This is a genomic window from Mesorhizobium sp. WSM4819 (assembly GCF_055811215.1).
This window is the reverse complement of the sequence record NZ_JBVVQO010000029.1, coordinates 1-54344: the sequence shown is the minus strand read 5'-3', so window position 1 is coordinate 54344 and position 54344 is coordinate 1. Positions and strand designations below refer to the sequence as shown.

Here is a 54344-nt window from a genome sequence, read left to right as displayed (position 1 = left end):
TTGTTGGCGGCAGCCGAGGTGTAGGCATAGAGAACTTCGGAGAAGCCGTGCGGGCCGGCATTGGCCATCGAAGCGACGCTGGTCGGCAGCACCACCGCGATGGCGGTGAAGATCAGCATCGCCAGCGGCAGGCAGAGAATGGCGAGCATCGCCATCTTGACCTCCTTGGCCTCGATCTTCTTGCCGAGGTATTCGGGCGTGCGTCCGACCATCAGTCCGGCGACGAAGACGGCGATCACGATATACATCAGGATGCCGTAGAGACCGGCGCCGACACCGCCGACAATGACCTCGCCGAGCTGCATGTTGATGATCGGGATCATGCCGCCAAGCGCTGTGAAACTGTCATGCATGGCGTTGACGGCGCCGCAGGACGCGGCGGTGGTGATCACCGCAAACAGCGCCGACAAAGCGATGCCGAAGCGCGTTTCCTTGCCTTCCATGTTGCCGCCGTCGATGCCCAGCGCATGCACCAGCGGATTGCCTGATGCTTCCGCCCAGTAGCAGACGGCAACGCCGGCGATGAACAGGACGCCCATTGCAGTCAAGATCGCCCAACCCTGGCGCTGGTCGCCGTTCATGCGGCCGAAGACGTTGGTCAGCGCCGCACCGATGGCGAAGATCGAAATCATCTGGATCAGATTCGAGATCGCGTCGGGGTTTTCGAAGGGATGCGCGGCATTGGCGTTGAAGAAGCCGCCACCATTGGTGCCGAGCATCTTGATGGCGATCTGCGAGGCAACCGGCCCGACCGCGATCGACTGCCGCGCGCCCTCCAGGGTTGTGGCGTCGAGATAAGCGCTGAGCGTCTGCGGTATGCCGAGATAAACATAGACCAGCGTCAGCACCATGCAGAGCGGCAACAGCAGGTAAAGGGTGCACCGGGTCATATCGACCCAGAAATTGCCGATCGATTTGCCGGAGGCCTTGGTGAAGCCGCGGATCAGCGCGATTGCGATGGCGATGCCGGTCGCTGCGGACAGGAAGTTCTGCACGGTCAGGCCGGCCATCTGCACGAGATAGGACATCGTGCTTTCACCGCCGTAGTTCTGCCAGTTGGTGTTGGTCATGAAGCTGGCGGCGGTGTTGAAGGCGAGCCCGGGTTCGACGCCGCTCATGCCGGCCGGATTGTAAGGCAGGCTGCCTTGCAGCCGTTGCAGGGCGTAGAGCACCACGAAGCCGGCGAGGTTGAAGAACAGCAAGGCCGCCGCATAGGTGGTCCAGTGCTGCTCCTCACGCTCGCTGGTCCCCGAGATGCGATAAAGGCTGCGCTCGACAGGAGCCAAAATCGGCGAGAGGAATGTGCGGTCGCCGCTGAAAACGCGATACATGTAGCCGCCGAGCGGCTTCACCAGCAAAACGACGATCCCGCAATAGACGAGGATCTGCATCCATCCGTTGAAAGTCATCGAAATAGCCTTCCGTGCCTGCGCCAGTTGCCGTTAGAAACGTTCTGGGCGAATGAGGGCGTATGTCAGGTAGACGAGAAGGAACAGGGTCACAGCGCCACCGAGGATATAGTCGACAAGCATGTTGCGGTCCTTCCGCCTAAAGACTGTCGCAGGCTTTGACGAAGGCGAAGAACAGGGCGAAAAACAAAAACCCTATCCCGAGAACGATGATGTCCATCGGAGCTGTTCCTTATTTTCGTTTTTGCACTGGCTTGCCTGCAGCCGGGCAGCGTTGAAGTCATATGAAGACACTCTGTCGCGATGATAATGGCGACCGAGATGTGTCCTTCCCGACGGAATATGGATCCAAACCCCATAAAGGTTCGAGACGTGGCGAAGAGGAAAGAAATAAGTATCCTATAAAGGATTTGCCGTCGCGGTTCTCTGCGCGGCGCTCGAAGACAAGTCGTGCACCGGGGCGGAGCCACTGAAAATCAGCGATTTCGCGTATAGATCACGGCATAGTCGTTCGCATACGCCCGCTTCCCGCCCAGTTCATCGAAGAACGGAATGCGGCTGTCGTCCGGCGTGCGAATGGCTGCGCGTGCGAAGCTGATGCGGGAAAGTCGAGGGCGGACGCGCTCCGCCAAATCGGCTGCTCAGCCTTCGGCCTTGAAGTTCTTGGCTTCCTTCTCGACCTTGGCGCTGTCCTTGCCGTGCTTGCGCATCAGATCCTTCGCCTGGTTGAGCGAAACGTCAGTTGTCTCGGCCAGTCGCAGGGCCTCCTTGTCGTCCGGTTCGCGTTTCTTCCGATCGGCCATTGCGGTCCGTTTGTCAGCCATCACAATGCCTTTATGCTCTTGGCGATTTCGTTCAGCACCTTGCGGTCGGTGCCGTGGCGCTTGATCAGCGTGCGAGCCTGGTCGGGAGTGATGCCGGCTTCCTCGGCGAGATGCCTCACCTCATAGTCTTCGTCGCCGGCTACTTGTGAGCGATCGCGGTTGTCGGTCTTGGTCTTGTCGTCTGGCATGGCAGTTCTCTCCTCACTTAGAGGCTGTTTGGAAAGTCTACTCCGGCGGCCATCTGATGGCGTTTTCTGCGCTTCCGGTGCTCACGGACCCGAACGTCCGCTGCGCTCCGGTTCTCGAAACCACCACCATATGACTCGCCGGAGCGACTTTCGAAACAGTCTCTTGGACCTGGAGCATAACGGCGGAGATTTCGTGAGGTTCCTTAATGCATGTCGCCCAAAAGTGCGCAGCGGTTTTGGGACAACGACATGCATAACCAGGAGCAACGCATGTCGCCCAAAAGTGCGCAGCGGTTTTGGGACAACGACATGGTCTTGGGCAACGACATCCCTAAAAACAAGAACCAAAAGCACGTCGCATCGAGCTTTTGAGACGTGACGCGCCTTAATGCTGGCCTTCGCGCACAAACACATGGGCTTCCTTGGCGGCCGCCGTGAATGCCCGCCGCGCAGTGCCAACCGCCCGCCGCTGCTCCATCGCATCCATCATGGCTTTCAAGGCCGCGCGATATTTCGGCCCGCGCTTTTCGTCTGGCCATTTGTCGACCAGAAGCGAGGCCGCCTGGACCGTCCTCGTCACAGAAAGCCGGCGTCCGGTGCGTTCGCTCTCGATCGTCACCGGAACGTCGAATTGTTCATCACGCATTGCCGCCACTCCTCGACTCCAAGGACAGCAACGGCGCAGCGGAGTTATTCGTTCCGATAGCGAATGGCGCGATCCATCCCGATCATGATTCATGGTTACGGAGTGGCTTATGTCGCCAGTCTCATTTTAGACAGTGCGCAAGCCAATTGCGGCCGGGCGATGTGCATCAGCGGCACCGATGGTCGAACACGATCCCCATGGTCCTACCAATTGCGGTCATGACGATAAGCTCGACCAGTTGGTCGTCGCTGTCCGTACAAGCTGGGCCTGCCCGGCGGATGGTATCTATTGCGGCTCTGGTCGATATGGTGTCGCCGGCGCGGAATTTTGAAAGCGCAGATGAAACGAGTTCATGGGCCGGCAAGTCAACGACAGGCGCTCTCGAAACGATGTCCATTGGCCTCCTCCGCCATGAACTCTCTGCCACGAGAATAATACGCCGAATGGTGGTTTTCGCCAGCGAAAATTGTGGTCCGACCAGAGGCCGATCGGAGACCAATTGGACTGGGACAGCTAGCTTTTTTGCAGGGCTCAGCGCGATGCTGCCGACCTCGATTTCTCTCTGCCCTTCGCAGCTGGCTTGACCCTTATACGCATCGCTCCACCCTCGGGATGATCGATCTCAAAGGCATTGGTCTTGCGCACGAGATCGCTCAGCTTGCGAAAGCCGAAGGTCCTGGGATCGAAGTCCGATGCCAGATTGGCGAGTTGATTGCCGACAATGCCGAGCGGCACCCAGCCGTCCTCGGTTCCCATCTGTGAAATGACCCTGGTGATGATCGGCGTCGCGGCGCTGGGCGGCTGCAAGGACTTCGTCGGCGCCGCATCGTTCGCGTTGGCTGGCGCAGTCGGCAGCAGGTTCTCGGTGTATACGAACCGGCGGCAAGCCTGCCGAAAACTCTCCGGCGTCTTCTGCTCGCCAAACCCATAAACGTCGATCCCGTGCTCCCTGATGCGAGCGGCAAGGCGGGTGAAATCGCTGTCGGACGACACCAGGCAGAAGCCTTCGAACCGCCCGCTGTGGAGAAGGTCCATGGCGTCGATGACGAGCGTGATGTCGGATGCGTTCTTGCCGGTGGTGTAGGCGAATTGCTGCTGCGGGATGATCGCATGCTTCGACAGCACATCCGCCCATGCCTTTGAGCGGGTGCTGGAGAAATCGCCGTAGATGCGACGGACGCTTGCCTCGCCGATCTTCGCGATTTCCTCGAACAAACCGTCGGCAATCTTGGCCGAGGTATTGTCCGCGTCGATCAGCACTGCAAGCCGTGGAGAACGTGGTTCGGTTGGCAAGGTGAGCCCCTGTTTTTGGCTGCGTACCAAATGCATATGGTGCAGCGGCGCCATGTGAAACCTTTTTATCGAAATACGAACGTCATCTACTTCTCCCGATACAAGATCATGCCGGCGTGGTGCAGCACGCCGTCGATGAACGTTCCGTCAGCGGTAAAGCCGGTGTCGTCCCAGTAGTCGATGTGATTTCCCCGGATCTCATAGCGCCCCTGGTATGCGCTGTCACGGTTCCCGCGCGCTTCGTCATAGCGACCATTTGGAAGCAAGTTGTGGCGGATATGGCCATCCGCCGTGACCCACATCCCGACATAGGAGTGGCTTGCCGAAGCTGGGGTAACGGAATTTTGCGCGATATTCATTTGGGCGAAGCCTTTCTGTGCGGATAAGCCGGCCGCGCCGGCAACAAGCACGGCAGCGGCAAGTATGGAAATCTGTTTCATCGGACTACTTGCTGGCTGTCGGCCGGATGACGATCTCGTTCACGTCGACATCGTCCGGCTGTTCGATGGCAAAGCGCACGGCACGGCCGATCGCGTCGGGCTGCAGCGCAATGGCGCGATAGGTCTTCATCGCTTCCACTGCGATCGGATCGGTGATCGTGTCGGCGAGCTCGCTTTCGACCACGCCCGGATGAATGCAGGTGACGCGGATGTTGTCGTGCTCCTGCCGCAAGCCATCGGAGATGGCGCGGACCGCGTATTTGGTTGCGCAATAGACAGCGGCTGTCGGCGATACCGAAAGCGCGCCGATGGAGGCGATGTTGACGACATGGCCGGAGCCTCGGGCCGTCATCTGCGGCAGCACCGCAGCGATGCCGTGGAGCACGCCCTTGATGTTGACGTCGACCATTCGGTCCCATTCGTCGACCTTCATCGAGGCCATCAGCGACAACGGCATGACGCCGGCATTGTTGACGATCACATCGACGCGCCCCCAGGCCTGGCGCGCCGCCTCGGCAAAGGCGGCGACATCGTCGCGGTCGGTCACGTCCAGGCGGCGTGTCATTGCCTCCCCGCCCTTTGCCCTGATCTCTTCTGCGAGGGCGTTCAGCCGATCGGTGCGGCGCGCACCCAGCATGACCTTTGCTCCTGCGGCACCGAGCTCCCGGCCGATGGCGGCGCCAATGCCGCTCGAAGCCCCGGTGATGAGCACGACTTTGTTGGGGGACAAGTTTGGGTTGAGGGACATGTTCGGTCTCCGTCTGGTTGATCTTGCGAACCGCGATGCAGCGGTTGCCACGAAGATGGATTTGTTTCACTGTAGCGATAAGACGACCATTTGTTCACAGCGTCGAAAGCACAGCTAACCAATGCAGCCGGATCTCAATGCGCTTGCCGTCTTCGCCCTCGTCGCCGAGGAGCGGAGCTTTCGCGCGGCTGCGGACCGGATGGGCGTCACCCGCTCGGCGGTCAGCCAGACGATGAAGCGGCTGGAAGAGACACTCGGTATCGCGCTCGTCCAGCGCACGACGCGAAGCGTCAGCCTGACCGAGGCTGGCGAACGCCTCTACGCCGAGATAGCGCCCGCCATCGCCGACATGCGCGCCGCAATGGAGAGCACCGGGGACCTGCGCGGGCGTCCGCGCGGGCAGTTGCGGCTCGCCGTCTCGTCGATCGCCGAGCGCTTTCTTTCAGGGCCGTTCCTGGCGACCTTTGCCGAAGCCAATCCGGAGGTCCGGATGGACATCACGGTGACGGACGAGGAATTCGATATCGTCGCCGAGGGATACGATGCCGGCGTCAGGCTCGGCGAGGTGATCGAGCAGGACATGATCGCGGTGCCTGTCGCCGGTGACGAGCGGCAGCTGGCCGCCTGCGCGCCGGCCTATCGTGATCGGTTTGGCGAGCCGTCGCATCCGCAGGAACTCGCTGAACATCGCTGCATTGGCTGGCGCCGCGCCCCGAAGGTCGCGCCCTATCGCTGGGAATTCGCCGAGGACGGCAAGGAGTTCAGCGTCGCGGTTGCGCCGGAGATCACGACCAACGACATGGCGTTGATGATAAAGCTCGCCATTGCCGGAGCCGGCATCACTTTCGGCATGGAGGAAAGCTTTCGCCCGTGGATCGCTCGGGGCGAATTGGTGCCGGTTCTCGTCGACTATTGCCCGCGCTTTGCCGGCTTCTACCTTTATTATCCGAGCCGTCGCAACGTCGCGCCGAAGCTGCGCGCGCTTGTCGAACACCTGCGGCGTCCCGGCTAGCGTTTTCCACGCGGACGATTGAACCGAAATCGCTTTCCGGCCGCCCGCTTTGGGGCGGGAGTCCAGATCGTCAAACTCCGCTGTGCGCACCCGGTATCTCGATGTTGCATTTATATTAGTGTGAGCGCATGTTTTCATCAGCCGGCGCAAGCCGGTTAGGCCCGGTGGCCAGCCGGTCACCCCCAACAGGCTGCCGGGCCGCCTGCAACGGCTTGGGAGGACATGACATGCCGAAAATCTCGGAACTCTTTTTCAAGACAGCGATCGTCTTTCTTATTCTGGGAATTGCAGCCGGCCTGCAAATGGCAATTTCAGGCAATCACGGCGCCTACCCGGCTCACGCACACATCAATCTCCTGGGATGGGTAACAAGTGCAATATTCGGTGGGTACTACGCCCTGAACCCGACAAAAGCCGCCCGCACTATCGCAATGGTCCATTATGGCGTCTATAATTTTGGCCTGGTGGTGATGTTGCCGGCCCTCTACTTGATGCTGCATGGAAATCCGGCGCTTGAGCCGATCGTCGCCACCGGCTCGATGATCGTCGCTGCCAGCGTGCTCATCTTTGCCTTCGTGGTTTTCTCCGCCGAAACGGCGCGCTCAGTCTCGGGAATGCCTGCGGTTCCACGCTAAACGATGTCAGGATGTTGCTGAGCCAAGCCCGCGCATCTGGCGGAGAAGGCGGGCCGATCGGGTAGTGGGCTGAGAGCGTCTGGCGCTTGCGTAATTAGATAAGCCTTATGCAAATCAGGTCTGGCCGATTGAGTGGGCGCGGCGGCGCACTCGGGTTGGGCGTGCTATTCATCCGGTAGATATGTCGATCACGCAAAGGGAGGACGAGATGAGACCGGTTAAGTCATTCGCATTTGCTGCTGTGCTGCTTCTTTCGTCTGCATTGTCTGCGGCCGCCCAGTCGGCTCGCGAGGACATCGAAGCGGCGCTGCCGAAATTCACGGACGCCTTCAATAGCGGAAACGCGGCGGCGGTGGGTCAATTGTATACCGAGGACGCTGCCTTGCTGCCGCCCGACGGCAAGCGCGTCGATGGCCGCAAGGGCGTGGAAGAGTTCTGGCAGGGCGCGATCAAAGGCGGGATGAAGAATCTCACCCTGAAGGCGCTGGAAGTGGAAGAGAGCGCGAACCTCGCCTACGAAGTTGGGGCATTTACGCTCGATGCGCCGAGCAAAGACGGCGCCCTCTCCACCCTTGTGGGCAAGTACATCGTCGTCTGGAAAAAGGGCGACGACGGGACATGGCGCCTGCATCGGGACATCTGGAATCTAGGTGCCGCCCAATAGGGATTGAAAATCCAGGCCTCATTGACCGGCTTGGCGAAAGTTGCGGCTGGTTTTTTGCGTTGGAACAAAGGCTTAGGTAGAAAGTTCGGCTTCCGCAGTGCAGACATGCTGCGAGATCGGCTCGTCCCTCCGATCAGCCCGCGTCCTCTTCCCCACCACGGGGCGCGGGCTTTTCTGCCTATCGTACGGAAATAGCCAATGACCAGCCGGCGATCGGCGGCCCCAGGTCTGAGAATTTGGTCATCATTGTGCCGGCAATGCCTTCGCGGCGGCGGTCAGGGTTGCCCGATCGTTGCCGTGCTTGCGGATCAGCTCGCGCACCTGCTCCGGCGTGATGTTATTCTGCAGAGCGAAGAAGTTCACTTCATAATCATCGTCCGCCGATATCTTGTTGCGGTCGCGAAAGTCGCGTTTGCTTTTGTCGTCTGCCATATCGCACGTCCTTTTAGAATTTTATCATATTCACTATGGCTAATATACGCCGATGACCTAGACTGGGTTCCATGCGCAGGCGGGCAGATGCCGGCACCGGCCGGCTAGAGTTCATTCCCCCGATGGAGCCCAAGCTGGTGGCCATGCCGCCCGAGGGTGACAACTGGATTCATGAGATCAAGCTGGATGGCTACCGCGCCCAGATCATTATCAACGGCCCCGAGGATATCCGCGTCTATACCGAAACCGGTAAGGACTGGACGCGTCAATATCTGGGGATTGTGGAAGCCGCGGGTGAGCTTGAGGTCAAGAACGCCATCATCGACGGCGAGGCGGTCGTCACCGACAAGGCCGGCATGCCCGACTTCAACGCGCTCCAGAACGCCGTCCACGACAATCCCTACGGCATGTACCTGTGCGCATTCGACATTCTGCACCTGAACGGCCATGATCTGCGCGACGTCGGCTGCAAGGCGCGCCGCGAAATTCTCAGCGGTATCATCAAGCCGCACAGCCGGATTCGGTTCAGCGAGGCCCTGCCAGGTGACGCGCGGTCGCTCTTCCACCTCGTCGAGGAGGTCGAGCTTGAGGGAATTGTCTCGAAGCGCGCCGACAGCAAATATCGCAGCGGCCTGACCTCGAACTGGCTGACGACCAAGAGCTTCACGGTCGATGAATTCGAACTGCTGGGCGTCGAGCGCCAGCCCGGCGAGGCAGCCTTCGCCCTTTTGGCACAGCCCGGCACCGGGAAATATGTCGGTTCCGCCCTGATCAGCCTCGGCCGCGACATGAAGGAGCGGCTGTTCAAGCGGGTTCGGGAGCACGCCGGGCCGCCGCCAGAGGCCATGAAGAAACGGCCGGGGACACAATGGCTCAGGCCCGGGGTGAAGCTGCGCATCAGGCATCTTCGCGGCGACCACAGCCACATACGCAATGCGTCGCTGCTGGGTTTCGGTGACGAGAGCTAGTGCGCTTTGTCTGCCCCCTTTGAGCGACGGGCGCTTCGGCGCCGCAGCCAGAAGCACGTCGTGACCTGGGAGTGGTTCACGCGGCTGGCCAACGACTGGCTGCCCAAACCTTCATCCTTGGCCGCACCAGCGCTTCGCCGTCAATTAGCCGAAGCAGGAGCCGTATGCCCCTTGCCTTGATTGGGCTCGTCGGATCTGTGTGGGGCGCTCGGCAATGGGCGTGCCCACCGCTGTATTATGCGATTATGCGACGATTGAGCCCGGTACGGACATGCCCGGCTGGGCGGCAACCAGGCCGCGAATTGGCCGCAATGTCCCGGTTCAACTGTCTGCCGTGGCTCATGCTATCCCTGAGGTGCGTGAAGTATGAAGTATCTGTTGTCTCCGGGCATTGTGCTCTTTTCGGTACCTTTATCGGCATCGGAGATCATCCTGGAGCAGGTCACATTGCGCCGAGGGATGGAAGGCGACACCAGGCAGTCGGGAGCCTTGGACGATCCAAAAACCTACAGCAAAAACAAGGTGTACCGTGAGGAGAAGGAGCTCGCAGCGAAAACTGGCGTCGAGATAGACCAATTCCTGGATGACTACTATGCGAAAGGATTTCGGAAAGAAACTGGAGCCAACAGAGCGGTACACTACCTGATATTCTACAATTCAATCTCGGCACCGCAGTGCAAGAGGAAATATTTGATCCAGCGGGTAAGACACACCAAAATATACTACCGAAATAATAGAAAGATTGCGGATAAAACAGTCGAGTATCTTGTGGAGGTATTCAAGCTGAACAGCTACGGGCACACCAAACGCGCCGACGGTCACGTTCAGCTTCATTTTCTGGGGGACGTCCAATCGCGAAAGACTGTCGTCGACATCGAGGTCGGTTGCGGCGAGGTGCGCAGCGTGGCCGATGGATTGGCTTGGCCTTTCGAGCAGAAAATCCTGTTTAAAGAGTTGCAGGATTATTCCAGCAAACCCGGCCTCTACGACAAGGTCAGCTTCGAGTTCTCCAGCTCCTACAGCTTTACCTCGGAATTCGACCGGAATGGACACAAGATAACGCTGCCGGATTTTCTTAGGTAAGCTTCCTCGAGGCGACCTTGCTGCCTTCCCGGCTGAAGCAGCTGATCTGAGCCGTGCCCGACTTTCCTTTCAGCCGCCGCCGGCACAAGATTTCTTACGGTGACAGTGCACCTTTTTTGTCTTCTTCTGTTTCCGCAACCCGTTGCCCGCTGCCTCACGGTGGCGGGGCCTTTTGATGGGCACACAGGAACCAGAGCTTGGCGATCCGGTTAACTGGATATGCCAAACAAGATCAAAGACCCGCCACCGAAGCCCGCCCCGAAGAAGACACCTGTCCGTCGTGCCGACAAGGAAGCATCGCCGGAGCCTGAACATGTGGACCCGCCGCCACGAGACGTGCGCGAGGCTCCGGCACCAAATCCAAACGGCGACAGGACGGGCCCAACCGGCCAGCAGTAGGCGAGGCAAGCAACTGCGGGAACGGATACATTTTTGTCAGCAGACAACGCTGCCCCATTCCATAGCGCCTCTCCGAACTGTTGTTTCGGTGCTATGGTGTTCCTGCATGATCAGACTGCAAGGATATGAGGCATGCCCGAAATCACCCGCCGTACACTTCTTGCGTTCACCGCCGTAGCCTCGGTCGTTGAACCGACGTTTGCTGAAGGGGAAGGTGCCTCGCGCGAATTGCAGGCGCTGATTGGAGCCCATGAGGCGGCCTATGTCGCGCTCCACAGGGTTGTTCATCGAACGGACAGCAGCAGCCACGACCGCAAGAGGGCAGACCGGATTGAAGAGGAAGCATTGCTGGCCATCTGCTCCTATCCTGCGATCAGTCGAGGCGACCGCCGAGCCAAGGCCGAGTACCTGTTAGCCACTGAGGCACGGGGCGAACTTGACCTGGAAGAGCACATGCAGGCCATCCTGCACTCGATGATGCGTGGCTGATACGGTTGTCACCGGCAGCCACCGCAATTCGATGGCTCCAGCGAGTTCAATGGAAAGCGGATGGTTCTGCGGCTCTCTTGGACTGCTCGGCCCGACGATGTGGGTGCCCGTACACGTGGGAGAGCATCACATCGAGCCCTTGAGACCGGTACGAGGTGCAGCCGCCCGGTATCTACCTACGCGGCGCGTCGTTGAGCGAGGTGGAAACCCGAACGGGCTCGACGAGGCTCGACGGCGGTCACGATGCTGTGGTGGTGATCGCAGTACACGCGGTCAGGCGAAGTTGGCCCAGCACAAAAGCGGTGACCGCCGGGCACTGACCGATCTTCGCGAACCGGGAAGCGGCATTGACAACTGCCCAGCTTGATGAGGGGGACGTCGCTCGTTGGCAGTCTGGTATTTTCTGGCATGATGTCTTTCTGGTTCCTAAAGGTTGGCCGTACGTCATCGCCATGATCCAATAGTCTGGTTTCCACCGTGGAGGGCAGCGACTGCGTCGGGCGAGTTCATCTCGCTTGGCTGGCTATGGAACATCATGTGGTGTCGGGAACTGCTTCAAGCAATTGCTTGCGGCTAGAAGCCACACCGCTGCTGATGGGTGTCTCAGCGTCAAACCGTGAAGGCGAGAGCCCTGATCCATCAAAGTTTAACGACTGGGAAAGCGCACTGGAAAGCAAGTGCGGTAACAGTTGATTCAACCGTTGCTGGTAATTCTAGAGGAGTGTGGAAGCGGCTCCGACAGTGAGGCGGGGGAGCTGGATTGCCGGAGCCGCCTGCGCAATCCCGGGTTGGGGTTTGACCGCGCCGTCCTATTCTGGGACAGCGCGGTCAACGATTCGTTAAAATTGGAACTAATTAAGCGCATGCTAATTGAAATCGCGGTTTTGCGAGTCAATGCATGACCAGTGTCGCCGTGGGAAATGATTAGCTCGTTGTGTCGATAGCTGCGCTCGTGCCACCGTTTGGTCAGCGCGGCGAGGTCGGCATCGCAAAGTCTTGAGATGAAGGCCGGAGAGCCTGTCACAACAGCCTCTTGTTCAATCAGGTGTACTTCATCTTACTCCCTATCCAAGGAAATTTGATGGCCGCAGGCCCCGCTTTCCGGAAAGCAAAACTGGGAGCGGATTTTTCCAATGTTTTCCCCGGTGTGGGAATTCCCACAGCCGAGCCTGGTTCGACTGGCATATCCTTGTTTGCAACATCCAGGCCCGCCGGCTCGTGTTCAAGCCGGCGAAGGGAAAGGGAACGGTCATGAAATTCTTGGCTCCCGTCACAAAACTTGCTGCGGCGTTTCGCAAATTCGCCGCGCGGCGCTACCGGCCGGAGCTTTATTATATGCGTGGCCCGGGGCCAGCCACCGCCCGCCGTATGGGCACGCACGCCGAGCGAAAGGCTCTGTTATCGGCAACGGACCAGTTGAGCCGTTTACCCGATGGCGTCCTTGGCGACATCGGCATCTCTCGTGACGAAATCATGTGCGCTTTGCGAAGCCGCGCCACCCGCCCTGCGGAGGCCTTTGCCCACGCCCGCTCTCCCCGAAGAGAGAATGACGCCATTCCGGGCGAGAGCCCAGAAGCTGCGGTAGTGGGTCATTTTGAAATTGCGGAGCAGGGCCATCATTGGCGGAATGAACTCAAGCCGGCCGAGTCCGGCACGCACTGGTTTACGCACGGGGCCACAATCACAGAGCCAGGCTGTCACCCCTTACGCCCCGCAATGGGTCAATAAGTCTGGCACCGTACTTGCCTGGTAAGATATGGGGTGGGGTGGAGGCCCGTCGCTTCGCAAATGTAGCGGCGGGTCTTCTGCATACGGGTCGCGCCCGCCTAAAACCACAGAGATGGGCCGAGCTTGGAAAATTCCATCACAAACGCCTGAAACGAGTCGCCCCAAAGCACAGCGTACCCAAGGACCGGCACCAGGCTCGCAAATTGGGGCAGCTTCGTGCGCGCTAACGAAGCAACATATGTCCATCTCGGCCTGAATTTCTGCAACTTCATGTCGTACCTAAATTCGTACGCAAGAAGAAAGGAAAAACCATTTGCGCAAGTAAATCAATGGCATATGGCGGAGAGAGCGGGATTCGAACCCGCGTTACGGTCTCCCGTAAACACACTTTCCAGGCGTGCGCCTTCAACCACTCGGCCACCTCTCCGTCCTGGCATTTTCACCGCGGCCGGTTTCGCCGCGCGCGGGTTGGGGAGATGCCGTCTCCCTCGGGAAATTCCGGTGCGAAACGCCGCACCGTGGGTGCCGTCAACCAGCGGACACCCTTTCCCCCGCTCCTGAGCCGTCAAAGCAACAGGGCGCGGGGCTCATCTAGTCGATCCGGTGCCGAATGCCAAGACGCTCTATTCGCTTTGTCGGATAGAGTTGCTCTGTTCCTAGCCGACCGACGCCTCTCCGACGCGACCGGCGGTGCAGGTTCAACTTCGCGTGTCGCAATTGCGGATAAAGCGCGCAGATCCTATTTATCAGTCCGATACAGATATTTCTGAAAAGCTTGCGGGGAGGTAAGGTCTGGGTGTTCCGCTTCGTCTTCCGTCTTGCCGCAATGGTTGCGCTTTCGGTTTCGGTCATCGTGGCGGTGGTCGACGCGACGCGCTCGGTGGCGGCCTCCGCCCTGGTCATGACACCGCTCAACACCAGTTGGCTCGCCGTCTCGCCGGATACGCGAAGCGCCTTCGAGAGCTTCGTCCGCGACAGGCTGGGTCCGCTGCTGTGGGACGGCGCCATCGCCTGGGTGCTCAACCAGCCTGGTTTCGCGGTGTTCGCGGGGCTTGCCTTCATTCTCTACATGATCGGCTACCGGCGGGAACGGCCGACCGGGCGGTTCGCCTAGACTTGATAATTCTCCAGCGTCCCCAAACAAAGAGAAAGCCCCCAACAAAGAGAAAGGGAGACTGCACATGTTCCTCAGCGACATGCTGAACAAGAAGCTCAACCTGCCAAAACCTGCCGAGGCGCTGCCGGGTCGCGCTAATCCTATCCCGACGGCATCCAATCATTTTGTCTCGAAGCGGCCGCTGAAGGGCCCCTATCCCGACGGGCTGGAGAAGGCGATGTTCGGGCTGGGCTGCTTCTGGGGCGCGGAACGCATGTTCTGGCAGGTCGAGGGCGTCTGGGTCACGGCCGTCGGCTATGCCGGTGGCGTCACCCCCAATCCGACCTACCAGGAAACCTGCACCGGTTTGACCGGTCATGCCGAAGTCGTGCTGGTCGTCTACGACCCAAAAATCGTGTCCTATGTACAGCTTCTGAAGCTGTTCTGGGAAAGCCACGATCCGACGCAAGGCATGCGCCAGGGCAACGACGTCGGCACCACCTACCGCTCGACGATCTACACCTTCGGTGATGCGCAATACCAGGCGGCGATCGCCTCGCGCGACGCCTACGAGGCCTCGTTGCACGGCGCCGGCCGCGGCAAGATCACCACCGAGATCGCTCCGGCACCGGAATTCTACTTCGCCGAGGAAGACCACCAGCAATATCTGGCGAAGAATCCCTACGGCTATTGCAATCTGCAGGGCACCGGCGTCACCTGCGCCATCCCGGCTGCCGTCTCCGCCTGAGGCCTTGGCGGGACGATGATCCCGGCTTTTCCAACAGGTCAAAATTCCGCGTGAATTTTGCTTCGGGCCGTGCCAGATTGGCCCGAAGCGGGAGGAAGACACTCCTGTCTGATGTCGCATGCCTGCCGGAGAACCGGGCAGGCAGGCGGTGCATAACGGAAAAATAACCGACAGGGTGTGGATCACATGAAACGTATCGTTCTCGGCCTCCTGGCCGCAACTGCGATGGTTCTTCCGGCCTTCGCCGCGGACATCCAGCCAGCACTTCTCTACGATCTCGGCGGCAAGTTCGACAAGTCATTCAACGAAGCGTCCTACAACGGCGCCGAAAAGTTCAAGGCCGAAACCGGCATCGCCTATGTGGAATTCGAGGTCTCAAACGCCACCCAGCGCGAGCAGGCGCTGCGCCGTTTCGCCGAGGATGGCCGCAATCCAATCGCCATGGCGGGCTTCTCCTGGGCAGATGCGCTGGAGAAGATCGCCGTCGAGTTTCCCGAGACCAAATTCGCCATCATCGACATGGTCGTCGACAAGCCCAACGTCCGCTCCGTCGTCTACAAGGAGCAGGAAGGCTCCTATCTCGTCGGCGTGATGGCGGCGATGGCCTCGAAGTCCAAAAAGGTCGGCTTCATCGGCGGCATGGACATTCCGCTGATCCGCCGATTCGGCTGCGGTTATGTCGGTGGCGCCAAGGCGGCCGGCGCGACCGATGTCATCCAGAACATGACCGGCGACACGCCGGCAGCCTGGAACGATCCGGCCAAGGGCGGCGAGATCGCCAAGACGCAGATCGACCAGGGCGCCGACGTGATCTACGCAGCGGCAGGCGGAACCGGTGTTGGCGTGCTGCAGGCAGCGGCCGACGGCGGCAAGCTCGGCATCGGCGTCGATTCCAACCAGAATGGACTGCAGCCCGGCAAGGTGCTGACCTCGATGGTCAAGCGCGTCGACGTTGCCGTCTACAACACCTTCATGGACGCCAAGAACGACAAGTTCACCGGCGGCATCAACGATCTCGGCCTCAAGGAAGGCGGCGTCGACTACGCCATGGACGACAACAACAAGGCGCTTGTCGACGACGCGATGAAGGCGGCGGTTGAAAAGGCCAAGGCCGACATCATCGCCGGTACCGTCAAGGTGCATGATTACATGTCGGACAATTCCTGCCCTTATTGATCGCAGGGCAATCGCATTTGGTGTCTTGCGAAGGTGGACCGGATTCTTGCGAAGAGGACCCCCACCCTAACCCTCCCCACAAGGGGGAGGGAACGCTGCCGCGAGCCAATTTGCCGAGGTCAGCGCCAACGGAAGTCTCCCTCCCCCCTGTGGGGAGGGGTTAGGGGTGGGGGTACATCGTAGAGCGAAAGCGTTGGCTTTCCACAGCGTAGCCCAGCTATTGATCGCGACCTTGCCGATCCGCTCGAAGCCGCCGGTGAAAACCCGGCGGTTTCTTGCTTATCAGCAACCTCACCAGTGCGGCGGCTTGGTCACCGGCACGTCGGGCGCGGCCTGTTCCTCCAGCGCCAGGAAGCGGTCGGCCAGCGCATCGAGCTTGCGCTGTATGCGCTCGATCACCTTCCACTGCTCGGCGATCTGGCCGGACAGTTCCTCGATGGTCTTCTCCTGCTCGGCGGCGCGGATTTCCAGCGTCGTCAGCCGGTCGTCGGGCATGGTCATTTGAAATCCTCGATCCAGGCGATTGTGCAGGCTGCGGCCACGTTCGAAATTGACAAGCGCGCGGGGATTTGTCGAGAGTGAACGCTGCTCCGGCAATTGGCACAGGCGGGGCGTCATGCTAGGCGTTTTGACCAAGCGATAAAAAATGGGACAGGCCGCATGGCGCAAGCCGCAATCGAGCTGGTCGGCATCAACAAGAGTTTTGGCGCCGTCCGCGCCAATCGCGATATCAATCTGGAGATCGCGCGCGGCACCATCCATGGCATTGTCGGCGAGAACGGCGCCGGTAAGTCGACGCTGATGTCAATTCTTTACGGGTTCTATCAGGCTGACAGCGGCGAGATCCGCGTCGGCGGCCAGCCGGCGTCGATCAAATCGCCCAACGATGCCATCGCGCTCGGCATCGGCATGGTGCATCAGCATTTCATGCTGGTCGACAATTTCACGGTGCTGGAAAACGTCATTCTCGGCGCCGAAAGCGATGCGCTGCTGAAGAAGAGCATCGCCAAGGCGCGGTCCGAGCTGGAACGGCTCGAGCGCGAATATGGGCTGGAGGTCGATCCCGATGCGATCATCGAGGAGTTGCCGGTCGGACTGCAGCAGCGTGTCGAAATCCTCAAGGCGCTGTATCGCGGCGCCGAGATCCTGATTCTCGACGAGCCGACGGGCGTGCTGACGCCCGCAGAAGCCGACCATCTGTTCCGCATCCTCAGGCAGTTGAAGGAGCAGGGTAAAACGATCGTGCTGATCACCCATAAGCTGCGCGAGATCATGGCGATCACCGACACGGTCTCGGTCATGCGCCAGGGCACGATGGTGGCGACACGGGAAACCACGAAGACCACGGTCGGGGAACTGGCCGAGCTGATGGTCGGGCGCCGCGTGCTGCTCAGGGTCGAGAAGGGCGAGGCGGAAGCCGGCGGGGTCAAGCTTGCGGTGAAGAACCTGACGGTGAAGGATTCTCGTGGCGTCACCATGGTCGACGACGTCTCCTTCGATGTGCGCGCCGGCGAGATCGTTGGCATCGCCGGCGTCGCCGGCAACGGGCAATCCGAAATGCTCGAGGCGATTTCCGGCATCAGGCGCGCCGTCTCGGGCTCCGTCATGCTCGACGGCAGGCCGATCGATCTGACCGGGGCCGCCGATCCCGGCGAACTGCGCGACCGCGGCCTCGCCCATGTCCCGGAAGACCGTCATCATGTCGGGCTGGTGCTGGCGTTCGAGGAGAACGAGAATTCGATCCTCGGCTATCACGACGATCCGCGATACCTGAAGGGACCGTTCCTCGACATCGACGCGATCCGCGACGACGCCAGGGACAAGATCGCCAAATACGACATCCGCCCGGCGGACTGCCGCCTCAAGACCGCGAATTTCTCCGGCGGCAACCAGCAGAAGATCGTGCTGGCGCGGGAAATGGAACAGGACCCGGGCGTGCTGATCGTCGGCCAGCCGACGCGCGGCGTCGATGTCGGCGCCATCGAATTCATCCACAAGCGGCTCATCGCCATGCGCGACCAGGGCAAGGCGGTGCTGGTGGTGTCCGTCGAGCTCGACGAGATCCGTTCGCTCTCCGACCGCATCCTGGTGATGTTTGCCGGCCGCATCGTCGGCGAGCGCGGCCCCGAGGCGAGCGAAGGCGAGCTTGGACTGCTGATGGCCGGCGTCGAGCACCGGGAGGCGGCGGAATGAGCACGCCTTACGCCAAGCTGCCGGCCTGGGCGGATTACGGGCTGATCCCGGTGATCAATCTCGCCGTTGCCTTCGTCGTTGCCGGCCTCGTCGTGCTTCTGGTCGGCGAAAATCCGTTCCGCGCTGCCGCCGTCCTGGTCGAGGGCGCCTTCGGCCGTGGGCAAGGCATTGCGTTCACGCTGTTCTACGCCACCACCTTCATCTTCAGCGGGCTGTCGGTGGCGGTAGCGGCGCATTGCGGCCTGTTCAACATCGGTGGCGAGGGCCAGGGCTATATCGCCGGTCTCGGCATCGGCATCGTTTGCCTCGCCTTCGACAGCGTGCTGCCGTGGTGGCTCACCTTTCCGCTGGCGATCATTGCAGCTGCGGCGATGGGGGCGCTGTGGGCACTGATCCCGGCCTATCTGCAGGCCAGGCGCGGCTCGCACATCGTCATCACCACCATCATGTTCAATTTCATCGCCGCCAGCGTCATGGTCTACGCGCTGGTCGGATTCTTGAAGCCGGCCAATTCGATGGCGCCGCAGACACGCACCTTCCTCGACGGCGCGCAACTGCCGAAGCTCAACTGGGTCATCGAATTGTTCGGCGCCAAGATCCGCTCGGCGCCGTTCAACATCAGCTTCCTGCTGGCGCTGGCCATGGCGTTTCTGGTCTGGGTGCTGATCTGGCGCACCAGGCTCGGTTACGAGATGCGCACCTACGGCCACAGCGCAAAAGCGGCGCGCTATGCCGGCATTTCGGAAACCCGCATCATCATCGTCGCCATGATGATTTCGGGCGCGCTGGCCGGCATGATGGCGCTCAACCCGACGATGGGCGACCAGCACAATGTCGCACTCGAATTCGTTTCGGGCGCCGGTTTCGTCGGCATCGCAGTGGCGCTGATGGGGCGCCTGCACCCGGTCGGCATCGTGCTCGCCGCAATATTGTTCGGCATGCTGTACCAGGGCGGCGCCGAGCTCGCCTTCGAAATGCCGGCGATCAGCCGCGACATGATCGTCATCATCCAGGGCCTGGTCATCCTGTTCGCCGGCGCGCTCGAGCATATGTTCCGGCCCTATGTCCAGGCGCTGTTCGCCTCGCTCAGCCCGAGATCTGTCGGCATCGAAGCGATCAAGGGGAAGGGTGCCTGAGATGGATCTGTTCAACGCCATCATCCAGGTTCTGGACTCGACCATCCGCCTGTCGGTGCCGCTGCTGCTCGCCTGCCTCGCCGGTCTCTATTCGGAGCGGGCCGGCATTTTCGACATCGGGCTCGAGGGCAAGATGCTGGTCGGCGCCTTCGCCGGTGCCGCCTCCGCCTCCGTCTTCCATTCCGCCTATATCGGCCTCGGCATGGCCATCCTCATCTCGGTCGCTTTTGCGCTGGTCCACGGCTTTGCCTCGATCACCCATCGCGGCAACCAGATCGTCTCCGGCGTGGCGATCAATTTCATCGCCGCCGGATCGACGATCATGCTCGGCCAGGCTTGGTTCCAGCAAGGTGGACGTACGCCGGCTCTGGCATCGGACGAGCGGTTCGGGGCGATCGTCTGGCCCGGTGCGGACGCGCTCAGGGGCGTGCCGATCCTCGGACCGATATATTCGGAACTGATCTCCGGCCATTCCGTGCTGGTCTATGTCGCGTTCCTCGCCGTGCCGTTCACCTGGTGGGTGCTGTTCCGCACCCGTTTCGGCTTGCGCATGCGCGCGGTCGGCGAGAACCCGGCCGCGGTCGACACCGCCGGCATCTCGGTCGCCTGGCTGCGCTACCGAGCGCTGATCTGCACCGGCGTGCTCACCGGCATTGCCGGCGCCTATCTGTCGATGGTGCAGAATGGCGGCTTCGTCAAGGACATGACCGCCGGCAAGGGCTACATCGCCCTGGCCGCGCTGATCTTCGCCAAGTGGAAGCCGGTCAACGCCATGTTCGCCTGCCTGTTGTTCGGCTTCCTCGACGCGCTGTCGATCCGCCTGCAGGGCACGCCGCTGCCGCTGATCGGCAAGGTGCCGGTGCAGCTCATGCAGGCGCTGCCCTATATCCTCACCGTCATCCTGCTCGCCGGCTTCATCGGCAAGGCAATTCCGCCGCGCGCCGGCGGCGTGCCCTATGTCAAGGAACGCTAAGCGTGATTTCGAACCGGAGGTCAGCGAAAAGCGGAAGCCGGTTTCCGGACAGGATGATGCAATGGAAAAATATGAGCATGATTTCGAACCGCAGGTCCGCGTCAGCGAAAAGTGGAAGCCGGCTTTCGGACAAGATCATGCAATGGAAAAACAATGTCGCATGATCTGTTCGAAGCGGCCAAGGCCGCCATGGCCAAGGCCTATGCGCCCTATTCGAAATTCCCGGTCGGGGCGGCACTGCGCACCGAGGACGGCCGCGTCTTTACCGGCGCCAACGTCGAGGTCGCGTCCTATCCGGAAGGTTGGTGCGCCGAAACCACCGCGCTCGGCCACTTCATCATGGCCGGCGGCGGCAGGATAACGGAGATCGCTGTCATCGCAAAGCGCATGGCTAAATGCTCGCCCTGCGGCGGCTGCCGGCAGCGGCTGGCCGAATTCTGCCGGCCGGAAACCAAACTCTATATTTGCGACAATGCCGGCGTGGTCGAAACCGTGACCATGGGCGAGATGCTGCCCTACGGCTTTCAGGGCGAAATGTTGAAATGAGGAGCTTGGTTGAAATGAAGAGCTGGTTGACATGAAGGAAGCGCTTGATCGTCTGGTCGAAAGGCTGGACGGGCTGGCGCCCGCCACCGCGCTGGTGCTGGGTTCGGGCCTTGGCGGGCTTGTCGACCAGGTCGAGGATCCTGTCCGCATTTCCTATGGCGAATTGCCGGCCTTTCCCAGAAGCGGCGTCACCGGCCATGCCGGAGAGGTGGTGGCGGGACATTTTGCCGGCACGCCTGTGCTGATGCTGTCCGGCCGCGCTCACTACTACGAACACGGCAACGCGGCGGCGATGCGGCCGGCGCTTGAAGTGCTTGCCGGCCTCGGCATCTCGCAACTGATCCTCACCAATGCCGCCGGCTCGGTCGATCCGGGCATGGGGCCGGGCTCGGTGATGCTGATCACCGACCACATCAATTTCTCGGGTTCCAATCCGCTGATCGGCGAGCCGAGCGACCGCCGCTTCGTCGGCCTGACCGAAGCCTATGATGCCGGTCTTCGCTCAGCGATCGAGACGGCCGCGAAGGCGACGGACACCGCGCTGCACAAGGGCGTCTATATGTGGTTTTCCGGGCCGTGCTTCGAGACGCCCGCCGAGATCCGCATGGCGCGCGTCATGGGCGCCAATGCCGTCGGCATGTCGACCGTGCCGGAGGTCATTCTCGCCCGTTTCCTCGGCCTGCGCGTCGCCGCCTGCTCGGTCATCACCAATCTCGCCGCAGGGATGACAGGGGCGGAGCTTTCGCACCAGGAGACCAAGGACATGGCGCCGATTGGCGGCGCGCGGCTGGCGACGATCCTCCAGCGTGTGTTCCAGGATGGGTTGCCGGAGCGTAAGGTCCCGGCCTGATGCTTCCCCAGGAAATCATCCGCAGTAAGCGCGACGGCCACAAGCTGTCGACGCAGGAGATCGCCAGCTTCATCGAAGGCCTCACCGCCGGCACCGTCTCGGACGGGCAGGTCGGGGCCTTCGCCATGGCGGTGTTCTTCAACGGCATGAGCCGCGACGAGGCGGTGGCGCTGACCCTGGCGATGCGCGATTCCGGCGACGTGCTCGATTGGTCGGACCTGCCGGGCCCGGTCACCGACAAGCATTCGACAGGCGGCGTCGGCGACAATGTCTCGCTGTTGGTGGCGCCGATCGTCGCTGCCTGCGGCGCTTATGTGCCGATGATTTCCGGCCGCGGCCTCGGCCATACCGGCGGCACTCTGGACAAGATGGACGCCATCCCCGGCTATACCAGCCAGCCGGATGTCGCGGGATTCCGCAAGGCAGTGCTCGAAGCCGGCTGCGCCATCATCGGCCAGACCGCCGATCTCGCGCCCGCCGACCGCCGGCTCTATGCGATCCGCGACGTGACGGGAACCGTCGAATCGGTGCCGCTGATCACCGCCTCGATCCTCTCGAAGAAGCTGGCGGCCGGCCTGCAGTCGCTGGTGCTCGACGTAAAGGTCGGCAACGGCGCCTTCATGGAAAAGTCGCGCGACGCAACGACACTGGCGAACAGCCTGGTCGAAGTCGCCAATGGCGCCGGCCTGAAGACCTCGGCGCTGGTCACCGGCATGAACGAGCCGCTGGCCTCAGCAGCCGGCAACGCGGTCGAGGTGCGCAATGCCGTCGATTTCCTCACCGGCCGCTTCCGCGACCGGCGTCTGGAGGATGTGACGCTGGCATTGGCCGCAGACATGCTGCAGTCGGCCGGGCTGGTCTCGTCCAACCAGGACGGCATGCGGCGCGCCGCCGAGACGCTTGCCGGCGGCGGTGCCGCCGCCGTCTTCGCGCGCATGGTGGCGGGGCTCGGCGGTCCGGCCGACTTCGTCGAGAACCCGGAAAAACACCTGCCGAGGGCGGCGACGGAATTTGCGGTCAAGGCCGCCGAAAACGGCTTCGTTACCGGTATCTCCACCCGCGACATCGGGCTTGCCGTCGTCGGGCTTGGCGGCGGGCGCATCAGGCCGGACGACAGGATCGACCATGCCGTCGGCATCACCCGGCTGCTGCCTGTCGGCGCGGAGGTGCGGGCCGGCGAGGCGCTGGCGCTGGTCCATGCCCGCAATGCCGGGGATGCCGAGGCGGCCGCCGCCGCCGTGCTTTCGGCCTATACGATCGGCGCTTCGAAGCCGCCCGCGGAAAAAACCGTCATCCGGCGCATCCTGCCGCGCGGATGATCTGAACCAAATCCGATCGAATCGGGGTAGGCTCTAGCTTAACTAGAGTTCCTCCCCACAAGGGATTTGGTTCTTGACTGTCGTTCGCTGCGGCCGGCTTGCAGCCGTCGATCCACGCCACAGGCCACCACACCTTCGTCATCCCAGGGCGGAGCAGGAGCGAAGCGACGTCCGCGGAGACCCTGGGATCCATGCCGTGACATAAGCCGAAGAATGCAGCGGCCCAGAACGGCGCTTGCATCCGCAACGGCGCTCGTTACGCTTCCGCGATGACCGGCTATGCCAACCATGATCGCGAGCCGGAAGCGCGGCACGATCTACATCGGCGTCACCAATGATCTCGGCCGCCGCATGCCGGAGCACAAATCCGGCCAAGGCTCGCGCTTCATCAGCCGCTACGGCGTGCAGCGCCTGGTCTGGTATGAAGAACATTTCGACATTCGCGACGCCATCCAGCGCGAGACGTCGCTGAAGCGCTGGCCGCGCCAGTGGAAGATAGAGTTGATCGAGAAGGCCAACCCAGAGTGGTTCGAGCTTTTTCGCGGAACCGGGTGGTAGCGTTCAGTTCTGGGCCGTAGCATTCTTCGGCTGGCGTAACGGCATGGATCCCAGGGTCTGCGCCGCGTCGCTTCGCTCCTTGCTCCGCCCTGGGATGACGAAGCGAGGGATGATGATCCTGCCCGATCATGGTTCACTGGACGAGCAGCAGCGAGCCGTTCTCGACCTGGTATTTTTCCAGCCGCTGGAGAAAGCTCAGACCGATCAAATTGGTGCGCAGCGCCTTGTCGTCGAGCACCACCGCCTGGACACCGTCGAGCGTGATCTTGCCGATCTGCAGCCGATCGACGGTCACCAAGGCAGCCTTGATCGCGCCGTTGGCGGTGTTGACCTGGTGCTTGAAATCCGACGCGTTCAGCGAAACGCCGATCCTGCGCGCCGTCGAACTGTTGATGGCGACCAGCGTTGCGCCGGTGTCGATCATGCCGTCGACCGTTCGACCGTTAAGCTTGAACGCCGACGTGAAATGCCCGCGCGCGTCAGCCGGGATCACGACCTTGCGGCCGAGCGGCTGCGCCGGCCTGCCGGGAACCGTGGCCAGATTCAGGTCCGTTTCGACCGCCGGCCTGGCCCCGACCGCCGATTTCAGCAGGCCTTCGAACATCTGCGGATTCGACTGGTAGAGCATCGGGAACGACGCCGATGCTACGGCGAGCACGCCAAGGATGAGAAGATTGCGCAGCATGGACCGGCCTTCGTGAAGACCCATGCTTATCGCGGCATGGTGTTTGCCGCTTTAACAGATGCAGAAAGCGGTCGTTTGCGTAAACGATCGGTAAACGAGCGGCGCCACGGTCATTTGGTCCCGTACATGCGGTCGCCAGCATCGCCGAGGCCGGGCATGATGTAGCCCTTCTCGTTGAGCTGGCGGTCGATAGAAGCGGTGAAGACCGGGACATCGGGATGCGCCTTGATGAAGCGATCGAGGCCTTCTGGCGCTGCCAGCAGGCAGAGGAAGCGAATGTTGGTGGCGCCGCGTCCCTTCAACTTGTCGATCGCGGCGATCGCCGAATTGGCGGTCGCCAGCATCGGATCGACGACGATCACCAGCCGGTCGGCGAGATCGCTCGGCGCCTTGAAGAAATATTCGACCGCTTCCAGCGTTTCGTGGTCGCGGTAGAGACCGATATGGGCGACGCGCGCCGCCGGCACCAGGTCGAGCAGGCCTTCGAGCAGGCCGTTGCCGGCGCGCAGTACTGAGGCGAAAACCAGCTTCTTGCCCTCCAGCGTCGGCGCTTCCATCGTCTCGATCGGCGTTTCGATCGTCGTCGTCGTCAGTTCGAGGTTGCGGGTGACCTCGTAGCCGAGCAGCAGCGAGATCTCGCGCAGCAGCCGCCGGAAGCCGGCCGTCGAGGTTTCCTTCTTGCGCATGATGGTCAGCTTGTGCTGGACAAGCGGGTGGTCGACGACGGTGACGCCCTGCATGGTGGTCTCCTAGCTGCGCAGGTGAAAGTGAGTAGTGAATGGTGAATAGTGAATAGTGAATAGTGAACAGGTTTGCGAGTCCTTGGTTCAGCGGAAAACTCGCGGTTGACGGACCGAAGCGCCGGGTGGACCATTCACCATTCACCATTCACCATTCACCATTCACCATTCACCATTCACCATTCACCATTCACCTGCCCTTGACGTCGAGCCGGCCCAGCAGCATTGCCTTGGTCTTCCTGTCGACGAAGGCGGCGTCGATGGCGGTTCTGGTGACGGCGGCGAGCGCCTTGTCGTTCATCGAAAAATGCTCGGCGGCAATGTCGTATTCGCGCTTCAGCGACGTCCAGAAATAGGGCGGATCATCGGAATTTAGCGTCACCTTGCAGCCAGCCGCCAACAGGGCCGGAAAAGGGTGATCGGCGAAACTGTCGAACACCCTCAGCGCGATGTTGGAACTCGGACAGCATTCGAGCACGACGCCTTCCTCGGCGATGCGCCGGATAAGGTCGGGGTTTTCGATGGCACGCACGCCATGGCCGATGCGGGCGGGGCGAATGTGGTCGAGCGCGGCCTTGACGCTCTCCCAGCCCATCAGTTCGCCGGCATGGACGGTGATGCCAAGGCCGGCCTCTCGCGCGATTTCGAAGGCCCTGACATAGTCCTCCAGATCGCCCATCCGCTCGTCGCCGGCGACGCCGAAGCCGGTGACCAGCGGATGCCCGCAGCGGGCGGCGAAGCGCGCCGCCTGCTCGATCGATTCGACGCCGGCATTGCGCACGCCGGTGACGATCATGCGGCCTTCGATGCCGGTCTTGGCCTTGGCGCGCGCCATGCCTTCGCCGAGCGCGTCCGTATAGGCCTTGGGCGACAGGCCGGCCTTCCCGGCGTGGTCCGTCGAGGTGAAGATCTCGGAATAGATCGCGCCGTCGCGGGCGAGGCTGGTCAGATAATGATCGGCCAGCCGCGCATAGTCCTCTTCTGTGCGGAACAGGTCGGAGGAGAAGTCATAGGCGGCGAGGAAGGAGCTGAAATCGTGCCAGACGAAAGAGCCGTCCTGAATGTAGGGCGAGGTGTCCTTGCCGTATTTCTGCGCCTGGCGGATAACGAGTTCGGGCGCCGCTGCCCCTTCGATATGGCAGTGCAGTTCTGCTTTCAAAGGCATGCAATCATCCCGTCAGGTCAGTCCAGGACATGGAGCCATAAGCGTGATCCCACGACCGGGAAGCGCGGCCGAACACCGCGCCTTAAACAATAGCGTCGGCATCATCGATCGGCTATGGTCCCGCCGGTTTTATGGCGGATCAAAAATAATGTCGGTTGAGAGAACCACGGCCGTTGGCGGCATGGAAACCTCCTATGGTTTCAAGCGCGTAGGGGCAGGCGAGAAGCAGTCCTTGGTCAACGACGTTTTCCACAAGGTGGCGGACCGCTACGATCTGATGAACGACCTGATGTCGGGCGGCCTGCATCGGCTGTGGAAGGACGCCATGGTCACATGGCTCAATCCACCGAAACGACCGGGCTGGAGCGTTCTCGACGTTGCCGGCGGCACTGGCGACATCGCCTTCCGCATCGTCGAGGCGAGCGGCAGGAACGCCCGTGCCACGGTTCTCGACATCAACGGCTCGATGCTCGCCGTCGGCCGCGACCGGGCCGAGAAAAAGGGCCTGACGGATAATACCGATTTCGTCGAGGCCAATGCCGAGGAGCTGCCTTTCGCTGAGGCCAGTTTCGACGCCTACACGATCGCTTTCGGCATTCGCAACGTGCCGCGCATCGATGTGGCGCTTGCCGAAGCCTTTCGCGTGCTGAAGCCTGGCGGGCGCTTTCTCTGCCTCGAATTTTCCGAGGTCGACATGCCGCTGCTCGACAGGGTCTACGAGGCGTGGTCGTTCAACGCCATCCCCAGGATCGGCAAGGCGGTGACCGGCGAAAACGAACCCTATTCCTATCTGGTCGAATCGATCCGCAAATTTCCCAATCAGCAGAATTTTGCCGCGATGATTTCCCGCGCCGGCTTCGACCGCACTTCTTTTCGCAATTATGCCGGCGGCATAGCTGCGCTTCATTCGGGCTGGAAGCTTTGAGGCTGGCCCGTATTTTTTATACGCGACCTGCCCTTCGCCGGTCTAGAAAACCGGCAGGACAAGCGCAGTCATGAGTAGCGTCGGCGCTGGTTTCAGGCTCGTACGGGCCGGCTGGGTGCTGGTCCGCGAAGGCGTCGTCGCGGCGTTGCCGGGCGATGAGCTGTTCGGCCTGCCGAAATTCGGCTGGCGGGTGGCACGGCTGTTCACCCGCCGCCGCGCGCTTGCCTATGAACGTGGCGATCGGCTGGCCAAGGCCGTCGTCCGGCTCGGCCCATCCTATGTCAAGCTCGGCCAGTTCCTGGCGACACGGCCCGATGTCGTCGGCAACGACATAGCGCTCGATCTCGCCATGCTGCAGGACAAGATGCAGACATTTCCGCAGACCGAGGCCATTGCGGCGATAGAGGCCTCGCTCGGGCGCAAGGTCGGCGAGCTCTACGCCAGTTTCGGCGAGGCGGTCGCCGCGGCCTCGATCGCTCAGGTCCATACCGCCGAAACCTTGCAGAACGGCGTCGGTTCGCGGGTGGCGGTGAAGGTGATCCGGCCGGGCGTGCGGCGCCGTTTCTTTCGCGATCTCGAAAGCTATTTCCTCGCCGCCCGTCTCCAGGAAAAATACATCCCGTCGTCGCGCCGGCTGCGGCCGGTCGAGGTGACCCAGACGCTGGCGCAGACCACCAAGATCGAGATGGATTTGAGGCTTGAGGCGGCAGCGCTTTCGGAGCTCGGCGAAAACACCAGGGACGATCCCGGCTTTCGCGTGCCGACGGTCGATTGGGAACGCACCGGCCGCGACGTGCTGACCATGGAATGGGTCGACGGCATCAAGATGAACGACATTGCTGGCCTGACTGCCGCCGGCCACGATCTGAAGGCGATCGCCGCCAATCTGGTCCAGTCGTTCCTGCGCCATACGCTGCGCGATGGTTTCTTCCACGCCGACATGCATCCGGGAAACCTGTTCGTCGAGCCCGATGGCACCATCGTCGCTGTCGATCTCGGCATTGCCGGCCGGCTCGGCAAGAAGGAGCGCCGGTTCCTCGCCGAAATTCTCTACGGCTTCATCACCCGTGACTATCTGCGCGTTGCCGAAGTGCATTTCGAGGCCGGCTACGTGCCGCGCCTGCATAACGTCGCGGCATTCGCCCAGGCGATCCGCGCCATCGGCGAGCCGATCCACGGCCAGCCGGCCGAAACCATCTCGATGGCCAAGCTCTTGGCGCTTCTGTTCGAAGTCACCGACCTCTTCGACATGGCGACGCGATCCGAACTGGTGCTGCTGCAAAAGACCATGGTGGTGGTCGAGGGCGTTGCCCGCACGCTCGACCCGGCATTCAACATGTGGAAGACGTCAGAACCGGTGGTCGGAGGCTGGATATCAGGCAATCTCGGTCCGCGTGCCCTGCTGGCCGACGCACGCGACGGCGCCAGCGCGTTGCTGGCGCTGGCCCGCCAGGCGCCGGACCTCGCCGCCCGCACCGAGCGGCTGTCGCGCGAGATCGATCTGATGGCCGAACACGGGCTGCGTTTCGACGACAGGACGGCGCACGCCATCGGCAAGGCCGAGGCGCGCCACACCCGCTCCGGCCGGCTGGCGCTGTGGGTTATCGCGCTGACGCTGGTCTTTATCGCCTGGAAGTTGCTCTGACTGCAGGCAATGACAGCAGTGCTGTCATTGCAGTCATGTTGCTTATCGCCTATGTTAAGGGGCAAGGAGCAAGAGCATGAGCACGATAACAATCCGCAATCTTGACGAAAGCGTGAAGCAGGTGCTTCGCGAGCGCGCTGCCGCGCGTGGCGTTTCGATGGAGCAGGAAGCGCGGGACGCCTTGCGCGAGGTGGCGATCCCAAAAACCAAGCTTGAAAATGGGGCTTGGCGGCTAAAAGCGTCGCGTGACGAAATCTTGGCGCTTGGACGAAAGCTAGAACGGCCTTTTGATCTCAAGGCACTTACTGACCACATGTGGGACGAGGGACTTCTGTGACAATTGCAGTCGACACGTCGGCATTGATCGCAATTATTGGCGCAGAGCCGGACGCGGCTGCGTTCGTCGATGTTTTCGGAACCTCACCTGCTGCACTGATCAGTACTGCGACGCTGCTGGAGGCGCATTGCGTAGTGAGCCGATCAAGCGGTAGCGTCAACGCTAGCGAGTTCCAAATGCTCATCGACCGTCTTGAGCTAACGGTAGTTCCCTTTGATTTGCCGCAGCTTGAGATCGCGCGGCTTGCTTATTCTCGTTTTGGTCGTGGATCCCGCCATCGTGCCGATCTCAACATGGGCGATTGCTTCGCCTACGCCTTGGCCAAGTCACGAAACCTGCCGCTGCTTTTCAAGGGCAATGATTTCATCCATACCGACATCGAACCGGCGCTGAAGCCGGCATGACATCGGACAAGAACTGGGCATGACCCTCTCCGGCAAGCGCATCCTGCTGATCATCGGCGGCGGTATCGCCGCCTACAAGGCGCTCGACCTGATCCGCCGGCTGCGCGAGCGCGGCGCCGCCGTGCGTGTGGTGATGACTGCCGCGGCGCAGGAATTCGTCACCACGCTGTCAGCTGGAGCGCTCTCCGCCGACCACGTCTTCACCGATTTGTTCGACAGTATTGACGAGCACGATGTCGGCCACATCCGCCTGTCGCGCGAGGCCGACCTTGTCGTCGTGGCGCCGGCTACCGCCGACCTGATGGCGAAGCTTGCCAACGGCCATGCCAGTGACCTTGCCTCGACCGTGCTCATCGCCACCGACAAGCCGGTGTTGATGGCGCCCGCCATGAACCCGAAAATGTGGTCGCATCCGGCGACCCGGCGAAACCGCGCGACGTTGCGGAAGGACGGCGTCGCATTCGTCGGCCCGGCAAAGGGCGAAATGGCCGAGAGCAACGAGGCGGGCGAGGGCCGCATGGCCGAGCCGCTGGAAATCGTTGCCGCGATCGAGGCGCTGCTCGATATCAGGCCGAAGCCGCTGGCAGGCAGAAAGATCATCGTCACCTCAGGGCCGACGCATGAGCCGATCGACCCGGTGCGCTATATCGCCAACCGTTCGTCCGGCAAGCAAGGCCATGCCATCGCGGCGGCGCTGGCAAGGCTGGGCGCCGATGTGCGCCTCGTCTCCGGTCCGGTCGGCATTGCCGATCCGGCTGACGTCACCACGCTGCATGTCGAAACCGCAAACCAGATGAAGGACGCGGTCGAACAGCTTTTGCCGGCGGACGCGGCGGTGTTCGTCGCGGCGGTTGCGGACTGGCGCAGCGAGACTTCGGCCGGCGAGAAGATTAAGAAGGTGGCGGGCGAGGGGCCGCCGGCGCTGCAGATGATCGAAAACCCTGACATTCTTGCCGGCGTCGGCCATCACAGGAAGCGACCCAGCCTAGTCGTCGGTTTCGCCGCCGAAACGCAGGATCTGGTCAGGAACGCCGAGGCCAAGCTCAGGAAAAAGGGCGCCGATTTCATCGTCGCCAACGATGTATCCCACGAAAGCGGGGTGATGGGCGGCGACCGCAACACTGTGCGGATCGTCTCGAAGGCCGGCGTCGACGAATGGCCCGAGATGAGCAAGGACGAGGTGGCGACGCGGCTCGCCGCCTTGATCGCCGAACGGCTGAAGACGATTACTGTCTAGCCGGTCGCTTCCCGTGGCCGGGCTGCCGGCCCCGAGATCCTCAGCGCGGCGAGGCAGCCCAGAATCCCGAGCGGCACGAAGGCGAGGAACAGCCAGGTGGCGACATTCGCCGCCGCCTCACGGTTCAGGCCTTCGGAAAAACCGCTGGCATTGGCGACGATGCCGGTCAACGCGGCACCGACCGCATAGCCGATGCGCTGCATGGTCGGCACGGCGGCGGAAGCGATCGTTTGTTCGCCGTCCCTGGCCGATGCGACGATCACCCGTGTGACGAAGGGCCAGGCAATGCCGAAGCCGCCGCCCTGCAGCAAGGCGCAAAACAGGATCAGCGGAATCGAACCGGCCGGCACGGCATAGGCGAAACCGGCGATGCCGGCCGCGATCATCAGCGCGCCGCCGGTGATGATCAGTCTTTCCCGCTCCGGCGGCGCATTGGCGACGAGGATCGACAGGATCGACCAGGCGATCGATTCGGCGGCGATGATATAGCCGGTGGTCAGGATCGGAATGCCATGCAGGCTGGTCAGAAGCAGCGGCCCGTAGACGGCGAAGGAACAGGTCGCCACCGAAAAGGCGGCAACCATGGTCATGCCTGCGCCGACCGGCGAGCGCCAGGAGAACAGCCGCGACGGGAACAGCCGCGAGCCCGGCTTCAGCGCGTCGATGCGGACGAACAGCGCGAGCCCGATCAGGCCGAGGATGAGCAGCAGGGACGAGCGCATCAGGGCAATGTCGACACCGGCCGTGGCGATCAGCACGACGCTGACGGCAAGGCAGCCGAGCGCGGCAAAGGGGAAGGGCGGCGCGGTTCCAGTGATCGACCGCGGCCGGGTCGCCTCGGGCGTGTCGAGCACGATGAAGCTCGCCAACGCCATGGCGGTGCCGCCAAGGGTGAAGACGCCGAAAGCCCAGCGCCAGGAGAGAGATTCGGTCATCAACGCACCGAGCACCGGCCCGCTGAAGGCGGCGACGCCCCAGATCGCCGACATAACGCCGAAAAGCTGCGGCCAGATGGCGCGTGGAAACAGCCGCTCGACCGAGACGAAGGCCAGCGACACCAGCGCGCCGCCGCCAAAACCCTCGATCAGGCGCCCGACCAGGAACAGCGGCATGGACGGCGCGATGGCGCAGACCAGTGCGCCGGCCGCGTAGAGCAGGGCGGCGACCATCATGTTGGTGCGCAGCGCGACATAGCTCACCAGCCGTCCGGCGGCAGCGCCGGCGACGATGGCGCCGAGTTCGTAGATCGCCAGCGACCAGCCGACCAGCTGAACCCCGGCGAGTTCGCCGACCATCGCCGGCATCACCGTTGCCACCATGGTTTCGTTGGTGGCGTGCAGCAGGATGCCGAGGCTGATGAAGCAGAAGCGCGCCAGATCGCCGCTCGCCCACAGCGCCCGCCAGTCGACCCTGTTTGTGCTGGTTTCGATCACCCCGCCCTCCCGAACTTTCGTATACGCCGATTAAAGAAATGGTGGAGCGCTCTTCGTCTCCAAATGGCACTTCGGGGATGGGTTGTAAAACCTCAACCGCAGTTGAGCTCAAGCGGTTTTTTTGCGGGTGCGCTGAGGGTGCTGATGAAGGCGGGATGTCAAGATTGGCGATCATGGCGTCAGCGATGATCTTCCTTGGCACGGCGGTTCCCAAAGTCGTGCGGCGCGGAACAGTCCTATCCTGTTCCGCGCCGCATGCAGAACTACGCTATGGCGTTCATTTGAAAGAGTGGATCAGTTGCAGTGAGGTGACGGCGACTGCCAGGTTGACGCCGGTCTGCGCCTGTACGTTTAGTGGCTGCAGCGAGAAGGCGCTGTTCAGCCCGCCGACCAGAAGGTTGGCGCCGCCACCGGTTACCACGCTGGCCTCAGCGTTGACGCCATAATAGCTGCCGGCAAGATCGCCGGCATCACGGTCGCGGGTGGCCGCCAGAACCGCCCAAATCAATTCGCCCTGGTGGGTCCTGCCAACGTCGACGCCAAGCTTGGAAATGACCCCGGTATAGGCTTCCGGGGGACCGCCATGATGAGGGCGAAAGGTGCAGGCCACGCCCTTGTTGGATGTCACGATATAGCCGGTGCCGCCGTCGATGGTGCAGTCGAGCACGCCGAGCTGCAGCCTCCCTGCGCTGGCAGGGGCGGCTAGAACCGTAGCGGCGAGGGCGGCGGCACAGGCGAGTTTCTTGATCATGGGAGGGGTCCTTTTCGCGAATAGCCCTTGAACAACGGCTAAGCGTCCCGAGCGTTCCGCCGAGAACTTGGCGCGATCAAGGCGTCAGTCGTTGAAGGTGTCGAAGCCATGCCAAACGGCAGGCCTGCCATGTCAGGCCGAAACGCCGCCGTCGGTCAGACGGCGCTGGTGCGCGCCAGGCCGTCCTTGGCCGGCTGGTAGGTGGGGCTGAGGCGCACGGCCTCGCGGTAGGCTTTTGCCGCCTTGGCCTTGTCGCCGCGCCGCTCGTAGATCAGCGCCTGGTTGGACCAGGCCTCGGCATTCTTGCCGTCGAGCTTGATCGCCATGTTGATGTCGGCGAAGGCATTGTCCTCGTCGTTCATGGCGAGATAGGAGAGGCCGCGGCCATTGTAGGGATCGGCGGCGTCCGGCGCCAGCGAGATGGCTGTCGAGAAATCCTCGATGGCGAAAGCGTGCTGGCCTTGGCTCTGATAGATCAGGCCGCGATTGTGATAGGCGCGCGCGTCTGTCGTGTCGAGCTGGATCGCCTTCTGGAAATCGTTGAACGCTTCCTGGATGCGGTTGGCTTTGCGGTAGAGATTGCCGCGGCCGATATAGGCGGCGTCATAGTCGGGATTGATCTGGATCGAGCGGTTGTAGTCGGCAAGCGCGGCCGCCTGATCGCCGAGGAAACGCTGGATGAGAGCGCGGTTCGAATAGGCCTGGTAGAAATTCGGATTGAGCTGGATGGCGGTGTTGAAATCCTTGAGCGCCGCCTGATACTGGCCGCCGCGGCCATAGGCCGAGCCACGCACATTGTAGCCTTCCGGATCCTGGGGACTGCGCTGGATGACAGCCGACAGCGAGGAGATGTTCTCGGCCGACCCTTGTGCCTTGTCGATGTTGGTGAATTCGCCGGTCGGGGCTGTCTGGCAGCCGGCGAGCGCCAAGCCAGAAAGCAGGGCTGCCGTCAGGGCGAAGCCGCGCATTGCGGTTCTGCGCTCCACGCTAATTGCGTTCATGTCTGCTCTGTCCTCACTGCCCGCCCGCGCCGTCAGGTCTGTTCCCTCTCCGTACCGGCCCTCTGCGAGCTGGTCGAATTCAAAACAAAAAGGTGGCGGCGATTTCGCATCGCGCCACCTTGGGTATCCTTCGAAAAGGACGAAAAATTGGCGTCAGAACCGCGGCGGACGCGGAGCGCCGGCACCAGCGGCACCAGCCGCCACCGGGCGCGGCGTCATCGGCAGCAGGCCTTCGCGCTGGGCGCGCTTGCGGGCCAGCTTGCGGGCGCGGCGAACGGCTTCCGCCTTTTCGCGGGCGCGCTTCTCAGAGGGCTTCTCATAATGTCCACGCATCTTCATTTCGCGGAAGATGCCTTCGCGCTGCATCTTTTTCTTGAGCGCGCGAAGCGCCTGATCAACATTGTTGTCGCGGACGAGTACCTGCACGGGCAATCCTGTCTTTCGGGTTTTGTTAACAACAGGCAAGTGGCCATAGTCGCTTGCCTCCGCGGCGGTCTACACCACGAATTGTGGCGGCTGATAGCAGAATCATGCCGCTCTGTCCACTGCCGAAACGAAAAACCCGCCTCAGCGGCGGGTCGTCGGCGCAAATCACACCATAGGTCAATCGATAGCATAACTGCCGGCGCAAAGCAAGGAAGTTACAACTTCTGATCGTAGGTTCGCTTACCTGGGCCGCTCTCCGCACCGGTGAGCGATCAATGGCGTTCCCCGCCACAAATAAATTTTGGCGGCTCCATCCGGCAGAACGCTCCCCCTGGCTCTATCAGCGAAGGAACAAAGCTCGTTGCCCCTTGTTTGTTTCGCATAGGCAAGCACAGGAGAAAACCGATGTCAGAAACCCGTGAATGGCTCGTCCAGTGGCTCAGGGACGCGCATGCGATGGAGGAGCAGGCCGAAACCATGCTGAACGGCCAGTTGAGCCGGCTGGAGAGTTATCCCGAACTCCGTGAGCGCATCAGCCTGCATGTCGACGAGACGAAGGGTCAAGCAGCGCGCCTCAGAACCTGCCTGGAACAACTGGGCGAAGATAGGTCGACGCTGAAGGACGCCGGCGGCAAGCTGTTGGCCATGGCGCAGTCCCTCAGCGGCGTGTTCGCCGGCGACGAGGTGATGAAGGGCTCACTCGCGAGCTACACATTCGAGCATATGGAGATCGCCTCATACACGATCCTCATCGCAGCCGCAAAATCCCTCGGCGAAACGGAAGTCGCCCGGGCCTGCGAACAGAACCTGCGTGAGGAAGAGGCAATGGCCGAGTGGCTGAAAAACAAGCTGCCCGCGACGACGGAGCAGTTCCTGGCTCGCTCGGAGTCGGACAGCGACTATGCCAAACGATGACGACAACAGGCCGGCGGCCAAGATGAGACCGCCTTCGGTGTGGCGGGCCTACAGCTACGCCTGGATTACCCTCGGCTTCTTCATCATCTCGATCGTCGGTCACTGGGTTTTCGGCTGGTTCGCCTATCTCGACGAGCAGCAAGCGCTCGGCCAGCCACCCGAATTCGGCGGCTATCTGATCGAGATGAGCCGCGACACGCTTGAGAACTGGCAGTCGGAATTCCTGCAACTGCTCTGGCAGGTCGGCGGCCTGGCGTTCCTGCTCTTCGTCGGCTCGCCGCAATCGAAGGAGAGTACCGACCGTATGGAGGCTAAGATCGACGCGCTTCTCACCCTTGTCGACCCGAAGAAAGGCAAGGAAGCGATTCGCGAGTTGGACCTGCAGTATGACGGCCGCCACACTGACGAGCCGCACGCGCACCGGCACTAAATCCGGGAGTTGGAAATTGACCCGGAGGCGATCATCGCTCCGGGTCGTTGATCCAACAACGCAACCAGGTCGCTATGATGCTGTGGCCAGGTGACGCCGCTCGAAATCCTCGAAGAACTCGCCGTAGTCGCAGGTTATTTCCTCGCCAGCCGCTATGTCGCGGATCGCGGTTGCCCCGCCATACTGCGAAAAATCCGTGTTCGGCCTTTCGGAATGGTTCATGAAGCGGCCATTGTCGACCTCATAGACGATGAATCCGGGCCGGTCCGGGCTTGGATAGGCATATCTGTCGAGCAATTCCCTGAGGTGGGGCGGCGCCGTCCTATATTTTTCGATCGGGATCAGCCGGTCGAAATCCGGATCGAGCCGCCAGATCGACGCTCCCTTCCTGATCGGCTCGGCGGCGAACACGCCGACGCCCTGGATTGAGCTAGCAGCGATGTAGGTCCTGATCAGCAGCATGTTTTAGGCCCGTCTTCGAACAAAAGTGTCCGAAGAAATCGCCAAATCGCACTGGAAAGCAAGACCGCTTTTGCGACATTGCCTCACGTCCGATTGATCGAGACCCCGCCATCGGCAAACAGCGCGGTTCCGGTGGTGAAGCTCGATGCGTCGGAAGCCAGATAGAGCGCCGAATGGGCGATCTCCTCGGGCTCGGCGACGCGCTTCAAGGCATGCAGGTTTTCGACGAAGGCTCGCGATTCAGGTGTCTTGAACGTTGCCGAAGGCGTGTCGGTGCCGCCCGGCAGCAGCGCGTTGACCCGCACGCCTTTGGCGCCATACTCGGCGGCAAGCACCTGCGTCAACCCGATCAGCCCGGCCTTGCTTGCGGCATAGCTGGTCATGCCGGGCATGCCGACGGTATGGCCGACAAAGGTAGAGGTGAAGATCAGCGAACCGCCGCCGCGTTCGACCATCGCCGGGACCTGATGTTTCGCGCCGAGGAATGCGCTGGTCAGGTTGGTGTCGAGCGTCTCTCGCCAGCCTTCCAGCGACAGCTCCGAGATTGGACCCATCTTGCCGGTCGAGCCGGCGTTGTTGAAGGCGATATCCAGCCCGCCGAATTTCTCGACCGCCAGGTCGACAAGGGCTTTGGCATAAGCTTCGTCGCGGACGTCGCCAGCAAGCGCAATGGCGGTGCCGTCGGCGTCCTCGATTTCCGCAACGAGCACGTCCAGCTCCGCCTGGCGGCGGGCAGCGACGACCAGCTTGGCGCCAGCCTCGGCAAAGAGTTTTGCGGTGGCGCGGCCGATGCCGGAACTGGCGCCGGTGACGATGGCGATCTTGTTGGCGAGTGCGAGCATTTTTTGCATCCTTCTTTCGCGCCAGCTTTCGCCGGCAATCGGATGCTTGGTCGCAGATCGAGGCGGCACGAGCCACCCGATACCCGAAGGCGTCCGGATGCGTCGTTCGGCTCGTTGCTCGACAGGTCTTTTTGGCCGTGGCGCAAAACGGCAAGCGCCGTCGCAAACAGCGCAAGGGTGGCAGCGCTGTTTCGCTAGTGATACACCTCGCGCGCCGGGGCTCGATTGGATGTCCGGCCGCTATCTGCGAGGCTGGAACGTTGAAGAAATACTCGGTATTCGCCATCGCCCGCGAGGCCATGCGCGGCCACAAGGGCTGGGAGGAACAGTGGTCCTCGCCAGAGCCGAAGAAGGAGTACGACGTCATCATCGTCGGCGCCGGCGGCCATGGCCTGGCCACCGCCTATTATCTCGCCACGGTGCACGGCATCACCAATGTCGCGGTGCTGGAAAAGGGCTGGCTCGGCGGCGGCAATACCGGCCGCAACACCACCATCATCCGCTCCAACTATCTCTATGACGAGAGCGCCGGCATCTACGACCACGCGCTGAAGCTGTGGGACGGGCTCAGCCAGGAGCTCAACTACAACGTCATGTATTCGCCGCGCGGCGTCATGATGCTGGCCCACAATGTCCACGACATCCAGGTGCTGAAGCGCCACGTCCATGCCAACCGTCTGAACGGCATCGACAATGAATGGCTGACGTCGGAAGCCGCCAAGGAATTCTGCCCGCCGCTCAACATTTCGCGCGATGCCCGCTATCCGGTGATGGGCGCGACCCTGCAGCGTCGCGGCGGCACCGCCCGCCACGATGCGGTCGCCTGGGGCTATGCGCGCGGTGCCTCGGCGCGCGGCGTCCACATCATCCAGAATTGCGAGGTCACCGGCGTCAAGCGGGCGCCGAACGGTTCGGTCACCGGCGTCGAGACGACGCGCGGTTTCATCGGCGCCAAAAAAGTCGGCGTCGTTGCCGCCGGCCATTCGTCCGTCATCATGGACATGGCCGGCGTGCGGATGCCGCTGGAAAGCTATCCGCTGCAGGCGCTGGTTTCCGAGCCTGTCAAGCCGGTCTTCCCCTGCGTGGTGATGTCGAACACGGTGCACGCCTATATCTCGCAGTCCGACAAGGGCGAACTGGTCATCGGCGCCGGTACCGACCAATATATCTCCTATTCGCAGACCGGCGGCCTGCACATCCTGCAGCACACGCTCGACGCCATCTGCGAGATGTTCCCGATGTTCACGCGCATGAAGATGCTGCGCTCGTGGGGCGGCATCGTCGACGTGACGCCCGACCGCTCGCCGATCCTGGCCAAGACGCCGGTGCCCGGCCTCTATGTCAATTGCGGCTGGGGCACGGGCGGCTTCAAGGCGACGCCGGGCTCGGGCCATGTCTTTGCCCACACCATCGCCAGGGACGATCCGCACCCGATCAACGCCCCCTTCACCATCGAGCGCTTCCGCACCGGCCGCCTGATCGACGAGGCGGCGGCGGCGGCGGTGGCACACTGATGATGGCCCGCTTTGTGATGTTGGGCCAGAGGCTTTGCGATCAACCCGCCGGCGCCTGCGTCGGCCACGGCGAATTGTAGGAACAACCATGCTTCTCATCCGCTGCCCCTATTGCGAGGAAGAGCGTCCGGAACTCGAATTCCGCAACGCCGGCGAGGCACATATCGCGCGTTCGGCGGATATGGCCGCGACAAGCGACGACGATTTCGAAAAGTTCTTCTTCATCCGCTCGAATCCCAAAGGCATCATCTATGAGCGCTGGCGGCACATGCATGGCTGCGCGCGGTTCTTCAATGCCGTGCGTGACACCGTCAGCGACAGGTTCCTGATGACCTACAAGGCCGGCGAGCCGAAGCCGGCGAAGCTGCCGGGAGCCTCCGAATGATCGCGACGTTCCGCATTCCCGGCGCCGGGCGCCTCAAGCAGGCAGAGACCGCGCGGTTCAGCTTCGACGGCCAGTCCTATGCCGGCGTCGAAGGCGAATCGCTGGCCTCGGCGCTGCTCGCCAACGGCGTCCATCTGGTCGGCCGTTCGTTCAAATATCACCGGCCGCGCGGCTTCCTGTCCGCCGGGGCGGAAGAGCCCAACGCGCTGGTTGAGATCAAGCGCGACTCGGCCAGGAGGACACCAAATGTTCGCGCCACCGTGCAGGAGCTCTATGACGGGCTGACGGCACAGTCGCAGAACCGCTGGCCGTCGCTGGCCTTCGACGTCAGCGCGCTCGGCGACATCGCCTCGCCGCTGCTTTCGGCGGGCTTTTACTACAAGACCTTCATGTGGCCGAAGTCCGCCTGGAAAAACTTTTACGAGCCCAGGATCAGGGCTGCGGCAGGGCTTGGCGTCGCTCCCGACCAGCCGGATCCCGACCACTATTCGGCGCGTTTCGCACATTGCGACGTGCTGGTGCTGGGCGGCGGTGCTGCCGGCATCGCCGTGGCACTTGCCGCGGCCGAAACCGGCGTGCGCGTCATCCTTGCCGACGAGCAGCCGTATTTTGGCGGCAGCCTGCATTTCGAGAGTGGCGCCAGGATCGACGGCCAGGATGGTTTTGCCTGGGCGCAAGGTGCAGTCGCGACGCTCAGGGCCATGGACAATGTCCGCGTGCTGTCGCGCACCACGGCCTTCGGCTATTACGCGCAGAATTTCGTCGGGCTGGTCGAGCGCGTCAGCGACCATCTAAAGAATGCAGGCCGCGAGCTGCCGCGCGAGCGGCTGTGGCAGGTCCGTGCCAAACGCGTCGTGCTGGCGACCGGTGCCATCGAGCGGCACATGGTGTTTGCCGACAACGACCGGCCAGGCATCATGCTGGCGTCGGCGGCGCGCACCTATCTCAACCATTTTGGCGTCGCGGTCGGCAGGAATGTCGGCGTCTATACGGCCAATGATTCCGCCTATGCGGCGGCGATCGACCTGAAGAAGGCCGGTGTCGGCGTGGCGGCGATAGTCGACCTGCGCGACAACCCGACCGGATCGGTGATCGACGAGGCGAGGGCGCTCGGCATCGAGGTCAATTTCGGCCGCGCGGTGATCCGCGCCGGCGGCAAATTGCGCGTCTCGTCGATGACCGTGCAGCCGAAGAATGGCGGCGGCGAGCGCACCATCCCGGTCGACGCGATCCTGATGTCGGCCGGCTGGACACCGTCGGTGCATCTGTTCTCGCAATCGCGCGGCAAGGTCGCCTTCAACGACGAGACCAAGCGTTTCGTGCCCGGCACCTACGCCCAGGATTGCGTCTCGGTCGGCGCCTGCAACGGCACCGACGGGCTGTCGGCGACGATCGACGAGGCCTATGCGGCGGGCGCCAAAGCGGCGAAGAATGCGGGCGTCAAGAATGCCGGCGCCAACACCGTCAAGGGCACCAAGCCGAAGGTCGACGGCAGCGAGAGCTGGTCGCGCGGCATGCTTGGTGCGGCGCCCGGCGCCGGGCCGGACACGACGGTAAAAGCCTTCGTCGACTTCCAGAACGACGTCACCGCCAAGGACATCCGCCAGGCGGTGCATGAAGGCATGCGCTCGATCGAGCACGTCAAGCGCTTCACCACCAATGGCATGGCGACCGACCAGGGCAAGACCTCGAACATGCACGGTCTGGCGATCGCCGCCGAGACGCTGGGCAAGCCGATCCCGCAGGTCGGCCTGACGACGTTCCGGGCGCCTTACACGCCGGTGACCTTCGGTTCGATCGTCGGGCACGCGCGGGGTCCGCTCTTCGACCCGACCCGCAAGACGGCGATCCATCCGTGGGCCGAGGCTCAAGGGGCGGTGTTCGAGGATGTCGGCCAATGGAAGCGCGCCTGGTATTTTCCCAAAGCAGGCGAAGACATGCACGCCGCGGTCGATCGCGAGTGTGTTACGGTGCGCAAGACGGCCGGCCTGTTCGACGCCTCGACGCTGGGCAAGATCGAGGTGGTCGGGCCGGATGCGGCGAAGTTCATGGAACTGCTCTATACCAATCCGTGGGAGAAACTGGAGCCCGGCCGCTGCCGCTATGGCATCATGCTGCGCGAGGATGGTTTCATCTATGACGACGGTGTCGTTGGCAGGCTTGCAGCCGACCGTTTCCACGTGACGACGACGACGGGCGGTGCGCCGCGAGTCATGAACCATATGGAGGATTACCTCCAGACCGAGTTTCCGCATCTCAACGTCTGGCTGACCTCGACCACCGAGCAGTGGGCGGTGATCGCCGTGCAGGGTCCGAAGTCGCGAGACATCATCGCGCCGTTGGTCGAGGGCATCGACATGTCGGACGGGGCGCTGCCGCATATGTCGGTGCGCGAGGGCAAGATCTGCGGCGTGCCGACAAGGCTGTTCCGGATGTCGTTCACCGGCGAGCGCGGCTTCGAGGTCAACGTGCCCGCCGACTACGGCCAGGCTGTCTGGGAAGCGCTGTGGACCGAGGGCCAGAAGCATGGCGCCTGTGCCTACGGTACCGAAGCGATGCACGTGCTGCGTGCCGAAAAGGGTTACATCATCGTCGGCCAGGACACCGACGGCACGGTGACGCCAAACGATGCCGGGCTCGACTGGGCGGTCGGCAAGAAGAAGACCGATTTCGTTGGTATCAGGGGCATGGCTCGGCCCGACCTGGTCGCCAAGGGCCGCAAGCAGCTTGTCGGCCTGAAGACCAAAGACCCAAAAGTGGTGCTGGAAGAAGGCGCGCAGATCGTCGGCGATCCGAAACAGGCGATCCCGATGACGATGATCGGCCATGTCACCTCGAGCTACTGGTCGGAAAATTGCGGCCGCTCGATTGCGCTGGCCCTGGTTGCCGGCGGCCGCGACCGGATGGGCGAGACGCTCTACGTGCCGATGCCCGATGCGACGATCGAGGTGGAGGTCACCGGCATGGTGTTCTTTGACGACAAGGGGGAGCGCCTCAATGGCTAAGGCTGCCGCGAAGGAATCTGCCGCCGCTGCGCCGTCGGTCGAACGCCGGCCGGCTCTCGCCGGTCAGGAGCTTTCCGTAACCGGCGTTACGCTTGCTGTGTTGCCGCCGGCGCAGCGTATTTCGCTGCGCGCGCCGGACGCCTCGGTCGCGGCGCTTTCGAAGGCGCTTGGCGTGGAGTTGCCGCGGAAGCCCAAAACCTCGGCGGCAAAGGCCGGGCGCACGGCATTGTGGCTTGGGCCGGACGAATGGCTGGTCATCGACGAGGTGGGAAAAGACCCGCTCGCCGATTGCGCCGAGGTCACAGTGCTGCATTCGGCGGTCGGCATCTCGCATCGCAACGTCGCCATCTCGGTTATCGGTCCAGCGGCGGCGGCGACGATCAATTCAGGCTGTCCGCAGGATCTGTCGCTGGACGTCTTTCCGGTCGGCGCGGCCTCGCGCACCATCCTGGGCAAGGCCGAGATCGTGCTGTTGCGCATCGCAGCCGACGCATTCCGGGTTGAATGCTGGCGCTCTTTTTCCGATTATGTCTTTAGTTTCCTGTCGGAGGCGGCCGGCGACGCAGCGGCTTAGGAATTTCGCTGGGCTCGACCGTTTGCCGGAGCAAGTCGGGGAGAATGTCGATGCCGTCGAAATCCGCGCCGAATCCAGCGGCTCAGAAGACGCCGGCCGTGCGCTCGTTCGAACACGAGCAGCACAAAGAACCAAACATTGAAGAGGAACTCGAGGAAGGGCTCGAGGACACGTTTCCGGCCAGCGATCCGGTGTCGATCACCGGGACTTCGATTCCCGGCGCTCCTGCAAGACCTGGCAAGGCCAAGATCGTGGCCGGAATGAAGAAGCGCAGGAAATAACATCCATCAGGCTCCGGCGAGCCGGGTCGCCGGCCACGAGAGCAGGCGGTCAGGATTTCCTGTCGTCGCTTTTGTTTCGAACGTCAGAACGTGCTGGGCACGATCCACGGGTCGATGTCGATGCCGAGCCGCGGGTCCTTGCTTTCCGTTGAGCCCTTGTGGGTGGCCGCGCCTGCCTTCTCGACCGATCCGGTCGCGCCGCAATCGAGCTTGATGCCGGTGTCGGCGCAGGCCGCGGCCGGCGCCTGTTTGCCGGCCTGACTCTGGTCGGCGAAGGCAGCGCCCGAGAATGCAAGCACTGCCGCGACCGTGAGGATTGTCTTTTTCATGGTCTGTCTCCGGGCTGGATGACTGGAGTTGTACATGTACGACATAGCGTACATATACGACCGGCGAGTATGAAGGTCAAGTCGGAAATTGTACATGTACGAAATTTTGAGCGTGGCGCTAGCCCGCCGGGTCGCGATCCCAGCCACCGGGTCCTACACGCATAGATTGATTCCCCCAGGCCTTCGCCCTGTTTCGCTTGCCTGTCAGCTATCCGAAACCGAAGAAAAACCCTTCAGCAGTTGACCGGCGTCTCGGTCAGCGGCGGCACGTCCTGCGTGGCCAGAGCGGCAAGCGTGAAGTCGCACATCCGCTTGACGAAAGCCTGCTGGTCGCCGAACGGATAGAAGGGAAAGGTGATCAGCAGCGAGATCGTGCCGTGGCCGACCGCCCACAGCATGGTGGCGATGGCGCGCGGATCGCCCTTCAGCCTGCCGGCGGCCACGCAGGCTTCGACCCTCTTGATCAGCACCTTCATCAACGGGTTGCCCTCCTGCATCTCGGCGAAGGTCCTGCCTTCCGGGGGCTTGACCTTCTCGGTCATGAATATCGTGCGATACTCGTTGGGGTTGCCAAGGCCGAAGGCCGCATATTCGGTCATCACCACTTGCAGCGCCTCGATCGGATCGTCGGCCGGGTGATCCTCGATACGCTTTGCCAGAGTCTTGAACGCGTCCTCGGCCAACGCGAACAAGATGTCCTGCTTGTCGGCAAAATAGGAATAGACCGACATCGGCGCATAGCCGACACGCTTGGCCAGCTTGCGGATAGTGAGGCCTTCATAGCCTTCTTCCTGGACGAGCTTGTGCGCGGCGTCGACAAGTTCGGAGCGCAGTTCGGCCTTTTGTTTCTCGCGGCGTGTCTGTACGCTGAGCGGCAATTTTCGCCTGCCTTCTGTTTGTGGCTGGCTAAATTATATACGCTGTACGGAATCGGACAAGGCGCGGTCAAAAATCGGCGTCCTTCTCAGCCATTTTCGCCAAACATCGATCACACATGTTACCCGGGCAGAACGACGCGACATCGGACTGTTACAACCAGAGGTTAGCTGCGGCCCGGCCAAGAGATTTTGTTGCTAGGGCCGAGATGACCATGACCGAGCTTTCTTCCGTTGCGCCAAACGCAGATCCACTTTCTCACAATGCCATGCTGGCCCTCAGGCGGGTGGTCATGGTTGCATGGTTGGCGATCGCGCTCGGATTCGCCATGGAGGCGCTTACTCTGGCTGGCAGGCTTGCAGCGGGTTCTCACCCGGCTACCACCCTGATCCTGATCGAATTGGCGCAAGGCGTGACGTGGGCGTTCTTCGTCTGCGCCGGTCTCAGCCTCGGCACGGCGATCGCCAAGGTACGAGCCTCGCTCGGCGGCCTGATCGCTGCAATCTCGGCACCACTGGCGATGGCCATCGCCAAGGGGTCGCAAAAGGTCATGGTAACTGCTCTTGATGCGGCCACAAAACCGGCCACCCTCTCGCTCACCACGCTGGGCGTGCTGCGGGCGATCGAATATGGCCTGCTCGGCTGGATCCTGGCGTCGCTGGCGTCGAAGGAAAAACCCCGTCCGCTCCATTTTGCGCTGGCAGGCACCGCAATGGGCGCGGTGTTCGGCGGCGGAATCACGGTGCTGACGATTGAGACGGCCGCGGCGAACGGCGTTGCGCTTGAATTGCCGCGGGCGATCACAACCGGCCTCAACGAGATCGTGTTTCCGATCGGTTGCGCACTGGTCGTCTACATTGCCCTGCGGGTCGGCCGGCACATGAAGATGATCTCTGGCGAGGTTCGTTGAGCCGTTCAGGCCGCTTCTGGCTCGCGCTCGATCAATGTCAGCGTCAGCCAGCGCGCGGTCAGCGCCGGCTTTTTCGAGCCCTCGATCTCGATCGTCACGTCATGCGCGGTCTGCACCCAGCCCGACGGCCTGACCTTGACGTCGGCCAACACGAAACGGGTGCGGATGCGCGCGCCGGTCTTCACCGGCGCCAGGAAGCGCAGCGAGTCAAAACCATGGTTGACGCCCATCTTGCTGTTTTCGAGCGGCGGCATGGTCTCGAAGGTCATCGCCGATAAAAGCGAAAGCGACAGAAAACCATGCGCGATGGTGCCACCGAACGGCGTCTCGCGCTTGGCGCGCTCCGGGTCGCAATGGATGAACTGGTGGTCGTCGGTGGCGTCGGCGAACTGGTCGATCATGCGCTGCGAGACCACCCGCCACGGCGACACGCCGACCTCCTTGCCGACGCTGGCCAGAAGCACATCGAGACTGATCGGTTCCACGCTGATGTCCTCTATTTCAACCGTCCGGAGCGCGAGCGGCTTCATTCCTTGAACAGTGTCAGCCCATGCTGCACCGACTGTCCGCCATCGATCGGCAGGATGGCGCCGGTGATATAGCTGCCGGCACGGCTGCACAAATAGAGCGTTGCGCCGGCAATGTCATCCGGCGCGCCGATGCGGCCGATCGGAACATGGCCGCCGATATGCTTGGCCTGGTCCTCACTCGCGGTGGCGAAGGCAGTCATCCGGCTCTGGAAGGGACCGGGGGCGAAGGCATTGACGGTGATACGGCGGGCGGCGAACTCGATCGCCAAGGTGCGCGTCAGATGATGAACAGCAGCCTTCGAGGCAGAGTAGGAGTAAGCGTCGTCGGCCAGCGGCTGCGTGCCCATCACCGAACCCAGATTGATCACCCGGGCCGGATCGGCATCGCTGGCGGCGGCGTCGAGCAGCGGCAGAAGCTCGCGCGTCAGTTGGAAGACCGCAGTGACGTTGACGCCGAACACCCTGGCCCAGGCATGGTAGGGAAAACTTTCCAGCGGCGCCCCCCAGGAGACGCCGGCATTGTTGACCAGGATGTTCAGCCGCTCGGTCCGCGCCTTGACCTCGTCGACCAGCGCCGCGATGCCAGCCTCGCTGGAGACATCGCCGGCAAAGCCCTCGGCCCGGCCGGTGCCGCCGAGGCCGTTCAGTTCATCGGCAACCCTGATGCAGTCCTCACCCTTGCGCGAGGCGATCATCACGGTGGCGCCGGCCCTGACCAAAGCGGTCGCCGCCATGCGGCCGATGCCGGTCGCAGCCCCGGTCACCAGCGCGGTCTTGCCGGCCACCGAAAACAGCTCGTCCAGATAGCTCATCGCAATTCCTCCGGATAATTCCCTCGGTCCTGCCCCCTTGTCCAGACGAAATGGCTCGCGTTGACAAGGCTTCCCGAAGTACGATCATTCCTTGCCACGGGTAAAGTGCCTAAACCGAGGCGATGGGGCGCGTGTTGGCTGACTGACCGGGCCCGGCGGCACGGTGTTGATCGGGATATGGCTGCGGAATGATTGCGAAACGCCCGCTGCTGTATACCAACCATGCCGAGACAGTCATTCGTGAACGTTCGCTTGACAAACGCTGGATCGAACGAGCTGTGTGGGAACCGGATTGGCAAGCGGCGGATGTGAAAGACACCTCGGTGATACGCCTGTACAAGCGGGTGCCCGAAAATGGCAATCGCATCCTGCGCGTCGTCTGTGTGGTAACGCCTGAGGAAATCCGTATACTGTCTGTCTATTTCGATCGCGGGGCGAGAAGGCCGAAATGACACTCAAACTCGAATATGACCCGGAAGCTAATGCTGCATACATCCGTTTTTCCTCGGAAGCGATTCAGGAAAGCGAGGAAGTTTCCGCAGGCATAGTCCTCGACTATGATGCTGAGGGTCACATCGTCGGCATGGAGGTGCTGGATGCCCGAGAACACCTTCCCGCCGCGATGTTGAAGGCTGCCTGACCCCAACCTACTCCGCCGGGTCGACATTAGTGTAGGCGGCTTCCTCGAGCTCGCGCTTCAGCCGCGATGCCTCTTCCACCTTCGGCGTGACGAAGCGGCCGAGCAGGAGATAGGCGACCGGTGTCAGGAACAGCGTCGAGACGGTGGCCAGGCCCAGACCGCCGACGATCACCCAGCCGAGCGCGATCCGCGCCTCGGCGCCGGCGCCGCTCGCCAGCACCAGCGGCACGCCGCCGAGCACGGTGCAGATCATCGTCATCATCACCGGCCGCAGCCGGATGGTGGAGGCCTGCTCGATCGCTTCACGCACGCCGAGCCCGCGGTCGCGCAACTGATTGGCGAACTCGACGATCAGGATGCCGTTCTTGGCCATCACGCCGACCAGCAGCACCAGGCCGATCTGGCTGTAGGCGTTGAGGCTGGTGCCGCTGAGCAAAAGGGCAAAGATCGCGCAGGCGAGGCCGAGCGGCACCGTCGCCATGATGATGACCGCGCTGACGAAGCTCTCGAACTGAGCGGCGAGCACCAAAAGGATGATGACCAGCGAGAAGCCGAAGATGGTGATCATGGCGCTGTTGGTCTCGCCCAGCGTCGCCGCCTCGGCCAAGGGGACGATACGGCTGCCCGGCGGCAGAAGCGGCGTGGCGATTGCCTCGGCGCGGGTGAGCGCCTGGCCGAGCGCGAAATCGCCGCTGAGGTTGGAGGTGATCGCCACCGACGGCTGCTGCTGCTCGCGGGTCAGCGAGGGCGGCACGGCGCGCTCGGTCAAAGTGGCGATGGTCGACATCGGCACGAAGCGGCCGTCGGCCGTCTTCAGGAAGATGTTCTCCAAATCGGTCGGATCGTTGATCGGGTTGGTCGTCGAGACGAGCTTCACGCCATAGCTGCGATCGGCGATATAGACGTCGACGACATCATTGCCGTCGAGCATGGCCTGGAAGGAATCGGCCAGCCTGGTGATGTCGATGCCGAGGTCGGAAGCGCGCTCGCGGTCGATGGCGACGGAAAGCTGGGGCTGCGTCGGGTCGACGGAGAGCCGCGGCGACTGGAAGCGGGCGTCCTTCTGCATCTCGGCGATGATCTTCACCGCAGCGTCGCCGAGCGCCGCGCGGTTGTTACCGACCAGCGCGAACTGCAGGCCGTTGCCGGCGCCGCGAATCCCGAGGCTGTTGGGCTGCATCGGAAAGACGCGCACGCTCGGCACCTGCCGGGTGAGCCGTCTGATGTCGGCCATGATCTGCTGCTGGCTGCGGGTGCGCTCGTCCCATGGCGCCAGTGTCATCACCATGAAGCCGGCGTTGTAGGCGCCGTTGCGGCCGGCGCTCTCGAAGGTGTTGCGGATTTCGCCGGAATCGCGCAGCGGCTGGATCAGTTTTTCGATCTTCTGCATCTGCTGCGTCGTGTAGTCGAGGCTGACGCCTTGCGGCGCGTCGACGCGCATGAGCACGATGGCACGGTCCTCGGTCGGCGTCAGTTCCTGGCGGATAGTGCCAAACAGCGTGAAGGCGGTGGCTGCAAACAGCAGCGCGACCAGAAGCACGATCCACGGCGCGTCGAGGCAGATGTGCAGACAGCGCCGATAGAGCGTGTTCAGTGCGCGGCCGATGCGGGCACCGATGCCGCTGCCGCCTTCGTGGTGAAGCGGGGCAACCGACAGCATGCGCGAGGCAAGCATCGGACAAAGGGTTAACGCCACGACGGCGGACAGAAGCACCGATATGGCGAGAACGAAGCCGAATTCGCGGAACAGGCCGCCGGTCTGGCCGGGCAGGAAGGAGATCGGCACGAAGACGGCGACCAGCGTCAGCGTCGTGGCGATGACGGCGAAAAACACTTCCTGAGCGCCAAGCACGGCTGCGGCACGTGGCCCCATGCCTTCGTTGCGGCGTCGCACGATGTTTTCCAGAACGACGATGGCGTCGTCGACGACCAGGCCCGTCGCCAGCACCAGGGCCAGCAGCGTCAATATGTTGACCGAGAAGCCGGCAAGATAGATGGCGGCGATCGTCCCGATCATGGCGACCGGCATCGCAAGCCCAGGAATGAGCGTCGCGCGCCAGTCGAGGAGAAACACATAGATGACGATCAGCACGATGGAGACGGACAAGCCGAGTGCGATCTCGACCTCATGCACCGCGCCGTTGACGAAGACCGCATCGTCGCTGGTGACCTTGATCGACATGCCCTGAGGCAGATCCGCCTGCAGCGCGGCGACGGCGGCCCTGACGCCGGTCGAAATATCCAGCGTGTTCGATTCCGCCTGGCGGATGATGCCGAGACCGATGCCGGTCTTGCCGTTCGAACGCAATGTGGTCTGACCGATGTCGGGGCCGAGCGTGACGGCGGCGACGTCGCGGATGCGGGTCGTGCCGCCGATGATGATGTTTTCGAACTCCTCCGGCGTGGTCACGTCCGCCGTCGGACGCACGATCAGGTCCTGGTTGGTCGTGGTGATCGAGCCGGCAGGCGAATCGAAAGCGACCGAGGCCAGCGCTGTCCTCAGGTCGGCGACGGTGAAGCCCAGGCCGGCGAGCTTGTTCTGATCGACATCGATGCGAAATATCTTGTCGCGGTCGCCATAGACCTGGACGTCGGCTACGCCAGGCACGGCGGCAAGCTCGTCCTCGATCTGGTCCTGGACCAGCACCGTCATGTCCTGCACCGACATGGTGTCGGAGGTGACAGCCAGCCGCATCACCGGCTCGGAATTGGCATCGGCCTTGACGATGCGAGGCGCATCCGCCGTATCCGGCATCTGGTCGGCGACGCGGCCGACGCCATCGCGCACATCGGAGGCGGCGACGTCGAGGTCGACGCCGTCGTTGAATTCGATGGTGACGCGGCTTGTGCCGAAGGACGAGGTGGACGAGATCGACTTCACACCAGAGACGCGGGCGACCGCGCCCTCAATCACGTCGGTCAATTCGCGGTCGACGGTCTCGGCTGCAGCGCCTTCAAAGGTCGTGTTGACGGTGACGACGGCGCGATCGACATCCGGCAGTTCGCGGATTTCGACACCGTAAAAGGCAGCAAGGCCGGCGACCGCGATCAGCGTGTTCAAAACGAAGGCCATCACCGGCCTGCGAATGAACAGCGCGGTGAAGCCTGTGTCGCTGGCTGCGTTGTTGGTTGCGGTCATCAGCCGTCGGCGTCCGCGGCGCGCAGTTGTTCGCCGGCGATGCGGACCTCGCCGCCTTCGCTGACGCTCTGGGTGCCCTCGGTCACCACCATGTCGCCGCTGACGATCGGGGCATCGATCAGCACGGTCTCGGTGTTGCGCTGGATGATGCGCACCGCAACCCGCTTGGCCTTGCCGTCCACGATGGTCCAGATATAGGCGCCGTCCGAACCCCATTGTATCGCCAGCGGACTGACCGCAGGATAGCTGTCGCCGGGGAACTTCATGGTGATCTGGAAGGACAGGCCGGCACGCAGCGAATCGGCCGGATTGGCGATCTTTGCCTTGACCAGAAGGGTACGACTGGCTTCATCGATGTGGTTGTCGATGGCGGAGACCGTGCCGGTATAGGCTTTGTTTGGGTTGGCGATTGGCGTCGCCGACAATTGCGCGCCGACTTTGACGACGGCGGCGAAGCGCTCCGGCACCCAGAATTCGACCAGTATGCTGGAGCGGTCATCAAGGGTGGCGACCGCCGACTGGCTGGTCACATAGTTGCCGGCTGATATCGGCAGGATGCCGACGACGCCGGCGATCGGCGCGACGATCGAGCGGCGCTGCAAGGCCAGTTCCGCATCGCGAAGCGCCAGCTTGGCATTGGCCAGCACCACCTCGGCATCGGCAACGGAGACCGCCGTCGCAGCGTTGGAAGCCCGCAACGATTTGACCCGGTCGAGCTTGGCCTGCGCGTCCTGCAAGGCAACCTTTGCGCGGTCCTGTGCAATCACCTCGGTGTCGGAATCGAGGGTGGCAATGATCTGTCCTTTTTCGACATGGGCGCCGGACTCGACCAGAAATTCGACCAGGCGGCCTGAACTGTAGGGATTGACCGTCACCGAGGCGTAGGCTCGGCCGGTGCCGATTGCCCGCAGGCGATCATTGATGACGGCCGTGGCCGCCGGCAATGCGACGATAGTCGCCAGTTGGCCGGCGTCGCTGCGGCGGCCCGCTTGCCCGGCGTTGTCGACGGCGCTCGTCGCTGTCGGAGGCGTCGCGGCATCAGCCCATTCGATGCCCCAGCGCGCCAGCACATCCGGCGCGCCTGGAAAAAAGCGAACCCAGGCGGCCGCGGCCGCGACGAGGATCACAAGTGAAAAAACGATCTGTTTCCAGGCGGCCATCGGCACTCCGGTTGGCAAGATCCCGTCTACGCTTCCCAAGCTGAAGTAGACGCGACAGCACCCTCCGACACAGGGGATGGCCCGTCGATATCAAAGCTTTATGGCAATTCTCCCGCTCGCTTGCACATTAAATCGGTGTAACGTTGATAGGGCCTACGCTTGAGTCAAACTGGCTCAGCCGGCTGAGCCAATGGGGTAGTGGTCAGTTTGAAACAATCGTTGCGGTGGAAGAAGCGCATGGTAGGCAGGACCGACTTCAGATGTGACTCGCTTTGCTGTCAATCCTCTTCAAATCGAGCCGCGGAATGAGAAAGTCCAAAAATGCTTTAACTTTGGGGGGCTGAACGCCGCCTCCAGGCCGGATCGCATAGAGGGTTGGTTCGGGCCCTGCCCACTCGGGTAGGACACGAACCAGTCTCCCAGCGGCAACGTCCGACTTGACGCGCACATGGTTGGTCATGAACAGACCAACTCCCTCCAGCAGGAACCCGTGAAGAGCCTCTGGATCGCTGGCAACGGCCACTGCTCGTACTTTGAACTGGGACCGCTCGCCGCCGCTCGATAGGGGCCATTCTACTGCCGGACGATTGAAATAGAACTCTGTCAACAGACAGGCATGTTCCATCAGCTCCGATGGATGCTGTGGCGTCCCCGCACGTTCCAGGTAGGTCGGGGCCCCATAGATACCCATCGGCAATGCGCCGAGCCGCCGAGCCGTGAGCGTGGAATCGGGCAGGGTGCCTTCCTGGAGCCGGAAAGCTATGTCTATGTCCTTGGCGACAAGGTCGACGACCTCGTGCCCAAGAAGCAAATGCGGGAACACCTCTGGATAGAAGCGGCGAAACTCGGTGAGCAGCGGAGCGAGGACGCGAGTTGCCAGCCAGTACGAGGCGGCAATCCGAAGCCATCCGCGCGGATGTTGCTGCAACTCCGCCACTGCGTTCTCCGCATCCTCCAGATTCTTCACCACTCGTTCGCAGTGCTGGAAATATACCGCTCCCGCTTCAGTCAGCTTCAGGCTGCGGGTTGTCCGATTCAGCAGTTGTGTCCGCAGTCTGGATTCCAGCTCCTGCACCTTCCGGCTGACCCGTGTCTTCGGCACCTTGAGCACGTGCGCTGCCGCTGTGAAGCTCCCTTCCTGCACCACCTTTACGAAAGCGACCGTATCGCTGAAGTCGGGCAGCATATGAGTCCTCCAGCAAGTTCGGATTGTCTCTCATTTTGAGACATTGATGTCCGAATCCGCTCGGTAATCAAGTCAGGTCCGTCAGGGTAGATCATGATTGTCCTATCAACAGCAAAACCAACTGGAGAACTGCCATGATCAAATCCCTAGCGATCGCCGTCGGTGCGCTGACGCTTTCGGTAACTGCTGCCGACGCACAAAGCGCGCCGCTCCGCAACGTCGTTCTCGTCCACGGCGCCTTTGCCGACGGAGCTGGATGGCGAGGCGTCTACGACCAACTAACAAGTCGTGGCTACAAAGTCTCGATCGTCCAGAATCCGCTCACGTCGTTCGAAGACGATGTCGCCGCAACGCGTCGCGTGCTCGCCCGGCAGGATGGGCCAGCCATCCTCGTCGGTCATTCCTACGGTGGCACGGTAATTACAGAAGCCGGCAACGCTGCCAATGTTGCGGGCCTCGTCTATGTCGCTGCCTTCGCTCCAGATGTCGGTCAATCCACGCTGGACCAATATGCCGAAATTCCTCCGCCGCCGAACTTTCAGCCTGACGTGCAGCCCGATGGCTTCGCGTTCCTGAAGATTGAGACGTTTAAGGCCGGCTTTGCTGGGGATACCAAGGATGCCGATGCCGCATTCCTGCGCGACTCCCAAGTGCCGATCGCTATGAAGGCGCTTGAGGCCAAGGTGACGACGGCGGCGTGGAAGACCAAGCCAAGCTGGTACGTTGTCGCGACTGAGGACGGCGCTATTGCGCCCGAACTGCTTCGGAGCACCGCCGATCGTATCGGGGCGGTCACCACCGAGGTCAAAGGCAGCCATGTGGTATTCCTTACCCAGCCACAGGCCGTAGCCGACGTCATCGAACAGGCTGCCAAGGGTGTGGTGCCGGGCGATACCGCGGCGGCACCGAACTGACATCGCCCCAACGTAGCTCTGAGCCACGGCCAAGAGCGCAAGTGGGAAACGTGCAAAGATACTGGAGCAGCCGGGAGCGTCATCGACGTCCCCGGCATTATGACAGGAAGGCCTGATTTACGGCTCGGTCGAGCCGTCGCTTTGAGACGCGACAGCGCTAATGCGCCGCTGAACTCAGTTTGACCACGCAGCCGGGCAGAGCGCTTTACGTCGCGTGTGCGCCGCCGGGTACGACGACACCGGACATCGCGATTCCGGCGGTTGCCGGATCTTCCTTCAGCACCGCGTCCGCGAGCGAGACCACGCCCACCAGGCGCTTGTCGCGATTGAGGACAGGCAACCGCCTGACCTGGATGTCACCCATATTCTGGGCGACGTGCTCGATATCTTCGTCCTCGAAGCAGTATTTGACATCCTTGGTCATCACGTCGCGGACCGTGGCATTGCCGTCCTTGCCCTCGGCGACCGCACGCACGACGATGTCACGATCGGTGATCGTTCCGACGAGTCGGTCGTTTTCTCCGACTGGCAGGAATCCGACATCGTCAACCGCCATGCGTTTCGCGATTTTCTGCAACGACTCGCCAGGACTGGCGAGATGAACGTTGGGGGTCATTATCTCAGCGACTTTCATGGTGAATCTCCCTGTTCGCGCCCAGAACGGCATCAACGCCTGCGGTCGTCGAGCGATATTGGTCTGAAGGACTTGTTGAGGACCTCAGGCCTGTCGCGCTGCGACGCTCGCTCGGCGGCCCCGTTCTTCGCTGATGGAACTAACAGCCGGGCCGAATGGTTCCAGCCGTGGCCGCGCCGCCATAGATATCAGCCGGAACCATCGGGCTCCGGTCCCGTTTGCCGTAAATACCGCCTTGCAGACCGGACATGGGCGGCGTGACCCTTGAAGCTTCCCGTTTTGTTCCCATATAGGGTGAAAGGACGGGAGACGGTTCCTCCGCCGGGTCCCGCGCGGAGACAGAGGTAACAAATCGCACCTAAGACATGGTGTAGTGCGCCCCTGAACTGAGACGCCAAAAGCGTAACAGTTCTCCGCAAAAAAGATTGAAATCGTTGTTGACACTTTGGATGGGCGCCGACTATATACGCCTCACCAACGAGGGCGGCGCGCCGCTGGCGACGA

General features: G+C 62.3%; 61 protein-coding genes, 1 tRNA gene and 1 pseudogene (1 of these 63 running past the window's edge). 33 read left to right on the top strand and 30 right to left on the bottom strand.

Annotated features, from left to right (window positions below; translation table 11 throughout):
• The 10 genes from kdpA to AC0L18_RS23070 all read right to left on the bottom strand — a co-directional run.
• Positions 1–1409, bottom strand: partial view of a potassium-transporting ATPase subunit KdpA gene (gene kdpA, locus AC0L18_RS23115; protein ID WP_473494313.1) — the 5' portion only. Its footprint begins 295 nt before the window's first position; the window shows 1409 of its 1704 coding nt (coding positions 1–1409); it begins with the start codon at positions 1407–1409; the stop codon falls past the left edge of the window.
• Positions 1410–1442: 33 nt separating this feature from the next.
• Complete coding sequence (locus tag AC0L18_RS23110; protein ID WP_023797479.1) at positions 1443–1532, bottom strand: K(+)-transporting ATPase subunit F; 90 nt, start codon at positions 1530–1532, stop codon at positions 1443–1445.
• A 353-nt stretch (positions 1533–1885) separates the two neighbouring features.
• The gene (locus AC0L18_RS23105; protein WP_473494312.1) at positions 1886–2041 is read right to left on the bottom strand and encodes a hypothetical protein; all 156 of its coding nucleotides are present in this window, start codon (positions 2039–2041) and stop codon (positions 1886–1888) included.
• 9 nt (positions 2042–2050) lie between these two features.
• Positions 2051–2233: a hypothetical protein gene (locus AC0L18_RS23100; protein WP_473494311.1), complete on the bottom strand. Its 183-nt coding sequence runs from the start codon at positions 2231–2233 to the stop codon at positions 2051–2053.
• Positions 2233–2421, bottom strand: coding sequence for a DUF3606 domain-containing protein (locus tag AC0L18_RS23095; RefSeq protein ID WP_023797481.1), 189 nt, complete (start codon positions 2419–2421; stop codon positions 2233–2235). The genes AC0L18_RS23100 and AC0L18_RS23095 overlap by 1 nt, the downstream gene beginning before the upstream one ends.
• 385 nt (positions 2422–2806) lie before the next feature.
• Positions 2807–3067 (bottom strand): DUF982 domain-containing protein, encoded by a 261-nt coding sequence (locus AC0L18_RS23090; protein WP_473494310.1) that lies wholly within the window; start codon positions 3065–3067, stop codon positions 2807–2809.
• A 166-nt stretch (positions 3068–3233) separates the two neighbouring features.
• Positions 3234–3464 (bottom strand): hypothetical protein, encoded by a 231-nt coding sequence (locus AC0L18_RS23085; RefSeq protein ID WP_027153036.1) that lies wholly within the window; start codon positions 3462–3464, stop codon positions 3234–3236.
• A gap of 134 nt (positions 3465–3598) precedes the next feature.
• Positions 3599–4360, bottom strand: coding sequence for an NYN domain-containing protein (locus AC0L18_RS23080; protein ID WP_091595693.1), 762 nt, complete (start codon positions 4358–4360; stop codon positions 3599–3601).
• An 86-nt stretch (positions 4361–4446) separates the two neighbouring features.
• A complete protein-coding gene (locus tag AC0L18_RS23075) occupies positions 4447–4719 on the bottom strand; it encodes an Atu4866 domain-containing protein (protein WP_287196196.1) in 273 nt (90 codons plus the stop codon).
• A gap of 85 nt (positions 4720–4804) precedes the next feature.
• The gene (locus AC0L18_RS23070; RefSeq protein ID WP_473494337.1) at positions 4805–5530 is read right to left on the bottom strand and encodes an SDR family oxidoreductase; all 726 of its coding nucleotides are present in this window, start codon (positions 5528–5530) and stop codon (positions 4805–4807) included.
• A 139-nt stretch (positions 5531–5669) separates the two neighbouring features.
• Between AC0L18_RS23070 and AC0L18_RS23065 the strand changes: the two genes are divergently transcribed.
• The 3 genes from AC0L18_RS23065 (at position 5670) to AC0L18_RS23055 (ending at position 7859) form a co-directional block, all read left to right on the top strand.
• On the top strand, positions 5670–6560 hold the full coding sequence (locus AC0L18_RS23065; RefSeq protein ID WP_473494309.1) for a LysR family transcriptional regulator: 891 nt from the start codon (positions 5670–5672) through the stop codon (positions 6558–6560).
• Positions 6561–6787: 227 nt separating this feature from the next.
• Positions 6788–7195: a hypothetical protein gene (locus AC0L18_RS23060; RefSeq protein ID WP_091595630.1), complete on the top strand. Its 408-nt coding sequence runs from the start codon at positions 6788–6790 to the stop codon at positions 7193–7195.
• A 208-nt stretch (positions 7196–7403) separates the two neighbouring features.
• Positions 7404–7859 (top strand): YybH family protein, encoded by a 456-nt coding sequence (locus AC0L18_RS23055; protein WP_236392813.1) that lies wholly within the window; start codon positions 7404–7406, stop codon positions 7857–7859.
• 243 nt (positions 7860–8102) lie between these two features.
• On the opposite strand, the gene AC0L18_RS23050 is transcribed toward AC0L18_RS23055, so the two are convergent.
• Positions 8103–8291, bottom strand: coding sequence for a DUF3606 domain-containing protein (locus AC0L18_RS23050; RefSeq protein WP_254021160.1), 189 nt, complete (start codon positions 8289–8291; stop codon positions 8103–8105).
• Between the two features lie 71 nt (positions 8292–8362).
• Here AC0L18_RS23050 and AC0L18_RS23045 point away from each other — a divergent pair, with 71 nt between their 5' ends.
• The 4 genes from AC0L18_RS23045 to AC0L18_RS23030 all read left to right on the top strand — a co-directional run bounded on the left by AC0L18_RS23045 (position 8363) and on the right by AC0L18_RS23030 (position 12958).
• Positions 8363–9259: an ATP-dependent DNA ligase gene (locus AC0L18_RS23045; RefSeq protein ID WP_473494308.1), complete on the top strand. Its 897-nt coding sequence runs from the start codon at positions 8363–8365 to the stop codon at positions 9257–9259.
• A 366-nt stretch (positions 9260–9625) separates the two neighbouring features.
• On the top strand, positions 9626–10342 hold the full coding sequence (locus AC0L18_RS23040; protein ID WP_473494307.1) for a hypothetical protein: 717 nt from the start codon (positions 9626–9628) through the stop codon (positions 10340–10342).
• Positions 10343–10873: 531 nt separating this feature from the next.
• On the top strand, positions 10874–11230 hold the full coding sequence (locus tag AC0L18_RS23035; RefSeq protein ID WP_473494306.1) for a hypothetical protein: 357 nt from the start codon (positions 10874–10876) through the stop codon (positions 11228–11230).
• Between the two features lie 1251 nt (positions 11231–12481).
• Positions 12482–12958 (top strand): DUF1127 domain-containing protein, encoded by a 477-nt coding sequence (locus AC0L18_RS23030; RefSeq protein ID WP_473494305.1) that lies wholly within the window; start codon positions 12482–12484, stop codon positions 12956–12958.
• A gap of 337 nt (positions 12959–13295) precedes the next feature.
• Here the strand turns inward: AC0L18_RS23030 and AC0L18_RS23025 are convergent.
• A tRNA-Ser gene (locus AC0L18_RS23025) sits at positions 13296–13385 on the bottom strand.
• Between the two features lie 369 nt (positions 13386–13754).
• Here AC0L18_RS23025 and AC0L18_RS23020 point away from each other — a divergent pair.
• The 3 genes from AC0L18_RS23020 to AC0L18_RS23010 all read left to right on the top strand — a co-directional run bounded on the left by AC0L18_RS23020 (position 13755) and on the right by AC0L18_RS23010 (position 15978).
• Positions 13755–14072, top strand: coding sequence for a hypothetical protein (locus AC0L18_RS23020; protein ID WP_473494304.1), 318 nt, complete (start codon positions 13755–13757; stop codon positions 14070–14072).
• 67 nt (positions 14073–14139) lie between these two features.
• Positions 14140–14802: a peptide-methionine (S)-S-oxide reductase MsrA gene (msrA, locus tag AC0L18_RS23015; protein ID WP_473494303.1), complete on the top strand. Its 663-nt coding sequence runs from the start codon at positions 14140–14142 to the stop codon at positions 14800–14802.
• A 186-nt stretch (positions 14803–14988) separates the two neighbouring features.
• The gene (locus tag AC0L18_RS23010; RefSeq protein ID WP_473494302.1) at positions 14989–15978 is read left to right on the top strand and encodes a BMP family lipoprotein; all 990 of its coding nucleotides are present in this window, start codon (positions 14989–14991) and stop codon (positions 15976–15978) included.
• Positions 15979–16269: 291 nt separating this feature from the next.
• On the opposite strand, the gene AC0L18_RS23005 is transcribed toward AC0L18_RS23010, so the two are convergent.
• Positions 16270–16479 carry a SlyX family protein gene (locus AC0L18_RS23005; RefSeq protein ID WP_473494301.1) on the bottom strand — a complete coding sequence of 70 codons (210 nt, stop codon included), beginning with the start codon at positions 16477–16479 and terminating at the stop codon, positions 16270–16272.
• A 159-nt stretch (positions 16480–16638) separates the two neighbouring features.
• Between AC0L18_RS23005 and AC0L18_RS23000 the strand changes: the two genes are divergently transcribed.
• The 7 genes and pseudogenes from AC0L18_RS23000 to AC0L18_RS22970 all read left to right on the top strand — a co-directional run bounded on the left by AC0L18_RS23000 (position 16639) and on the right by AC0L18_RS22970 (position 23553).
• Positions 16639–18171, top strand: a complete 1533-nt coding sequence (locus AC0L18_RS23000) for an ABC transporter ATP-binding protein (RefSeq protein WP_473494300.1) — start codon at positions 16639–16641, stop codon at positions 18169–18171.
• Positions 18168–19307 carry an ABC transporter permease gene (locus AC0L18_RS22995; RefSeq protein ID WP_027153023.1) on the top strand — a complete coding sequence of 380 codons (1140 nt, stop codon included), beginning with the start codon at positions 18168–18170 and terminating at the stop codon, positions 19305–19307. The genes AC0L18_RS23000 and AC0L18_RS22995 overlap by 4 nt, the downstream gene beginning before the upstream one ends.
• A gap of 1 nt (position 19308) precedes the next feature.
• Positions 19309–20280, top strand: coding sequence for an ABC transporter permease (locus AC0L18_RS22990; RefSeq protein WP_023797500.1), 972 nt, complete (start codon positions 19309–19311; stop codon positions 20278–20280).
• 153 nt (positions 20281–20433) lie between these two features.
• Positions 20434–20826 carry a cytidine deaminase gene (gene cdd / locus AC0L18_RS22985; RefSeq protein WP_473494299.1) on the top strand — a complete coding sequence of 131 codons (393 nt, stop codon included), beginning with the start codon at positions 20434–20436 and terminating at the stop codon, positions 20824–20826.
• 31 nt (positions 20827–20857) lie between these two features.
• On the top strand, positions 20858–21676 hold the full coding sequence (locus AC0L18_RS22980; RefSeq protein WP_473494298.1) for a purine-nucleoside phosphorylase: 819 nt from the start codon (positions 20858–20860) through the stop codon (positions 21674–21676).
• Positions 21676–22995, top strand: coding sequence for a thymidine phosphorylase (deoA, locus tag AC0L18_RS22975; RefSeq protein WP_473494297.1), 1320 nt, complete (start codon positions 21676–21678; stop codon positions 22993–22995). The genes AC0L18_RS22980 and deoA overlap by 1 nt, the downstream gene beginning before the upstream one ends.
• A 269-nt stretch (positions 22996–23264) precedes the next feature.
• Positions 23265–23553: pseudogene (locus AC0L18_RS22970) on the top strand (GIY-YIG nuclease family protein).
• A 133-nt stretch (positions 23554–23686) separates the two neighbouring features.
• On the opposite strand, the gene AC0L18_RS22965 reads toward AC0L18_RS22970, so the two are convergent.
• The 3 genes from AC0L18_RS22965 to AC0L18_RS22955 form a co-directional block, all read right to left on the bottom strand.
• A complete protein-coding gene (locus AC0L18_RS22965) occupies positions 23687–24238 on the bottom strand; it encodes a TIGR02281 family clan AA aspartic protease (protein WP_473494296.1) in 552 nt (183 codons plus the stop codon).
• A 110-nt stretch (positions 24239–24348) separates the two neighbouring features.
• Entirely contained in the window at positions 24349–24978 is a 630-nt protein-coding gene (gene upp / locus AC0L18_RS22960) for a uracil phosphoribosyltransferase (RefSeq protein WP_023797505.1), read from the bottom strand.
• Positions 24979–25168: 190 nt separating this feature from the next.
• Positions 25169–26143 (bottom strand): adenosine deaminase, encoded by a 975-nt coding sequence (locus AC0L18_RS22955; protein ID WP_473494295.1) that lies wholly within the window; start codon positions 26141–26143, stop codon positions 25169–25171.
• Positions 26144–26291: 148 nt separating this feature from the next.
• Here AC0L18_RS22955 and ubiE point away from each other — a divergent pair, with 148 nt between their 5' ends.
• The 5 genes from ubiE to coaBC all read left to right on the top strand — a co-directional run bounded on the left by ubiE (position 26292) and on the right by coaBC (position 30691).
• Complete coding sequence (gene ubiE / locus AC0L18_RS22950; protein ID WP_473494294.1) at positions 26292–27068, top strand: bifunctional demethylmenaquinone methyltransferase/2-methoxy-6-polyprenyl-1,4-benzoquinol methylase UbiE; 777 nt, start codon at positions 26292–26294, stop codon at positions 27066–27068.
• A 70-nt stretch (positions 27069–27138) separates the two neighbouring features.
• Positions 27139–28713, top strand: a complete 1575-nt coding sequence (gene ubiB, locus AC0L18_RS22945) for a 2-polyprenylphenol 6-hydroxylase (protein WP_473494293.1) — start codon at positions 27139–27141, stop codon at positions 28711–28713.
• Positions 28714–28789: 76 nt separating this feature from the next.
• Positions 28790–29050, top strand: coding sequence for a FitA-like ribbon-helix-helix domain-containing protein (locus AC0L18_RS22940; RefSeq protein ID WP_091600454.1), 261 nt, complete (start codon positions 28790–28792; stop codon positions 29048–29050).
• A complete protein-coding gene (locus AC0L18_RS22935) occupies positions 29047–29454 on the top strand; it encodes a type II toxin-antitoxin system VapC family toxin (protein ID WP_236473441.1) in 408 nt (135 codons plus the stop codon). The genes AC0L18_RS22940 and AC0L18_RS22935 overlap by 4 nt, the downstream gene beginning before the upstream one ends.
• 19 nt (positions 29455–29473) lie before the next feature.
• On the top strand, positions 29474–30691 hold the full coding sequence (gene coaBC / locus AC0L18_RS22930; protein WP_473494292.1) for a bifunctional phosphopantothenoylcysteine decarboxylase/phosphopantothenate--cysteine ligase CoaBC: 1218 nt from the start codon (positions 29474–29476) through the stop codon (positions 30689–30691).
• On the opposite strand, the gene AC0L18_RS22925 is transcribed toward coaBC, so the two are convergent.
• The 4 genes from AC0L18_RS22925 to rpsU all read right to left on the bottom strand — a co-directional run bounded on the left by AC0L18_RS22925 (position 30688) and on the right by rpsU (position 34302).
• Positions 30688–32124 (bottom strand): MFS transporter, encoded by a 1437-nt coding sequence (locus AC0L18_RS22925; RefSeq protein WP_473494291.1) that lies wholly within the window; start codon positions 32122–32124, stop codon positions 30688–30690. The genes coaBC and AC0L18_RS22925 overlap by 4 nt on opposite strands.
• 277 nt (positions 32125–32401) lie before the next feature.
• A complete protein-coding gene (locus AC0L18_RS22920; RefSeq protein ID WP_287077006.1) occupies positions 32402–32875 on the bottom strand; it encodes a DUF992 domain-containing protein in 474 nt (157 codons plus the stop codon).
• Positions 32876–33030: 155 nt separating this feature from the next.
• Entirely contained in the window at positions 33031–33876 is an 846-nt protein-coding gene (locus AC0L18_RS22915; protein WP_473494290.1) for a tetratricopeptide repeat protein, read from the bottom strand.
• Positions 33877–34029: 153 nt separating this feature from the next.
• Positions 34030–34302 carry a 30S ribosomal protein S21 gene (gene rpsU / locus AC0L18_RS22910; RefSeq protein WP_023675331.1) on the bottom strand — a complete coding sequence of 91 codons (273 nt, stop codon included), beginning with the start codon at positions 34300–34302 and terminating at the stop codon, positions 34030–34032.
• A 405-nt stretch (positions 34303–34707) separates the two neighbouring features.
• Between rpsU and AC0L18_RS22905 the strand changes: the two genes are divergently transcribed.
• Complete coding sequence (locus tag AC0L18_RS22905; RefSeq protein WP_287059709.1) at positions 34708–35217, top strand: ferritin-like domain-containing protein; 510 nt, start codon at positions 34708–34710, stop codon at positions 35215–35217.
• Positions 35204–35647, top strand: coding sequence for a DUF6766 family protein (locus AC0L18_RS22900; RefSeq protein ID WP_287064689.1), 444 nt, complete (start codon positions 35204–35206; stop codon positions 35645–35647). Before AC0L18_RS22905 ends, AC0L18_RS22900 begins: the two co-directional genes overlap by 14 nt.
• Positions 35648–35719: 72 nt before the next feature.
• On the opposite strand, the gene AC0L18_RS22895 is transcribed toward AC0L18_RS22900, so the two are convergent.
• Together AC0L18_RS22895 and AC0L18_RS22890 are read right to left on the bottom strand one after the other, a co-directional pair.
• Positions 35720–36109, bottom strand: a complete 390-nt coding sequence (locus tag AC0L18_RS22895) for an SET domain-containing protein (RefSeq protein ID WP_473494289.1) — start codon at positions 36107–36109, stop codon at positions 35720–35722.
• A gap of 83 nt (positions 36110–36192) precedes the next feature.
• Complete coding sequence (locus AC0L18_RS22890; protein ID WP_473494288.1) at positions 36193–36951, bottom strand: SDR family oxidoreductase; 759 nt, start codon at positions 36949–36951, stop codon at positions 36193–36195.
• A 260-nt stretch (positions 36952–37211) separates the two neighbouring features.
• Here AC0L18_RS22890 and AC0L18_RS22885 point away from each other — a divergent pair, with 260 nt between their 5' ends.
• The 5 genes from AC0L18_RS22885 (at position 37212) to AC0L18_RS22865 (ending at position 42710) form a co-directional block, all read left to right on the top strand.
• A complete protein-coding gene (locus AC0L18_RS22885; RefSeq protein WP_473494287.1) occupies positions 37212–38465 on the top strand; it encodes a sarcosine oxidase subunit beta in 1254 nt (417 codons plus the stop codon).
• Between the two features lie 88 nt (positions 38466–38553).
• Positions 38554–38850, top strand: a complete 297-nt coding sequence (locus tag AC0L18_RS22880; RefSeq protein WP_023797525.1) for a sarcosine oxidase subunit delta — start codon at positions 38554–38556, stop codon at positions 38848–38850.
• The gene (locus AC0L18_RS22875) at positions 38847–41855 is read left to right on the top strand and encodes a sarcosine oxidase subunit alpha (protein WP_473494286.1); all 3009 of its coding nucleotides are present in this window, start codon (positions 38847–38849) and stop codon (positions 41853–41855) included. Before AC0L18_RS22880 ends, AC0L18_RS22875 begins: the two co-directional genes overlap by 4 nt.
• Positions 41848–42429, top strand: coding sequence for a sarcosine oxidase subunit gamma (locus tag AC0L18_RS22870; RefSeq protein ID WP_473494285.1), 582 nt, complete (start codon positions 41848–41850; stop codon positions 42427–42429). The genes AC0L18_RS22875 and AC0L18_RS22870 overlap by 8 nt, the downstream gene beginning before the upstream one ends.
• Before the next feature lie 50 nt (positions 42430–42479).
• On the top strand, positions 42480–42710 hold the full coding sequence (locus AC0L18_RS22865; RefSeq protein WP_023797528.1) for a hypothetical protein: 231 nt from the start codon (positions 42480–42482) through the stop codon (positions 42708–42710).
• 83 nt (positions 42711–42793) lie between these two features.
• Here AC0L18_RS22865 and AC0L18_RS22860 read toward each other — a convergent pair whose 3' ends face one another.
• A complete protein-coding gene (locus AC0L18_RS22860; RefSeq protein ID WP_473494284.1) occupies positions 42794–43039 on the bottom strand; it encodes a DUF680 domain-containing protein in 246 nt (81 codons plus the stop codon).
• Between the two features lie 233 nt (positions 43040–43272).
• On the bottom strand, positions 43273–43917 hold the full coding sequence (locus AC0L18_RS22855; RefSeq protein WP_128173541.1) for a TetR/AcrR family transcriptional regulator: 645 nt from the start codon (positions 43915–43917) through the stop codon (positions 43273–43275).
• A 212-nt stretch (positions 43918–44129) separates the two neighbouring features.
• Here AC0L18_RS22855 and AC0L18_RS22850 point away from each other — a divergent pair, with 212 nt between their 5' ends.
• The gene (locus AC0L18_RS22850; RefSeq protein ID WP_473494283.1) at positions 44130–44825 is read left to right on the top strand and encodes a hypothetical protein; all 696 of its coding nucleotides are present in this window, start codon (positions 44130–44132) and stop codon (positions 44823–44825) included.
• A 5-nt stretch (positions 44826–44830) separates the two neighbouring features.
• Here AC0L18_RS22850 and AC0L18_RS22845 read toward each other — a convergent pair whose 3' ends face one another.
• The gene (locus AC0L18_RS22845; RefSeq protein WP_473494282.1) at positions 44831–45355 is read right to left on the bottom strand and encodes a MaoC family dehydratase; all 525 of its coding nucleotides are present in this window, start codon (positions 45353–45355) and stop codon (positions 44831–44833) included.
• Entirely contained in the window at positions 45352–46167 is an 816-nt protein-coding gene (locus tag AC0L18_RS22840; RefSeq protein ID WP_473494281.1) for an SDR family oxidoreductase, read from the bottom strand. The genes AC0L18_RS22845 and AC0L18_RS22840 overlap by 4 nt, the downstream gene beginning before the upstream one ends.
• A gap of 188 nt (positions 46168–46355) precedes the next feature.
• Between AC0L18_RS22840 and AC0L18_RS22835 the strand changes: the two genes are divergently transcribed.
• Both AC0L18_RS22835 and AC0L18_RS22830 read left to right on the top strand, forming a co-directional pair.
• Positions 46356–46619, top strand: coding sequence for a DUF4258 domain-containing protein (locus AC0L18_RS22835; protein WP_473494280.1), 264 nt, complete (start codon positions 46356–46358; stop codon positions 46617–46619).
• A complete protein-coding gene (locus AC0L18_RS22830; RefSeq protein WP_123151247.1) occupies positions 46616–46807 on the top strand; it encodes a DUF2283 domain-containing protein in 192 nt (63 codons plus the stop codon). The genes AC0L18_RS22835 and AC0L18_RS22830 overlap by 4 nt, the downstream gene beginning before the upstream one ends.
• Before the next feature lie 7 nt (positions 46808–46814).
• On the opposite strand, the gene AC0L18_RS22825 is transcribed toward AC0L18_RS22830, so the two are convergent.
• From AC0L18_RS22825 to AC0L18_RS22815, 3 genes are all read right to left on the bottom strand, one after another.
• Positions 46815–49946, bottom strand: a complete 3132-nt coding sequence (locus AC0L18_RS22825) for an efflux RND transporter permease subunit (RefSeq protein ID WP_473494279.1) — start codon at positions 49944–49946, stop codon at positions 46815–46817.
• Entirely contained in the window at positions 49946–51106 is a 1161-nt protein-coding gene (locus AC0L18_RS22820; protein WP_473494278.1) for an efflux RND transporter periplasmic adaptor subunit, read from the bottom strand. The genes AC0L18_RS22825 and AC0L18_RS22820 overlap by 1 nt, the downstream gene beginning before the upstream one ends.
• Positions 51107–51362: 256 nt before the next feature.
• Complete coding sequence (locus AC0L18_RS22815; RefSeq protein WP_473494277.1) at positions 51363–52292, bottom strand: LysR family transcriptional regulator; 930 nt, start codon at positions 52290–52292, stop codon at positions 51363–51365.
• A gap of 134 nt (positions 52293–52426) precedes the next feature.
• On the opposite strand from AC0L18_RS22815, the gene AC0L18_RS22810 reads away from it, so the two are divergent.
• Positions 52427–53206: an alpha/beta fold hydrolase gene (locus tag AC0L18_RS22810; RefSeq protein ID WP_473494276.1), complete on the top strand. Its 780-nt coding sequence runs from the start codon at positions 52427–52429 to the stop codon at positions 53204–53206.
• Between the two features lie 205 nt (positions 53207–53411).
• On the opposite strand, the gene AC0L18_RS22805 is transcribed toward AC0L18_RS22810, so the two are convergent.
• Positions 53412–53840 (bottom strand): CBS domain-containing protein, encoded by a 429-nt coding sequence (locus AC0L18_RS22805; RefSeq protein ID WP_091600429.1) that lies wholly within the window; start codon positions 53838–53840, stop codon positions 53412–53414.
• Positions 53841–54344: the final 504 nt, after the last annotated feature.

Bases quoted from the DNA above. Each gene is read 5' to 3' on its own strand.
- AC0L18_RS23110 (WP_023797479.1), bottom strand. From the start codon at position 1,532: ATGCTTGTCGACTATATCCTCGGTGGCGCTGTGACCCTGTTCCTTCTC.
- AC0L18_RS23100 (WP_473494311.1), bottom strand. From the start codon at position 2,233: ATGGCTGACAAACGGACCGCAATGGCCGATCGGAAGAAACGCGAACCG.
- AC0L18_RS23095 (WP_023797481.1), bottom strand. From the start codon at position 2,421: ATGCCAGACGACAAGACCAAGACCGACAACCGCGATCGCTCACAAGTA.
- AC0L18_RS23090 (WP_473494310.1), bottom strand. From the start codon at position 3,067: ATGCGTGATGAACAATTCGACGTTCCGGTGACGATCGAGAGCGAACGC.
- AC0L18_RS23085 (WP_027153036.1), bottom strand. From the start codon at position 3,464: ATGGACATCGTTTCGAGAGCGCCTGTCGTTGACTTGCCGGCCCATGAA.
- AC0L18_RS23075 (WP_287196196.1), bottom strand. From the start codon at position 4,719: ATGAATATCGCGCAAAATTCCGTTACCCCAGCTTCGGCAAGCCACTCC.
- AC0L18_RS23065 (WP_473494309.1), top strand. From the start codon at position 5,670: ATGCAGCCGGATCTCAATGCGCTTGCCGTCTTCGCCCTCGTCGCCGAG.
- AC0L18_RS23060 (WP_091595630.1), top strand. From the start codon at position 6,788: ATGCCGAAAATCTCGGAACTCTTTTTCAAGACAGCGATCGTCTTTCTT.
- AC0L18_RS23055 (WP_236392813.1), top strand. From the start codon at position 7,404: ATGAGACCGGTTAAGTCATTCGCATTTGCTGCTGTGCTGCTTCTTTCG.
- AC0L18_RS23050 (WP_254021160.1), bottom strand. From the start codon at position 8,291: ATGGCAGACGACAAAAGCAAACGCGACTTTCGCGACCGCAACAAGATA.
- AC0L18_RS23045 (WP_473494308.1), top strand. From the start codon at position 8,363: ATGCGCAGGCGGGCAGATGCCGGCACCGGCCGGCTAGAGTTCATTCCC.
- AC0L18_RS23040 (WP_473494307.1), top strand. From the start codon at position 9,626: ATGAAGTATCTGTTGTCTCCGGGCATTGTGCTCTTTTCGGTACCTTTA.
- AC0L18_RS23035 (WP_473494306.1), top strand. From the start codon at position 10,874: ATGCCCGAAATCACCCGCCGTACACTTCTTGCGTTCACCGCCGTAGCC.
- AC0L18_RS23030 (WP_473494305.1), top strand. From the start codon at position 12,482: ATGAAATTCTTGGCTCCCGTCACAAAACTTGCTGCGGCGTTTCGCAAA.
- msrA (WP_473494303.1), top strand. From the start codon at position 14,140: ATGTTCCTCAGCGACATGCTGAACAAGAAGCTCAACCTGCCAAAACCT.
- AC0L18_RS23010 (WP_473494302.1), top strand. From the start codon at position 14,989: ATGAAACGTATCGTTCTCGGCCTCCTGGCCGCAACTGCGATGGTTCTT.
- AC0L18_RS23005 (WP_473494301.1), bottom strand. From the start codon at position 16,479: ATGACCATGCCCGACGACCGGCTGACGACGCTGGAAATCCGCGCCGCC.
- AC0L18_RS23000 (WP_473494300.1), top strand. From the start codon at position 16,639: ATGGCGCAAGCCGCAATCGAGCTGGTCGGCATCAACAAGAGTTTTGGC.
- AC0L18_RS22995 (WP_027153023.1), top strand. From the start codon at position 18,168: ATGAGCACGCCTTACGCCAAGCTGCCGGCCTGGGCGGATTACGGGCTG.
- AC0L18_RS22990 (WP_023797500.1), top strand. From the start codon at position 19,309: ATGGATCTGTTCAACGCCATCATCCAGGTTCTGGACTCGACCATCCGC.
- cdd (WP_473494299.1), top strand. From the start codon at position 20,434: ATGTCGCATGATCTGTTCGAAGCGGCCAAGGCCGCCATGGCCAAGGCC.
- AC0L18_RS22980 (WP_473494298.1), top strand. From the start codon at position 20,858: ATGAAGGAAGCGCTTGATCGTCTGGTCGAAAGGCTGGACGGGCTGGCG.
- deoA (WP_473494297.1), top strand. From the start codon at position 21,676: ATGCTTCCCCAGGAAATCATCCGCAGTAAGCGCGACGGCCACAAGCTG.
- AC0L18_RS22965 (WP_473494296.1), bottom strand. From the start codon at position 24,238: ATGCTGCGCAATCTTCTCATCCTTGGCGTGCTCGCCGTAGCATCGGCG.
- upp (WP_023797505.1), bottom strand. From the start codon at position 24,978: ATGCAGGGCGTCACCGTCGTCGACCACCCGCTTGTCCAGCACAAGCTG.
- AC0L18_RS22955 (WP_473494295.1), bottom strand. From the start codon at position 26,143: ATGCCTTTGAAAGCAGAACTGCACTGCCATATCGAAGGGGCAGCGGCG.
- ubiE (WP_473494294.1), top strand. From the start codon at position 26,292: ATGTCGGTTGAGAGAACCACGGCCGTTGGCGGCATGGAAACCTCCTAT.
- ubiB (WP_473494293.1), top strand. From the start codon at position 27,139: ATGAGTAGCGTCGGCGCTGGTTTCAGGCTCGTACGGGCCGGCTGGGTG.
- AC0L18_RS22940 (WP_091600454.1), top strand. From the start codon at position 28,790: ATGAGCACGATAACAATCCGCAATCTTGACGAAAGCGTGAAGCAGGTG.
- coaBC (WP_473494292.1), top strand. From the start codon at position 29,474: ATGACCCTCTCCGGCAAGCGCATCCTGCTGATCATCGGCGGCGGTATC.
- AC0L18_RS22920 (WP_287077006.1), bottom strand. From the start codon at position 32,875: ATGATCAAGAAACTCGCCTGTGCCGCCGCCCTCGCCGCTACGGTTCTA.
- AC0L18_RS22915 (WP_473494290.1), bottom strand. From the start codon at position 33,876: ATGAACGCAATTAGCGTGGAGCGCAGAACCGCAATGCGCGGCTTCGCC.
- AC0L18_RS22905 (WP_287059709.1), top strand. From the start codon at position 34,708: ATGTCAGAAACCCGTGAATGGCTCGTCCAGTGGCTCAGGGACGCGCAT.
- AC0L18_RS22900 (WP_287064689.1), top strand. From the start codon at position 35,204: ATGCCAAACGATGACGACAACAGGCCGGCGGCCAAGATGAGACCGCCT.
- AC0L18_RS22895 (WP_473494289.1), bottom strand. From the start codon at position 36,109: ATGCTGCTGATCAGGACCTACATCGCTGCTAGCTCAATCCAGGGCGTC.
- AC0L18_RS22890 (WP_473494288.1), bottom strand. From the start codon at position 36,951: ATGCTCGCACTCGCCAACAAGATCGCCATCGTCACCGGCGCCAGTTCC.
- AC0L18_RS22880 (WP_023797525.1), top strand. From the start codon at position 38,554: ATGCTTCTCATCCGCTGCCCCTATTGCGAGGAAGAGCGTCCGGAACTC.
- AC0L18_RS22875 (WP_473494286.1), top strand. From the start codon at position 38,847: ATGATCGCGACGTTCCGCATTCCCGGCGCCGGGCGCCTCAAGCAGGCA.
- AC0L18_RS22870 (WP_473494285.1), top strand. From the start codon at position 41,848: ATGGCTAAGGCTGCCGCGAAGGAATCTGCCGCCGCTGCGCCGTCGGTC.
- AC0L18_RS22865 (WP_023797528.1), top strand. From the start codon at position 42,480: ATGCCGTCGAAATCCGCGCCGAATCCAGCGGCTCAGAAGACGCCGGCC.
- AC0L18_RS22860 (WP_473494284.1), bottom strand. From the start codon at position 43,039: ATGAAAAAGACAATCCTCACGGTCGCGGCAGTGCTTGCATTCTCGGGC.
- AC0L18_RS22850 (WP_473494283.1), top strand. From the start codon at position 44,130: ATGACCGAGCTTTCTTCCGTTGCGCCAAACGCAGATCCACTTTCTCAC.
- AC0L18_RS22845 (WP_473494282.1), bottom strand. From the start codon at position 45,355: ATGAAGCCGCTCGCGCTCCGGACGGTTGAAATAGAGGACATCAGCGTG.
- AC0L18_RS22840 (WP_473494281.1), bottom strand. From the start codon at position 46,167: ATGAGCTATCTGGACGAGCTGTTTTCGGTGGCCGGCAAGACCGCGCTG.
- AC0L18_RS22835 (WP_473494280.1), top strand. From the start codon at position 46,356: ATGATTGCGAAACGCCCGCTGCTGTATACCAACCATGCCGAGACAGTC.
- AC0L18_RS22830 (WP_123151247.1), top strand. From the start codon at position 46,616: ATGACACTCAAACTCGAATATGACCCGGAAGCTAATGCTGCATACATC.
- AC0L18_RS22825 (WP_473494279.1), bottom strand. From the start codon at position 49,946: ATGACCGCAACCAACAACGCAGCCAGCGACACAGGCTTCACCGCGCTG.
- AC0L18_RS22820 (WP_473494278.1), bottom strand. From the start codon at position 51,106: ATGGCCGCCTGGAAACAGATCGTTTTTTCACTTGTGATCCTCGTCGCG.
- AC0L18_RS22815 (WP_473494277.1), bottom strand. From the start codon at position 52,292: ATGCTGCCCGACTTCAGCGATACGGTCGCTTTCGTAAAGGTGGTGCAG.
- AC0L18_RS22810 (WP_473494276.1), top strand. From the start codon at position 52,427: ATGATCAAATCCCTAGCGATCGCCGTCGGTGCGCTGACGCTTTCGGTA.
- AC0L18_RS22805 (WP_091600429.1), bottom strand. From the start codon at position 53,840: ATGAAAGTCGCTGAGATAATGACCCCCAACGTTCATCTCGCCAGTCCT.